Origin of the sequence: Pseudomonas sp. C 49-2 (assembly GCF_003970195.1) — a bacterium.
Taxonomy (GTDB): domain Bacteria; phylum Pseudomonadota; class Gammaproteobacteria; order Pseudomonadales; family Pseudomonadaceae; genus Aquipseudomonas; species Aquipseudomonas canadensis.
Genome location: NZ_RXYG01000017.1, coordinates 1 through 57,671, shown reverse-complemented (window position 1 = coordinate 57,671; position 57,671 = coordinate 1). Strand labels below are relative to the sequence as shown.

46 protein-coding genes and 5 tRNA genes (1 of these 51 running past the window's edge) are annotated in these 57,671 nt (G+C 59.4%); 22 read left to right on the top strand and 29 right to left on the bottom strand.

Annotated elements, in window-relative coordinates; translation table 11 throughout:
* Nucleotides 1–1,475: the 3' portion of a bifunctional diguanylate cyclase/phosphodiesterase gene (locus EJ576_RS25820; protein WP_028615784.1), read on the top strand. It extends 295 nt beyond the left edge of the window; only the last 1,475 of its 1,770 coding nucleotides appear in the window; its start codon lies beyond the left edge, outside the window; the stop codon is at nt 1,473–1,475.
* Here EJ576_RS25820 and EJ576_RS25815 read toward each other — a convergent pair.
* The 4 genes from EJ576_RS25815 to EJ576_RS25800 form a co-directional block, all read right to left on the bottom strand.
* Nucleotides 1,472–1,843, bottom strand: coding sequence for a hypothetical protein (locus EJ576_RS25815; protein ID WP_005786715.1), 372 nt, complete (start codon nt 1,841–1,843; stop codon nt 1,472–1,474). The genes EJ576_RS25820 and EJ576_RS25815 overlap by 4 nt on opposite strands.
* Complete coding sequence (locus tag EJ576_RS25810) at nt 1,840–2,181, bottom strand: helix-turn-helix transcriptional regulator (protein WP_122725509.1); 342 nt, start codon at nt 2,179–2,181, stop codon at nt 1,840–1,842. Before EJ576_RS25810 ends, EJ576_RS25815 begins: the two co-directional genes overlap by 4 nt.
* 93 nt (nt 2,182–2,274) lie before the next feature.
* Nucleotides 2,275–2,733, bottom strand: a complete 459-nt coding sequence (locus tag EJ576_RS25805; protein ID WP_122725405.1) for a YkvA family protein — start codon at nt 2,731–2,733, stop codon at nt 2,275–2,277.
* 409 nt (nt 2,734–3,142) lie between these two features.
* Nucleotides 3,143–3,874, bottom strand: a complete 732-nt coding sequence (locus EJ576_RS25800) for an FKBP-type peptidyl-prolyl cis-trans isomerase (RefSeq protein WP_033897692.1) — start codon at nt 3,872–3,874, stop codon at nt 3,143–3,145.
* A gap of 247 nt (nt 3,875–4,121) precedes the next feature.
* On the opposite strand from EJ576_RS25800, the gene EJ576_RS25795 reads away from it, so the two are divergent.
* The 3 genes from EJ576_RS25795 (at nt 4,122) to EJ576_RS30100 (ending at nt 7,326) form a co-directional block, all read left to right on the top strand.
* Nucleotides 4,122–5,930, top strand: coding sequence for a di-heme-cytochrome C peroxidase (locus tag EJ576_RS25795; RefSeq protein WP_126571444.1), 1,809 nt, complete (start codon nt 4,122–4,124; stop codon nt 5,928–5,930).
* Nucleotides 5,927–7,093 carry a catalase family protein gene (locus EJ576_RS25790; protein ID WP_126571443.1) on the top strand — a complete coding sequence of 389 codons (1,167 nt, stop codon included), beginning with the start codon at nt 5,927–5,929 and terminating at the stop codon, nt 7,091–7,093. The genes EJ576_RS25795 and EJ576_RS25790 overlap by 4 nt, the downstream gene beginning before the upstream one ends.
* A gap of 110 nt (nt 7,094–7,203) precedes the next feature.
* On the top strand, nt 7,204–7,326 hold the full coding sequence (locus EJ576_RS30100; RefSeq protein WP_256348291.1) for a hypothetical protein: 123 nt from the start codon (nt 7,204–7,206) through the stop codon (nt 7,324–7,326).
* A 3-nt stretch (nt 7,327–7,329) separates the two neighbouring features.
* Here EJ576_RS30100 and EJ576_RS25785 read toward each other — a convergent pair whose 3' ends face one another.
* The 5 genes from EJ576_RS25785 to EJ576_RS25765 all read right to left on the bottom strand — a co-directional run bounded on the left by EJ576_RS25785 (nt 7,330) and on the right by EJ576_RS25765 (nt 12,446).
* Nucleotides 7,330–8,265, bottom strand: coding sequence for a LysR substrate-binding domain-containing protein (locus EJ576_RS25785; protein WP_122684540.1), 936 nt, complete (start codon nt 8,263–8,265; stop codon nt 7,330–7,332).
* A gap of 83 nt (nt 8,266–8,348) precedes the next feature.
* Complete coding sequence (locus EJ576_RS25780; protein WP_126571442.1) at nt 8,349–10,358, bottom strand: CocE/NonD family hydrolase; 2,010 nt, start codon at nt 10,356–10,358, stop codon at nt 8,349–8,351.
* 27 nt (nt 10,359–10,385) lie between these two features.
* Complete coding sequence (locus EJ576_RS25775) at nt 10,386–11,969, bottom strand: BCCT family transporter (RefSeq protein WP_122725394.1); 1,584 nt, start codon at nt 11,967–11,969, stop codon at nt 10,386–10,388.
* A gap of 305 nt (nt 11,970–12,274) precedes the next feature.
* Nucleotides 12,275–12,351: transfer RNA gene (locus EJ576_RS25770), tRNA-Asp, on the bottom strand.
* Nucleotides 12,352–12,370: 19 nt separating this feature from the next.
* Nucleotides 12,371–12,446 (bottom strand) — tRNA-Val (locus EJ576_RS25765).
* Nucleotides 12,447–12,646: 200 nt separating this feature from the next.
* Between EJ576_RS25765 and EJ576_RS25760 the strand changes: the two genes are divergently transcribed.
* The 3 genes from EJ576_RS25760 (at nt 12,647) to EJ576_RS25750 (ending at nt 16,654) form a co-directional block, all read left to right on the top strand.
* Nucleotides 12,647–13,165 (top strand): sigma-70 family RNA polymerase sigma factor, encoded by a 519-nt coding sequence (locus tag EJ576_RS25760; protein WP_028615770.1) that lies wholly within the window; start codon nt 12,647–12,649, stop codon nt 13,163–13,165.
* 6 nt (nt 13,166–13,171) lie between these two features.
* The gene (locus EJ576_RS25755; RefSeq protein WP_123476205.1) at nt 13,172–14,143 is read left to right on the top strand and encodes a FecR family protein; all 972 of its coding nucleotides are present in this window, start codon (nt 13,172–13,174) and stop codon (nt 14,141–14,143) included.
* A 78-nt stretch (nt 14,144–14,221) separates the two neighbouring features.
* Entirely contained in the window at nt 14,222–16,654 is a 2,433-nt protein-coding gene (locus tag EJ576_RS25750) for a TonB-dependent siderophore receptor (RefSeq protein ID WP_123476207.1), read from the top strand.
* 142 nt (nt 16,655–16,796) lie between these two features.
* Here EJ576_RS25750 and EJ576_RS25745 read toward each other — a convergent pair.
* A tRNA-Asp gene (locus tag EJ576_RS25745) sits at nt 16,797–16,873 on the bottom strand.
* 19 nt (nt 16,874–16,892) lie between these two features.
* A tRNA-Val gene (locus tag EJ576_RS25740) sits at nt 16,893–16,968 on the bottom strand.
* A 159-nt stretch (nt 16,969–17,127) separates the two neighbouring features.
* Here EJ576_RS25740 and rdgC point away from each other — a divergent pair.
* The 3 genes from rdgC (at nt 17,128) to sugE (ending at nt 19,573) form a co-directional block, all read left to right on the top strand.
* Nucleotides 17,128–18,048: a recombination-associated protein RdgC gene (gene rdgC / locus EJ576_RS25735; protein WP_010211632.1), complete on the top strand. Its 921-nt coding sequence runs from the start codon at nt 17,128–17,130 to the stop codon at nt 18,046–18,048.
* 139 nt (nt 18,049–18,187) lie between these two features.
* Nucleotides 18,188–19,153, top strand: a complete 966-nt coding sequence (locus tag EJ576_RS25730) for a bile acid:sodium symporter family protein (protein ID WP_122725387.1) — start codon at nt 18,188–18,190, stop codon at nt 19,151–19,153.
* Nucleotides 19,154–19,258: 105 nt separating this feature from the next.
* Entirely contained in the window at nt 19,259–19,573 is a 315-nt protein-coding gene (sugE, locus tag EJ576_RS25725) for a quaternary ammonium compound efflux SMR transporter SugE (RefSeq protein WP_010211634.1), read from the top strand.
* 102 nt (nt 19,574–19,675) lie between these two features.
* On the opposite strand, the gene EJ576_RS25720 is transcribed toward sugE, so the two are convergent.
* The 4 genes from EJ576_RS25720 to EJ576_RS25705 form a co-directional block, all read right to left on the bottom strand.
* Nucleotides 19,676–21,544, bottom strand: a complete 1,869-nt coding sequence (locus tag EJ576_RS25720; RefSeq protein ID WP_123476209.1) for an MFS transporter — start codon at nt 21,542–21,544, stop codon at nt 19,676–19,678.
* 67 nt (nt 21,545–21,611) lie between these two features.
* Nucleotides 21,612–22,760, bottom strand: a complete 1,149-nt coding sequence (locus tag EJ576_RS25715; protein WP_123476211.1) for a TDT family transporter — start codon at nt 22,758–22,760, stop codon at nt 21,612–21,614.
* Nucleotides 22,761–22,867: 107 nt separating this feature from the next.
* Nucleotides 22,868–23,179: a cupin domain-containing protein gene (locus tag EJ576_RS25710; RefSeq protein ID WP_016979506.1), complete on the bottom strand. Its 312-nt coding sequence runs from the start codon at nt 23,177–23,179 to the stop codon at nt 22,868–22,870.
* Between the two features lie 45 nt (nt 23,180–23,224).
* A complete protein-coding gene (locus EJ576_RS25705; protein WP_123476213.1) occupies nt 23,225–24,418 on the bottom strand; it encodes an MFS transporter in 1,194 nt (397 codons plus the stop codon).
* 91 nt (nt 24,419–24,509) lie between these two features.
* Here EJ576_RS25705 and EJ576_RS25700 point away from each other — a divergent pair, with 91 nt between their 5' ends.
* Nucleotides 24,510–25,055 (top strand): TetR/AcrR family transcriptional regulator, encoded by a 546-nt coding sequence (locus tag EJ576_RS25700; protein WP_123476215.1) that lies wholly within the window; start codon nt 24,510–24,512, stop codon nt 25,053–25,055.
* 128 nt (nt 25,056–25,183) lie between these two features.
* Here EJ576_RS25700 and EJ576_RS25695 read toward each other — a convergent pair whose 3' ends face one another.
* The 4 genes from EJ576_RS25695 to EJ576_RS25680 all read right to left on the bottom strand — a co-directional run bounded on the left by EJ576_RS25695 (nt 25,184) and on the right by EJ576_RS25680 (nt 28,360).
* Nucleotides 25,184–25,963, bottom strand: a complete 780-nt coding sequence (locus EJ576_RS25695; protein WP_012723134.1) for an ABC transporter permease — start codon at nt 25,961–25,963, stop codon at nt 25,184–25,186.
* Entirely contained in the window at nt 25,960–26,892 is a 933-nt protein-coding gene (locus EJ576_RS25690; RefSeq protein WP_123476217.1) for an ABC transporter ATP-binding protein, read from the bottom strand. Before EJ576_RS25690 ends, EJ576_RS25695 begins: the two co-directional genes overlap by 4 nt.
* 134 nt (nt 26,893–27,026) lie before the next feature.
* A complete protein-coding gene (locus tag EJ576_RS25685; RefSeq protein WP_123476219.1) occupies nt 27,027–27,644 on the bottom strand; it encodes a glutathione S-transferase family protein in 618 nt (205 codons plus the stop codon).
* A 56-nt stretch (nt 27,645–27,700) separates the two neighbouring features.
* Entirely contained in the window at nt 27,701–28,360 is a 660-nt protein-coding gene (locus tag EJ576_RS25680; RefSeq protein ID WP_123476221.1) for a transglutaminase family protein, read from the bottom strand.
* 158 nt (nt 28,361–28,518) lie between these two features.
* Between EJ576_RS25680 and EJ576_RS25675 the strand changes: the two genes are divergently transcribed.
* Both EJ576_RS25675 and EJ576_RS25670 read left to right on the top strand, forming a co-directional pair.
* Nucleotides 28,519–30,966 carry an acyl-CoA dehydrogenase gene (locus EJ576_RS25675; RefSeq protein WP_123476223.1) on the top strand — a complete coding sequence of 816 codons (2,448 nt, stop codon included), beginning with the start codon at nt 28,519–28,521 and terminating at the stop codon, nt 30,964–30,966.
* A gap of 75 nt (nt 30,967–31,041) precedes the next feature.
* The gene (locus tag EJ576_RS25670; protein ID WP_122725365.1) at nt 31,042–31,449 is read left to right on the top strand and encodes a PA2817 family protein; all 408 of its coding nucleotides are present in this window, start codon (nt 31,042–31,044) and stop codon (nt 31,447–31,449) included.
* A gap of 132 nt (nt 31,450–31,581) precedes the next feature.
* Here EJ576_RS25670 and EJ576_RS25665 read toward each other — a convergent pair whose 3' ends face one another.
* Nucleotides 31,582–32,514 (bottom strand): LysR family transcriptional regulator, encoded by a 933-nt coding sequence (locus EJ576_RS25665; protein WP_123477056.1) that lies wholly within the window; start codon nt 32,512–32,514, stop codon nt 31,582–31,584.
* An 89-nt stretch (nt 32,515–32,603) separates the two neighbouring features.
* On the opposite strand from EJ576_RS25665, the gene EJ576_RS25660 reads away from it, so the two are divergent.
* Nucleotides 32,604–33,230 (top strand): alanyl-tRNA editing protein, encoded by a 627-nt coding sequence (locus tag EJ576_RS25660; RefSeq protein WP_126571441.1) that lies wholly within the window; start codon nt 32,604–32,606, stop codon nt 33,228–33,230.
* Here EJ576_RS25660 and EJ576_RS25655 read toward each other — a convergent pair.
* A complete protein-coding gene (locus EJ576_RS25655; protein WP_123477054.1) occupies nt 33,227–34,801 on the bottom strand; it encodes an alkaline phosphatase in 1,575 nt (524 codons plus the stop codon). The genes EJ576_RS25660 and EJ576_RS25655 overlap by 4 nt on opposite strands.
* Nucleotides 34,798–35,352 (bottom strand): GNAT family N-acetyltransferase, encoded by a 555-nt coding sequence (locus tag EJ576_RS25650; RefSeq protein ID WP_123477052.1) that lies wholly within the window; start codon nt 35,350–35,352, stop codon nt 34,798–34,800. Before EJ576_RS25650 ends, EJ576_RS25655 begins: the two co-directional genes overlap by 4 nt.
* A 190-nt stretch (nt 35,353–35,542) precedes the next feature.
* Here EJ576_RS25650 and EJ576_RS25645 point away from each other — a divergent pair, with 190 nt between their 5' ends.
* The 6 genes from EJ576_RS25645 (at nt 35,543) to EJ576_RS25620 (ending at nt 42,758) form a co-directional block, all read left to right on the top strand.
* Entirely contained in the window at nt 35,543–35,950 is a 408-nt protein-coding gene (locus EJ576_RS25645) for a biopolymer transporter ExbD (RefSeq protein ID WP_005786670.1), read from the top strand.
* Between the two features lie 2 nt (nt 35,951–35,952).
* Entirely contained in the window at nt 35,953–36,681 is a 729-nt protein-coding gene (locus EJ576_RS25640; RefSeq protein ID WP_123477049.1) for an energy transducer TonB, read from the top strand.
* 24 nt (nt 36,682–36,705) lie between these two features.
* The gene (locus tag EJ576_RS25635; protein ID WP_126571440.1) at nt 36,706–38,988 is read left to right on the top strand and encodes a TonB-dependent receptor; all 2,283 of its coding nucleotides are present in this window, start codon (nt 36,706–36,708) and stop codon (nt 38,986–38,988) included.
* A gap of 17 nt (nt 38,989–39,005) precedes the next feature.
* Nucleotides 39,006–39,653, top strand: coding sequence for a MotA/TolQ/ExbB proton channel family protein (locus EJ576_RS25630; protein WP_122725351.1), 648 nt, complete (start codon nt 39,006–39,008; stop codon nt 39,651–39,653).
* Between the two features lie 52 nt (nt 39,654–39,705).
* Nucleotides 39,706–40,923, top strand: a complete 1,218-nt coding sequence (locus EJ576_RS25625; protein ID WP_123477047.1) for a phospholipase D-like domain-containing protein — start codon at nt 39,706–39,708, stop codon at nt 40,921–40,923.
* Nucleotides 40,924–41,018: 95 nt separating this feature from the next.
* Complete coding sequence (locus tag EJ576_RS25620) at nt 41,019–42,758, top strand: dipeptidase (RefSeq protein ID WP_126571439.1); 1,740 nt, start codon at nt 41,019–41,021, stop codon at nt 42,756–42,758.
* A gap of 31 nt (nt 42,759–42,789) precedes the next feature.
* On the opposite strand, the gene EJ576_RS25615 is transcribed toward EJ576_RS25620, so the two are convergent.
* Complete coding sequence (locus EJ576_RS25615) at nt 42,790–44,451, bottom strand: M24 family metallopeptidase (RefSeq protein WP_126571438.1); 1,662 nt, start codon at nt 44,449–44,451, stop codon at nt 42,790–42,792.
* Nucleotides 44,452–44,528: 77 nt separating this feature from the next.
* Here EJ576_RS25615 and EJ576_RS25610 point away from each other — a divergent pair, with 77 nt between their 5' ends.
* Nucleotides 44,529–46,034 (top strand): PLP-dependent aminotransferase family protein, encoded by a 1,506-nt coding sequence (locus EJ576_RS25610; RefSeq protein ID WP_126571437.1) that lies wholly within the window; start codon nt 44,529–44,531, stop codon nt 46,032–46,034.
* Between the two features lie 11 nt (nt 46,035–46,045).
* Here EJ576_RS25610 and EJ576_RS25605 read toward each other — a convergent pair whose 3' ends face one another.
* Together EJ576_RS25605 and EJ576_RS25600 are read right to left on the bottom strand one after the other, a co-directional pair.
* Entirely contained in the window at nt 46,046–46,297 is a 252-nt protein-coding gene (locus EJ576_RS25605) for a hypothetical protein (protein ID WP_016979527.1), read from the bottom strand.
* 59 nt (nt 46,298–46,356) lie between these two features.
* Nucleotides 46,357–47,460 carry a polyamine ABC transporter substrate-binding protein gene (locus EJ576_RS25600; RefSeq protein WP_122725336.1) on the bottom strand — a complete coding sequence of 368 codons (1,104 nt, stop codon included), beginning with the start codon at nt 47,458–47,460 and terminating at the stop codon, nt 46,357–46,359.
* Between the two features lie 138 nt (nt 47,461–47,598).
* On the opposite strand from EJ576_RS25600, the gene EJ576_RS25595 reads away from it, so the two are divergent.
* Nucleotides 47,599–48,396, top strand: a complete 798-nt coding sequence (locus EJ576_RS25595) for a response regulator transcription factor (protein ID WP_126571436.1) — start codon at nt 47,599–47,601, stop codon at nt 48,394–48,396.
* A gap of 68 nt (nt 48,397–48,464) precedes the next feature.
* On the opposite strand, the gene EJ576_RS25590 is transcribed toward EJ576_RS25595, so the two are convergent.
* The 4 genes from EJ576_RS25590 to EJ576_RS25575 form a co-directional block, all read right to left on the bottom strand.
* Complete coding sequence (locus tag EJ576_RS25590) at nt 48,465–53,600, bottom strand: DUF6543 domain-containing protein (protein WP_126571435.1); 5,136 nt, start codon at nt 53,598–53,600, stop codon at nt 48,465–48,467.
* Between the two features lie 9 nt (nt 53,601–53,609).
* Entirely contained in the window at nt 53,610–55,160 is a 1,551-nt protein-coding gene (locus EJ576_RS25585; RefSeq protein WP_256656648.1) for a serine protease, read from the bottom strand.
* Nucleotides 55,161–55,203: 43 nt separating this feature from the next.
* Nucleotides 55,204–57,198 carry a M3 family metallopeptidase gene (locus EJ576_RS25580; protein ID WP_126571434.1) on the bottom strand — a complete coding sequence of 665 codons (1,995 nt, stop codon included), beginning with the start codon at nt 57,196–57,198 and terminating at the stop codon, nt 55,204–55,206.
* A 397-nt stretch (nt 57,199–57,595) separates the two neighbouring features.
* Nucleotides 57,596–57,671, bottom strand: a tRNA-Gly gene (locus EJ576_RS25575).

Genomic DNA, 57,671 nt, shown 5'->3' with positions numbered 1-57,671 from the left:
TGGAAACCGCGCATCAACCGGGGCGTACCCTGCAATTGCTGCGTGACTTCGGCATCCCACCCAGCCAAGTGGTGATCGAACTCACTGAGCAAACCCCCACCAACGATATCGACCTGCTGCAAACGGCCCTGCACCACTACCGCAACATGGGATTCTCAATTGCCCTGGATGACTTGGGCGCCGGTTATTCCAGCCTGCGCCTATGGTCGGAGTTGCGCCCGGATTATGTGAAGATCGACCGACACTTCATCGACGGCATCCATCAGGACGCGCTCAAACGGGAATTTGTCGGCTCCATCCTGCAAATCGCCAAGGCGTCGCGTGCCCAAGTGATTGCCGAAGGAATCGAGTTGCCTGAAGAGTTGGCCGTACTGACGGAGATGGGCGTGGACCTGGTCCAAGGTTACCTGCTCTGCCGCCCGCAGGAGCAGCCGCCGCAGGAAGCGCGCCTGATGCTGCCCAAGCCCGACAGCGCCAACGTGGCGCTGAACGACGAAGGCAGCGACCTGAGCGCCTTACTCAGCGAACAGCCTGCGGTGGATCAGGACACCGCCACCGCCCAGGTGCTGGAAGCGTTCCGGCGCCAGGCCAACCTCAATTCCCTGGCGGTGCTGGATGGGCGTGGGCACCCGATCGGTATCGTTCACCGGCATTCACTGTCGGATGCGCTGCTGAAACCTTTCGCCACCGACCTGTTTGCGCGCAAGCCCATCAGTCGCTTGATGAGCACCGACTTTCTGGCAGTGGAGCTGAGCCAGTCCCTGCAACAAGTCAGCCGTTTGCTCACCAGCCGCGCGCGGCAACGCATCGAAGAAGACTTCATCATCACGCTCAATGGCGATTATCTGGGCCTGGGCCGGGTGATCGATGTGCTCAAGCTGATCACCGAATTGAAGATCCAACAAGCGCGCTACGCCAACCCGCTGACCCTGCTACCGGGCAATGTGCCGATCCAGCAGTGCCTGACGCGCCTGTTGCAGCAACAGCGTGAATCGGTGATCTGCTACGTGGATATCGACAGTTTCAAGCCGTTCAACGATATCTACGGCTATGGGCGTGGGGATGAGGTGTTGTTGTGCCTGGCGCAGTGCTTGAACGACCGTGTCGACCCTAGCCGCGACTTTGTCGGGCATATTGGCGGTGATGATTTTTTGCTGGTGCTGGGCCCGCAGGATTGGCGCAAACGCCTTAATCAGCTGCTGGATGACTTCCACACCCAATGCCGGCGCTTCTACCGTGCCGAACACCTTGAAGCAGGCTGTTTCGTGGCGCTCAACCGCCAGGGCGTGCGCCAGGAGTTTGCGCTGCTGTCACTGTCCATCGGCGTGGTGCATTTGTATCCACAGGCCTGTGGACAACTCGATGCCAGCCAGTTGGCGGAGCTGGCCTCGCAGGCCAAGCACCATGCCAAGGACATGGCCGGCTATAGCATCCATGTGATCGACAGCATGGACGCGCTGCCCCAAGCGCTTTAGGCCTCTGCGGATTCCGGGTATTCGTATTCAAACACCCGCACCACTTCGGAGGCGTGCCAGGAGGCCGCGGCCACACCGTCGGACGGCCCGCTGAAGCGGCCCAAGCGCTCGACACATTCAAAGAAACCGGTACGCGGCAGGCGACTGGCGCCCTGGCTGATCACCAGCGAGCTGCGCAGCGGCTGCTCGGCCTTGGCGTCCAGCGCCGCCAGGTGTTCCAGGGCGGCGGCCAGGGTTTGCATGGCCGGTGTAGGGAATTGCAGGCGCTCCAGCAGCGCGCGGTAGGTCAGCAGATGGCGCTGGCGGCGCGCCTGGTCCAGTTCGTTGAGTAACCCATCCCAGTGTTGACGGCTGATACGTAGGCTCAAGATTCATCCCTCCAACCTGCAACGCCCAATTCCCAGGCCAGGCTGCGGCGGATCGCGGCATCCGGCTGGCGTTCACCACTTTCAATCAATCCAAGATACGAGGGGCTGATACCCACGGTGCGGGCCAGGGTCTCGATAGCCAGGCCTTTGGCTTCGCGCAAGCCGCGCAGGGCTGCGAGCGGGCGCAGGTCCTGATCAGGGGCAGCTTGGGCAGTCGATGAGAGAGGAGGTGGCGTTGGTTGTTGCTGACCGGCAGCTTTTAGCAGCGCCTGGTACTGGTCCCATGGCAACACCGCGTATTCGGGTTCGCCATTACGTGAAATTATCTGAATATCCATGACCGCCCCGTAGGATAACAACACTTACTGAGTAAGCTCTTTCCTTAGGAGTGTAATCCTAACAGCCATAAAGGTCGCAGGGGGATAGTCACATCATCCGTTTTTTTGCGGGCTTTCCTTGGCCAACAGCGCGGGCGTCGCAGGCAGGCGCTCAACCACGGCAAGCTTTTCCGGACGCTGGGCGTCGCGCCAGGCGCGGAAAGCGCTCAGTTCGCCGTCCAGGGTCTTCATGACCCATGCCAGCACGGCAATGTCGTCCAGCATGCCAAACATGGGGATAAAGTCCGGGATCGCATCAATCGGGCTAAGGAAGTACATTAAGCCTGCCACCACCGAGATCAGTGCCTTGGGACTGATCGCCCGGTACTCGCCGCGCCAGTAAGCCAGGCACAAGGCCTGGAGCAACTTGAGGTCATCCTTGAGCTTGCCCAGGCGATTACCTTGGCTGGAGCCCTTGGCAGCGACGGCGAACAGCAGCGTCGGCAAGCGCCCACGCCCCAGGAGGCGTGCAGCCATGGGCAGGAAACGGGTGAAATTGAAGGGTGGTCTCATCGGTCACTCCAGTTCCAGGCGACATAAAAGGTTATCCACACAAATTGTGGATAACCTTGTGAACAGAGCCTATTTTCTGGCCTGAAAGCCACGTAGTACAAGGCTTGCAGTCAGATCGGGCGTTTTTTGCGCACATAAAAAAAACCCAAGATTTCATTGACTTGGCATTGATGTGCGGCTACCCGTACTCGAGTCTTATATCAGACTGCTACCTGCCACAGACGTTCGTTTGGATCTGCACTGGCTTCAATGTGGGAGCTGGCTTGCCTGCGATTGCGGCGTTTTAGTCATAGAGGGGCTGGCTGATCCACCGCTATCGCAGGCAAGCCAGCTCCCACATTTAGAAATGTGCACCTCCCAGAAACAACAACGCCCCGTCGAGACGGGGCGTTGTGTGTTCAGGCGCCTGTTACTTCTTGGCAGCCGGTGCAGCAGGAGCGTCAGCCTTGGCTGGGTCCTTGATGGCCAACAGTTCCAGGTCGAACACCAGCACGGAGTTGGCTGGGATCGCTGGGCTTGGGCTTTGTGCGCCGTAGGCCAGGTCGGAAGGAATGTACAGCTCGACCTTCTCGCCGACGTGCATCAGTTGCAGGCCTTCGACCCAACCTGGGATCACGCCGCTGACAGGCAGGTCAATCGGGCTACCGCGATCCACGGAACTGTCAAAGGTAGTGCCGTTGGTGAGTTTGCCGGTGTAGTGCACAGTCACCACGTCAGTCGGCTTAGGCTGGGCGCCGTCGGCTTTCTTGGTGATCTTGTACTGCAGACCGGAAGCGGTGGTGACTACGCCGTCTTTCTTGGCGTTGTCTTCGAGGAATTTCTTGCCGGCGGCTGCCGACTCTTCGCTCATTTTGGTCATGCGTTCTTCAGCACGCTTCTGCAGTGCGGCAAACGCTTCAACCAGCTCGTCGTCTTTGAGCTTCTGCTCTTTCTTGCCGACGGCGTCTTCGATGCCTTGGGCTACTGCTTTGGAGTCCAGGTCATCCATGCCTTCTTGGGCAAGGCTCTTGCCCATGTTCAGGCCGATGCCGTAGGAAGCTTTCTGCGCCGGGGTTTTCAGCTCTACGCTGGTCTGCGAATCACAACCCGCAAGTACCAGGCTAACCAGGGCCACCGCCGCCGCCAACCGATGCTGTTTCATGCTATTTCCTTGTTCATGCGCCAAAAGGGCATTCGAATAAAGTCGCGAGCTTATCAGGCGGCCACGACCAATGGCTACCGGCATGTGAGCAGGAAACTTCTGATAAGTTCACGTGTTTAAAAGCATTTTCATTCATGATGGGACCCCGCGAAGGATCGTGGGACCGCCTAGTACCAGGCTCATGGCCACTTGCCGCACCTGTGGCGTAGTGGCATAACATCGCGACAACTCGACAAGGATAGTTATCTTGCGCATTTTTTCCCGTGTTTTACTCCTGATACTCACTCTGCTGGGCATCGTCCTGGCCGTGGTGCTCTATTACACCGTCAACCCCAAGTTGCCGGACTACGTGCCCGTGGAGCAGGTGCACTACCAGGACCAATGGAGTGCCACCGACCGCCAGACCTATTACTTCACGCCCCAGGGCACCCAGGTAAAAGGCCTGCACTACGACTGGTTCACCGCCCTCGAATTGCCGTTTTCCGAGCAGCGTTTTGCTACGCCGGCGTATCTGGCGCGCTTCGGTTTCCTGGTCGACCCCAAACAAGTGCCCACCGCACAAAACCCCGGCAACCTGCCAGTGGGTTTCGCCCGGCATAAAAACGCCGACAGCAACGCCGAATACCTGGATATCACCTGCGCCGCCTGCCACACTGGCGAACTGCGTTACAAAAACCAGGCCCTGCGTATCGATGGCGGTTCCGCCCAGCACGTATTGCCGTCCAGCGTGCCAACCTTGCGCGGCGGCAGTTTTGGCCAGGCCCTGGTCGCCAGCCTCGCCGCCACCTATTACAACCCGTGGAAGTTCGAGCGTTTCGCCCGGCAGGTGCTGGGGGATCGCTACGACGCCGAGCACAAGCAATTGCGCCAGGACTTCAAGCAGTCGCTGAACAAGTTCCTCAAGGTGGCCTGGAACGATACCCACCGCGGCCTCTACCCCACCGAAGAAGGCCCCGGCCGCACGGACGCCTTTGGCCGTATCGCCAATGCCAGCTTTGGCGATGCCATTTCTGCGGACAACTATCGCGTCGCCAACGCACCGGTGGACTACCCGCAGCTGTGGGATATCTGGACGTTCGATTGGGTGCAGTGGAACGGTTCGGCCCAGCAACCCATGGCACGCAATATCGGTGAAGCCCTGGGTGTCGGTGCGACGCTTACTTTTTTCGACGCCGCCGGCCAGCCGCTTCAGGGCGATGCGCGTTACCCGTCCAGCGTAAGGGTGCGCGACCTCAACCTGATCGAAGAAACCCTGCAACGCCTCAAGCCACCGACCTGGCCCGAGGACCTGTTCGGCAGCATCGACAAGCCGCTCGCCGCCCAAGGCCGTGCACTGTTCGCCGAAAACTGCGCCGGCTGCCATGTGCCCAGCATCACCCAGGAAGGCGGCCGCCCGGTGCAACAACTGAAGATGCTGCCTGTGGACTACATCGGCACCGACCCTGGCACCGCCAGCAACATCGCCGACCAGCGCTACGACCTCAGCGCGTTGCAATGGGACCTGGCGGAACTGGCCAAGCTCAACGTCGAGCTGCACCCGACGCCGACCGAGCCACTGGACCTGAAAAAGATGTCCGTGGCCAAGGGCCTCGCCTACGTCACCGCCTTCGTCGAAGAACATGCCTACCGCGCCGCTGGCGTGACCCCGGCCGAGCGCCCGCGCCTGGACGGTTACGGCCTGCCCATCGGTGTGCGCGAGTTGCGTGCCTACAAGGCGCGGCCATTGGCAGGCGTTTGGGCGACGCCGCCGTTCCTGCATAACGGTTCGGTACCGACGATCTACCAGTTGCTCTCGCCCCAGGACGAGCGCAGCACCACCTTCTATAAAGGCACGTTCAACTACGACCCGCGCCACCTCGGCTTCGAGACCGGTGCGTTCAAGAATGCCTTTGTGTTCGATACCAAAATCACCGGCAACCACAACAGCGGCCACGAATTCCGCGCTGGCCAGCGTGGCAACGGCGTAATCGGCCGTGGTCTGCTGCCGCAGGAACGCTGGGCGCTGCTGGAATACCTCAAAGTGCTGGGCGGCCCGCTGGAGCAACAACTGCCATGATGATTCGATCCCCCTACGACCGACCTTCCCTGCTCGCCCGCCTGTGGCTGCGCATCGGCGCGTTCCTCGGCAAAACCCTGCTCTGGCTGGTAGGCCTCGGCCTGCTCGGCTGGCTGGGCGCCAGTGCCTGGTACGCCTGGCAGCACAGCGGCCCGGTGTCACCGAACGAGCAAATTCCGTCCGGTGAGGCGGCGATGACCCAAGGCATCATCCAGACGGCGGTGCGCATCGTTGACCAGCACCGTGAAGGCACGCGCTACCTGCGCGATGCCCATGCCAAAGCCCATGGTTGCGTGAAGGCCGAGGTCAGCGTGTTGGCCGACCTCGACCCGGCGCTGCGCCAGGGCGTATTCACCGAGCCAGGCAAGACCTGGCAGGCGATGATGCGACTGTCCAACGGCAACGCCTACCCGCAGTTCGACAGCATCCGTGATGCGCGGGGCATGGCGCTCAAGCTGCTGGATGTGCCAGGCAAGCAACTGCTGGCCGACCAACAGGCGCGCACGGAACAGGACTTCGTGATGTTCAGCCACCCGAACTTCTTTGTCAGCGATGTGGCGGAGTACGCGCAGAACATCGGCGCGCAAGCGGACGGCAAGAAAGTCCTGGCGTTCTTCCCCAAGGTCGACCCACGGACCTGGCAGGTGCGACATCTGTTTATCGCCCTGGCGACCCTGGCGCCCGCACCGGCCAGCCCGACGCAAACCACGTACTTTTCAGTGTCGCCCTACAAATTCGGTGCGGCCAACGCCAAGTTCCGTGTCGCGCCCGACCCGCAAAGTTGCCCGGAGTATGTGTTGCCCAAGCAAAACCAGGACCTGCCAAACTTCCTGCGCAGCGCCCTGAGCCAGCAGCTGTCCACCGACCGCAAGCCTGCGTGTTTCGTGCTGCAGATCCAGCGGCAGAACCCACAAAAATTCATGCCGATCGAAGACACCAGCATCGAATGGAAGGAGAGCGATGCGCCCTATGAAACCGTGGCCAAGGTACGCATCCCCGCGCAGGATTTCGACACCCCCGAGCAGAACCTGGCGTGCGACAACCAGTCGTTCAACCCTTGGTTTGGTGTAGCGGAGCACCGCCCCATCGGCGGTATCAACCGCTTGCGCAAGGCCGTGTATGAGGCGGTCAGCGACTACCGCCACAGCCGCAACGCCCCGTAAAGAATGCGTAACAATGGACCCGACGGCGTAAGGATTGCGTCGGGTCTATTGAGCCGTTTTCACCTCGCCTCTACCTTGAGCACCTACCCCAACACCCGTAGGAAGTCATCGTGGAAAGCTCAACCCTCGGCATGATCGTACTGACCTTGATCGCCGTGTTCGGCACCGCTTCTTTTTGCTTCGAACACCTGGCGACACGCCAGACCAAAAAGAAAAAAACCGGCCAGCACTGACCCTTATCCGACCTGTCCTGCCTCTGCCGTTCGAGCCTGCAACCACTGACGAAAACTACGCACCGCCGCCGGCGGGTTGCGGTGGTGCGGTTGCATCAGGTGCAGGCGACCGCGACTGTGCATGCTGTGGGGCAAGGCCATTTGCAGACGGCCGGACTCCAAGTCGCTTTCCAGCAAGCGCTTCCAGCCCAAAGCGACGCCATGCCCCATCACCGCCGATTGCATCAACAGTTGATAGCTGTTGGTCCGCAAGGCATGACGCGGGGTGTAGTAGTCGGCGCCGGCATCAGTGAACCAGTCGGCCCAGGTCAACCAGTCGTGGTGGTGGTCCTCGACGATCAACAAGGTGTGAGCGTGCAGCAAGTGGTGCAGGTCGCGAATCGGGCCGTGACGCTCAAGGTAACCAGGGCTGCACACGGTGATGACCTGCTCGCTGTCGAACACCGGCGACAGTTCCAGGCCGTGGGGCGCGGCCAATTCATCCAGGTGATAGAACAGGCCCAGGTCATATTCGCTGACATCCAGGTGGCTGGGGCTTTCGCTGCACAGGATGCGGATATCCAGGTCCGGGTGGTCGTGCTGGAACTGCGGCAACAGACCGGCCAGCCAGATGGAACTGATGGTGGGCGTGCTGGCCAGGGTCAACTGGCGATCGGCACCACGCCTGCGCAACTCGGCGGACTCGCGATCAAGCTCGCGCAACAGGCGTTGGACGGTACGGAAATAACGCACCCCAGCGGGTGTCAGGCTCAAACCCTGGGCCAGCCGATAAAACAGTGGACGGGCCAGGTCTTCTTCGAGACGTTTGACCTGCCGGCTGACCGCACTTTGGGTCAAATTCAGTTCGTGGGCCGCCTGGGTAAAGCTCAAATGACGGGCGGCCGCTTCGAAGGTCTGCAAGCAATTGAGGGGAGGAAGATCGACGTTTCGGCGCGACATGAGCAAGTCCATTGGCAATAACGGGCCCAGGTTACCCCAGGCCCGCAGAGATCACGTTGGCGAGCATCCTGCCAGTTGCCTGCTCAGAGTGCGACCCTGGCCACGCGTTTACTCCATTGCCGGCGGTGCTCAAGCTGCCCATTTTCCCAGGCGGTCTGCTCCGCTTCGATGTAGAACCACTCGGCGTCGGCGTGCACGCTCAAATGGCTTTCCACCTCCACGGCCCACTCGTCGCGGCCGACTCGGTAGTGCCATTCAATGTCAGCCTGCGTCGACAGCGGATCCCAGGGCAAGGTGCGGTATTGCTCGGTGCAACGTTGGTCCACCGACAGGCCATGGTCGGTAAAACGCACCGACCCCAAGTCATCTTCGATTTTCACGCAGACTTCACCACTGCCGACGTCTTCGATCAAGGTGCGTTTCGGCGCAGCGGCGCGTAGGACCTCCATCGCTACCGGCGTAGCCGACTGCGGCGCTTCGAACGGGCAGTCCACCCCCTCGCCTTTGAATATCGGCAGTTGCAGGCTTTGCAGGGTGGGTAGCAACGTCAGGGTGGTCAATTCACGGCTCGGCCACAGCAGCGGGAAACTCGCCGTGCTGAGCGCCAGACGCAAACGGTAGCCGGCGGGCAGGCGCATGCCGATGTGGTCGAGGTTTAACTGCACGTTCATGGGTTCACCGGGGACTACCGGCGTTACCTGGGAAAAATCCTCACGTAATGTGAGATTAAGCACACCGTAGCTGATCTGGGTGACTTGCCCGTCCGGCGCTATCGCATTCAGCCGGGCGACCAATTGACCACAGGAAGTGTCGCTTGCCAGGCGTAACGTGAGACGTGCATCGCCGAGCAACGCCAGCGGCTCGGTCAGCGGCTCGGAGTCGAAGCACAACGAATGGGCATCATCACGACGTTGATCCGTCGGACCATCGGGGCCAAACCAGATGGCGCAGTACTCGCCCTGGTGCAGGCCGGTGGTCAGCGGCGAACAAAGGCTGCGCGCCGCCGCCAAGGGCTGTGAACCCGCGCTCAGGCCTTGATCGCCCAGGCTGAAATCCGTCCATTGCACCTGCGGATCCGGCCAACCCGAGGTCTGCACCCAGATCCCTGGCCGCTCGGCATAACTGCCCTTCGGCGACAGAATATCCTGTAGGTAAAAGGTGCAGGCTGCGTCATCCATTACCCCGTTATCGATGCCCTTGAGCCAGTGATCCCACCAGCGTTTGGCCTCTTGCAGGAAGCCGATGGCCGGGTTGGGCACGGCAAAATGCGGGTACTTGTGGATCCACGGACCGATCATGGCTTTCTTCGGGCCCGGCAGATTTTCCATCAGGCGCGAAACGGTGTTGCGGTAGGCATCGCCCCAGCCGCCCACGGCATACACGGCCGCCTTGATCTTCGAATAGTCCTCGCATACCGAGCCGTGGCGCCAATAGTCATCGCGGGTCTGGTGCTGCAGCCAGGTTTCGGCCAGCAGCGGCATGGCTTCCAGGCGTTGGTGCCAGAGGTCTTTCCAGTCGTCGCCCACCAGCAAAGGATCCGGCACTGCTGCGCTGAAGTTGAGCATGGTGGCGGCCCAGCCGAAATTCTCCATCAACAGGTTGCCACCCTTGTAATGGATGTCGTCGGCAAAGCGGTCATCGGTGGAGCACAAGGTGATGATTGCTTTCAACGCCTCGGGCTGGCGTGCCGCGACTTGCAGGCCGTTAAAGCCGCCCCAGGAAATCCCCATCATGCCGACATTGCCGTCGCACCAGGGTTGCCGGCACAGCCAGTCGATCACTTCGAGGGCGTCTTCCTGTTCCTGCAGCAGGTATTCATCGGCCATCAGGCCCTGGGATTCGCCGTTGCCACGCATGTCCACCCGCACACACACATAGCCCTGCCCTGCCATCCACGGGTGGGTCAGCGCATCGCGTACGGCGGTGCCATCGCGTTTGCGGTACGGCAGGTACTCCAGGATTGCCGGGAAGGTCTGCAAATCGGCGCCTTCCGGCAACCAGATGCGGGCGGCCAGTTGAGTGCCGTCCTTCAAGGGGATCAGGCAGTGCTCGATTTCGCGCACGGTGTAAGCAAATTCAGTGACGATTTCCATCAGTAACTCCTACAGCGATTCAATCGATCAGCGGGCGAAATCCGGCACCGGGCTGGCGCCGCGCAGTTCCGTCTCGGGGGTCCGCTGAAGGCGTTTCACATCCAGCAATGCGGGATTTTTCAACCAGAAGATCAGCGAGGTACTGGCCAGCAACACCAGGATCATGCCGGGCAGACCGCCGAGGTTGGAGAGCATCTTCACCCCGTCGATGCCGACAAACGCGACCATCACCCACGATACCGAGCCGATGATCAGGCCCCAGACAATCTTCAGCAGCGGGTTGCCGTCCAGGTCAGAATCGGCCGTCACGCCTTTGCTGCACAGGTTGGCGATAACGTCGGTGCTGGAGTCCGCGGCAGTGACAAAAGAGATGAACGCGACGAACAGCAAGAACGCGATCATCACGCCGCTGGCCGGCAGTTGCTGGAACATCTGGTACAGCACGTGTTCCACGCCCTGCTCGTTCAGCACACGGTTGAGGCTGCCGTCGCCCAGCGCATCGAAGTACAGGCTGGTGCCGGAGAAGATGCAGATCCACAACGCCGTGAACAACGCCGGGTAGAGCATGTTGATATGGATGAATTCACGCACCGTGTAGCCGCGGCCGATCTTGCCGAGGAACAACGCGCTGACCGGCGCCCAGGCAAACCACACCGACCAGTAGAACACTGTCCAACTGTGCGGCCAGGTGTCGCCACTGGCGGCGCCGGTGAACAGGCTGCGGCTGAAGAAGGTGTCGAGGTACACGCCCAAGGACTCGACGCCGAGGCTGAACATGTACAGGGTCGGCCCGCACAGCAGCACAAACAGCCCCAGGGCCAGCATGATCCAGGTGTTGAACGAGGACAGCATCACAATGCCTTTCTGTAGACCGCTGGCGGCCGAGGCGACAAAGGTGATGACGATGATCGCAATGATGATGGCCAGGCGAAACGGCGTGGTTTCACCGCCGATGTACTGGGCCAGGCCGCCGGCCAGGGTCAACGCGCCGGTGCCCAGGGACGAGGCCATGCCGGCCACCAAGGCGAACATCGCCAGGGTGTCGATCAGCCCGGCATAGCGCCGGACCCGCGCTTCGCCCAGCAACGGTTCAAGCATGGCGCCGATGGAGAAATTGCTGCGACGGTTGTAGAACACCAACGCAAACACCAACGAGGGCACCAGGTAGATGGCGTAAGGCGTGATGGTCCAGTGCAGGAACATCGTCGACATGGCAAAGCTCTTCGCCGCCGAACTGCCCGCCTCGATCGGCAGGCTGGTGGGTGGGCCGTACAGGTGGTAAAGCGGTTCGGCGGTGGTCCAGAACAGCACGCCCACCGCCAGGGTGGTGCACAGCGCCACCATGAACCAGCGCCATTTGCTCAGCAGAGGCTGGGCATCTTCACCGCCGATACGCACCTTGCCCAGTGCAGAGAAGTAGACGACAGCGGTCAGCACCACCATGGCGAACGAGCCGGCACTGAACAGCCATGAGAAGTTTTTCAGGATCAGGTTGTTGAGCTGTTTGCTGACCGCAAGGAACGCATTCAGGTCGACGTAGCTGGCGATCACCGCCGCCAGCAGGATCAGGAACGTTGGCCAGAACACCAACGGACGCAGTGGATATTTCATAGAGAGCCATTCCCCTTGCAGACTATTTTTATGTTGGAGAGCGAGCCCCCGCAGCATCCTGCTGCCGGTCACTCGCCTGGAAGTCTTCGCGTGGCTATAGATAAACGTTTAAGCGTCCGACGGCGCAATCAACCAATGAGCATGGGGGTATTCCCTCACGTCATGGCGCACCCGTACAGTTCAGGACGAATAAGCAGTGCACACTGGCAGGGCATAAGAAGAAGAAATCGCAGACGAAAAAAAGCCCGCTCAATGAGCGGGCTTCTTGTGGTGACCTGGCGTTCAGTGTTCCAGGTTACCGAATATGGCGCAGCGGACGGGACTCGAACCCGCGACCCCCGGCGTGACAGGCCGGTATTCTAACCGACTGAACTACCGCTGCGCGTAACACGTAAAACGAATGGTGGGTGATGACGGGATCGAACCGCCGACATTCTGCTTGTAAGGCAGACGCTCTCCCAGCTGAGCTAATCACCCTTCGTTTCGGTGTGGGCGGCATCATACACCAAAAATCCGCAATGTCTTGATTTAAATGCAATTTATTTGAAATATTTTCTCAGGTACGACAAAACCCAGCAAAAACGGGCTTCTACGCCTTCAAACGCGAGTCTATTGCGTTTACCCGCCCCTTGGCCGCACAATTAAAAACCATTCTCAATAACACCTGAGCCACGCCTATGTCTGCGGGTGAACCGCCCTTCCAACGGGAAATTACCCAGCTCTACAGCGAGCATCATGGCTGGCTGCTCACTTGGCTAAGACGCAAGCTGGGCTGTCGACAGAATGCCGCCGACCTGGCGCAGGACACATTTGCACGCATCTTGAACGCGCGTGAATCCGTCGCCGGCATTCGCGAACCCCGCGCGTACCTGAGCACCACCGCCCGGCGCTTGCTCATTGACCAGGCGCGGCGCAAGCAGATTGAACAGGCTTACCTGCAGGAATTGGCGCTGACGGTGGACACGCTCGAAGGGTTCCAATCCCCGGAGCAAATCCACACCACCCTCGAAGCCCTCGAACAGATCGCCTTTATCCTGGAAGGCATGCACGAATACTCGCGCCAGGCCTTCGTGCTGTATTACCTCGAAGACATGACCCAGCAACAGATCGCCCGGCAGCTCAAGTTGTCGGAACGCACCGTGCGCAAGTACCTGATCCAGGCGCTTATGCATTGCAGCCACAGCATGGACACCTGATCGAGCATGTCGGACGTCGAAGAACAAGCCGCCGAATGGATGCTGCGCCTGCACGACGGCGAATGGGACGAGGCCCAGCAGCAGGCGTTCGAGCGCTGGAAGCAACAAGGCCCGCATCACGCTGCAGCCGCCGCACGCATGGAAACCATGGTTTCGCGCATGCAGGCCCTGCGCGGTAAAAAAGCCCCTGCCCGCGCCGCATTGAATGCGGCCTTTGCTCAGCCGAAAACCCGTCGCCGCAAGCACGCCCTGCGCGCGCTGGTATTGGCGTGCAGCCTGGCGATCCCAGCAGCGGCCTTGTTGATCAGCCCCTATCCGCGGCAGTGGATGGCCGATGTACGAAATGGCCCGAGCCAATGGCAAACCCTGCAACTGGCGGACGGTTCAACACTGACCCTCAATGGCATCAGCGCAGCGAACTTGCACTTTGATAGCCAGCAGCGCCGTATCGAACTGTTGCAAGGTGAAATCCTGGTGGAAGTCGCCCACGACAGCACCCGGCCGTTTGTCGTGCAGACGCCCCAAGGCACCCTGCGTGCACTGGGCACACGGTTTGTGGTCAAGCGCGAAGGTGATGTCACGGTGCTGAGCATGCTCCACTCTCGCGTGGCGGCACAAAGCGCGAACGGCCAGCAGACACTGGAAGTCGAGGCAGGGTCGCGAGCCCTGATGCACGCGAACCAAGTGCGCCTGGCCGGCACTGTTGAGCCGAGCAGCATCAACGAAGCCTGGCGCCGCCATCAATTGGTGGTGGAGAACCAACCCTTGCCCGACGTGCTCGACGAAATCGCCCGGCACCGCAGCGGCCGCGTGCAGTTTGATCGCGCCGCACTGCAAAGCCTGCGCGTGTCTGCCGTGATCCCCCTGGACGACAGCGACCAGGCTTTGCAATTACTCGCGCAAACGCTGCCGATCCGGGTGCAGTCCTACACTCCATGGCTGATCGTGGTTGGCCCCGAGCCAGCATCCAATAAATAATTATTCGCATTTGCTTCCGGTTTTTTCGAGGTTGCCCGTCAAGGAAGGTAATTCGACACATAAAGGACTGCCTTCACCATGCACACCCCTTCCTACCCCCGCGGACGCTTTCGGCTACTGAAAAGTGCACCGCTTTCCTTGGCCCTGTTCACTGCCGGCACCTTGAACATCGGCCTGGCCCAGGCGGACGCCGTCAGCGTCGCCGCCCAGTCCTATGACATCCCCGTCGGACCGCTGGGCAGTTCGCTCAACCGCTTCGCCCAGCAGGCCGGTGTGGCCATCGTGTTCCAGTCCCACGAACTGGAGGGCCTCAAAGGCCCGGGCTTGAAAGGCAATTACGGGATTCAGGACGGGTTTGACAGGTTGCTGGAAGGCAGCGGCTACCGCGCCGTGAAAGGCGTCCAGGGATACGCCCTGCAATCCGCCCCCATCGCCGGCAACGGCACCATGGAACTGAGCCCGACCGCCGTCACCGCCAACCAGCTGGGCAACGTCACCGAAGGCACCGGTTCCTACACACCCGGCACTATCGCGACCTCCACGCGCCTGGTGCTGACGCCCAAGGAAACCCCGCAGTCCGTGAGCGTTGTCACCCGTCAGCACATGGATGACTTCGGCCTGAACAACGTCGACGACGTGATGCGCCACACGCCCGGCATCACCGTTTCGGCCTTCGACACCGAGCGTACCAACTACTACGCCCGGGGTTTTTCCATCAATAACTTCCAATACGACGGCATCCCCTCGACCGCACGCAACGTCGCTTACTCGGCGGGCAACACGCTGAGCGACATGGCGATCTATGACCGTGTCGAAGTGCTCAAGGGCGCCACCGGCCTGCTCACAGGCGCAGGCTCGCTGGGCGCGACGATCAACCTGGTGCGCAAGAAACCCACCGCAGACTTCCAGGGCCACGCGACCCTCGGCGCCGGTTCGTGGGACAACTACCGCAGCGAGCTGGATGTCAGCGGCCCCATGACCGAAAGCGGCAACGTGCGTGGCCGCGCCGTGGCGGCCTATCAGGACAAGCATTCGTTCATGGACCACTACTCGCGCAAGAGCCCGACGTACTACGGCATCATGGAGTTCGACCTGTCACCCGATACGCTGCTGACCGTAGGCGGCGATTACCAGGACACCTTGCCGAAGGGCTCATCGTGGTCGGGCAGTTTCCCGCTGATCAACTCCAAGGGCGACCGCAACAGTGTCAAGCGCTCGTTCAACAACGCCGCGGACTGGAGCAGTTGGGAGCAGTACACCCGCACCGTATTCGCCATGCTCGAACACGACCTGGGCAATGGCTGGGTCACCAAGCTGCAACTGGATCACAAGATCAACGGCTATCACGCGCTGATGGGCTCGATCCAGGGCGACCAACCGCAGCCGGATGGCACCGCGCAACTCACCTCGGGCAAGTACACCGGGGAAACCGTCAGCGATTCCGCCGACCTGTACGTCAGCGGCCCGTTCAGCCTCGGCGGTCGCGAGCATGAACTGGTGCTGGGCGGCTCGATCAGCGCCTCGGAATGGAAAGGCAAAGGCTACTGGAACCTCTCCCCCAATATCGTCGACTTCAATAACTGGCATGGCCACGCCACGATACCGGACTGGGGCAAGGCGCAATCGCTTACCGATGACACCGTGCGCCAGACCGGTGCCTACGTGACCACGCGACTGAACCTCGCCGATGACCTCAAGCTGCTGCTGGGCGGTCGCGTGGTCAATTATCAGGTCACGGGCTACAACCCCAACTACCGCGAGTCCGGGCGTTTCGTCCCGTACATCGGCGCCGTCTACGACCTCAACGACACGTACGCGGTCTACGCCAGCTACACCGATATCTTCATGCCGCAGGAAAACTACAACCGCGATCGCGACAACAAGTTGCTGGAACCGGATGAAGGCCAGAACTGGGAACTGGGCGTGAAAGCCGACTTCCTCGACGGACGGCTGAACGCCAGCGCGGCGTACTTTGAAATCCGCGAGTCCAATCGTGCACTCTCCGACGACGAATACAATAACCAGACACCGATCCCGAACAACTACGCCTATAAAAGCAGCAAGGCCGTCACCAAGGGTTATGAACTGGAGATGTCCGGCGAGATTGCCCCCGGCTGGCAACTCCAGGCCGGCTACACCCACAAGGTGGTGCGCGACGACAAGGACGTGAAGATTTCCACCTTCGAACCCGAAGACCAGGTCAAGCTGTTCACCACCTACAAACTCAAGGGCAACCTGGACAAACTGACCCTCGGCGGTGGTGTGCGTTGGCAAAGCGTGGGTTGGCAGGACATCTACAACTCACCGAAGGGTGGGTATGAAGAGTTTTCCCAGGATGCTTATTGGCTGGTGGATCTGATGACCAAGTATCAGGTCAGCAAAAACCTGTCGGCGACGCTGAACGTCAACAATATCTTCGACAAGCACTACTACACCAACATCGGCTTCTATAACTCGGCCGCTTACGGTGAGCCGCGCAACTTCATGGTCACCACTCGCTGGGATTTCTGATTGCCCCATAAAAAACGCCGCCGATCATCGGAAATGATCGGCGGCGTTTTTTGGGTTTTGCAAACCCCAGATAGCAAAAAGCCCGCTCATTGAGCGGGCTTCCTGTGGTGACCTGGCGTTCAGTGTTCCAGGTTACCGAATATGGCGCAGCGGACGGGACTCGAACCCGCGACCCCCGGCGTGACAGGCCGGTATTCTAACCGACTGAACTACCGCTGCGCGTAACACATGAAGCGAATGGTGGGTGATGACGGGATCGAACCGCCGACATTCTGCTTGTAAGGCAGACGCTCTCCCAGCTGAGCTAATCACCCTTCGTTTCGGTGTGGCGCGCATTCTACGGAGCGACCTTAAGTCTGGCAAGCACTTTCTGAAATCTTTTTTTTGATAGCTTCCAATGGCTTAGGCAGGGTTGGCCTGGGACGTTATCAAGAGAATAATGCCCCCCTTTGTATAAAGGAGAGACTCACCCCATGTGGTTCAAGAACCTGCTTATCTATCGCCTGACCCAAGATCTGCCTGTTGATGCCGAGGCGTTGGAAGCGGCCATGGCCACCAAACTGGCGCGCCCTTGCGCGAGCCAGGAATTGACCACTTATGGTTTCGTCGCGCCTTTTGGTAAAGGTGAAGACGCTCCCCTGGTTCACGTCAGCGGTGATTTCCTGCTGATCGCTGCGCGCAAGGAAGAACGCATCCTGCCGGGCAGCGTGGTGCGTGACGCACTGAAAGAGAAAGTCGAAGAAATCGAGGCCGAGCAGATGCGCAAGGTCTATAAAAAGGAACGCGATCAGATCAAGGATGAAATCATCCAGGCCTTCCTGCCACGCGCCTTTATCCGTCGCTCCTCCACCTTCGCCGCCATCGCGCCGAAACAGGGCCTGATCCTGGTCAACTCGGCAAGCCCGAAACGCGCTGAAGACCTGCTGTCGACCCTGCGTGAAGTGATCGGCACCCTGCCAGTTCGCCCGCTCACGGTGAAAACCGCGCCAACCGCAATCATGACCGACTGGGTCACCACCCAGAAGCCGGCCGATGACTTCTTCGTCCTCGACGAATGCGAACTGCGCGACACCCACGAAGACGGCGGCATCGTGCGCTGCAAGCGCCAGGACCTGACCGGCGAAGAGATCCAACTGCACCTGACCACCGGCAAAGTCGTGACCCAACTGTCCCTGGCCTGGCAGGACAAGCTGTCCTTCATGCTCGACGACAAAATGACCGTCAAGCGCCTGAAGTTCGAAGACCTGCTGCAAGACCAGGCGGAACAGGACGGCGGCGACGAGGCCCTGGGTCAACTGGATGCGAGCTTTACCCTGATGATGCTGACGTTCGGGGATTTCATCCCGGCGCTGGTTGAAGCACTGGGTGGTGAAGAGACCCCGCAGGGCATCTAAGCCATACAAAGAATAAAATGTGGGAGGGGGCTTGCCCCCGATAGCGTTCTGTCAGTTAAAACACCTCTGACTGACAGACTGCAATCGGGGGCAAGCCCCCTTCCACATTTGATCGAATCCAACAACAAAGGACATCCCCATGCGCGCACTCGCCGCCTTGAGCCGCTTCGTCGGCAATACCTTCGCCTACTGGGTATTGATCTTCGCCGTCGTCGCCTTCCTCGAACCCAACTGGTTCATCGGCCTGAAAAGCGCCATCGTCCCGTTGCTGGGCCTGGTGATGTTCGGCATGGGGCTGACCCTCAAGATTGATGACTTCGCCGAAGTCGCTCGCCACCCCTGGCGTGTGGCCCTGGGCGTGGTCGCGCACTTTGTGATCATGCCGGGCGTGGCCTGGTTGCTATGCCAGGCTTTCCACCTGCCGCCGGAAATCGCCGTCGGTGTGATCCTGGTCGGTTGCTGCCCAAGCGGTACCTCGTCCAACGTGATGACCTGGTTGGCCCGTGGCGACCTGGCGTTGTCGGTGGCCATCGCCGCTGTCACCACCCTCCTCGCCCCGCTGCTCACCCCGGCGCTGATCTGGCTGCTGGCGTCGGCCTGGCTGCCGGTGTCGTTCATGGAGCTGTTCTGGTCGATCCTGCAAGTGGTGCTGCTGCCGATCGTGCTCGGCGTACTGGCGCAACGTGTACTCGGTGAGCGGGTTCGCCATGCGGTGGATGTTTTGCCACTGGTGTCAGTGGTGAGCATCGTGATCATCGTCGCGGCGGTGGTGGCGGCGAGCCAGGCGAAGATTGCCGAGTCGGGCCTGTTGATCATGGCGGTGGTGATGCTGCATAACAGCTTTGGTTACCTACTGGGTTACTTCACCGGCCGCGTGTTCAAGTTGCCGTTGGCACAGCGCAAGTCACTGGCGCTGGAAGTGGGCATGCAGAACTCCGGGCTGGGCGCCGCCTTGGCCAGCGCGCACTTTTCGCCGTTGGCGGCGGTGCCGAGTGCGCTGTTCAGCGTCTGGCACAATATTTCCGGGGCGTTGCTGTCGACCTACTTCCGCCGCATGAGCGAAAAGGAAGACCGCCGCGTGCTGGAGAACACCCCGCAAACTTGATCAGCCGAGCACTTTTCGGCACTCTACCGAGCTTCGCGGGGACGACCCCGCGACGCTGCAAGCGCCTAATCCGGGGACGACCCCACCTAACGTTAGGGGGTCATCATGTCCTGGATCATTCTGTTTTTCGCAGGTCTGTTTGAAGTTGGCTGGGCCGTCGGCCTGAAGTACACCGACGGTTTCAGCAAGCCGCTGCCCACGGCTTTGACGATTGCCGCCATGGCCGTCAGCCTCGGCCTGCTGGGGCTGGCCATGAAGGAACTGCCGCTGGGCACGGCCTATGCCATCTGGACCGGCGTGGGCGCCGTGGGCACCGTGATTGCCGGGATCATCCTGTTTGGGGAGTCCATGGCGTTGTTCCGATTGGCCAGTGTGGCGCTGATTATTTGCGGGTTGATCGGCCTGAAAATCAGCACCTGAGCCACTACCCTCATCGGGGGCAAGCCCCCTCCCACATTGGAATGCATTCCAAGTGTGGGAGGGGGCTTGCCCCCGATGAGGCCGGTACCGCCAAAACCAAAACTACCTGACATTCCCCCGCAACCCGCCTACCACCTCCTGCAACCTCGCAGGCGTCGGCCCCGCCACCGGCTCACCCGCCACCAACACCACCCGCGACCAGATGCGATGGAAGAAGCCCTTCTTCGGATCCCGACTGAAGAAACTCCCCCACAACCCCTGCAACGCCATCGGAATCACCGGCACCGCCGTCTCTTCCAGAATCCGCGTCACGCCACCACGAAACTCATTCATCTCGCCATCGGCGGTCAGCTTGCCTTCGGGGAAAATGCACACCAACTCGCCGTCCTTCAGGTACTGCGCAATCCGTGTGAAGGCCTTTTCGTAGATCTGGATATCTTCGTGACGCCCGGCAATCGGAATCGCCCCGGCGGTACGGAAGATAAAGTTCAGCACCGGCAAACGGTAGATCTTGTAGTACGTGACAAAGCGAATCGGCCGACGCACCGCGCCGCCGATCAACAGCGCATCGACGAACGACACGTGGTTGCACACCAGCAACGCCGCGCCTTCGTCCGGGATTGCCTCCAGGTTGCGATGCTCCACGCGGTACATGGAATGGCTGAGCAGCCAGATCATGAAACGCATGGTGAACTCGGGGACGATCTTGAAGATGTAGGTGTTGACCGCGATGTTGAGCAGCGACACCACCAGGAACAACTCGGGGATCGACAGCTTGACCACACTGAGCAGCAGGATCGAGACGATGGCCGAGACCACCATGAACAGTGCGTTGAGGATGTTGTTGGCCGCAATCACCCGTGCACGCTCGTTCTCGGCGGTACGCGACTGGATCAATGCGTACAGCGGCACGATATAAAAGCCGCCAAACACGCCCAGGCCAAGGATATCGAACAGCACCCACCACGCCTGGCCATAGCTGAGCACGGCGAGCCAGTCGTTGGCCTGCACGTTCTGCGGGAAGCCGCCGGAGTGCCACCACAGCAGCAGGCCGAACACCGTCAGGCCGAATGAACCGAACGGCACCAGGCCGATTTCCACCTTACGCCCGGAGAGTTTTTCGCAGAGCATCGAGCCCAATGCGATACCCACCGAGAACACGGTGAGGATCAGCGTCACCACAGTTTCGTCGCCGTACAACCATTCCTTGGCGTAGGCCGGGATCTGCGTCAGATAGATCGCGCCGACAAACCAGAACCAGGAGTTACCGACGATGGAACGCGAAACGGCAGGCGTCTGCCCCAGGCCCAAACGCAAGGTGGCCCAGGATTCGCTGAAGATGTTCCAGTTCAGGCGCAACCCAGGGGTCGACGCCGCCGCCCGTGGAATGCTACGGCTGGCCAGGTAACCCAGCACCGCCACGCCGACGATCGCCACGGACACCACCGGCGCGTAATGGGTGGACGACATCATGATCCCGGCGCCAATGGTCCCGGCCAGGATCGCCAGGAACGTGCCCATCTCCACCAGGCCGTTGCCGCCTACCAGCTCATCTTCGTGTAGGGCCTGGGGCATGATCGAATACTTCACCGGCCCGAACAGTGCCGAATGGGTGCCCATGGCAAACAGCGCCAGCAGCATCAACTCCAGGTGGTTGGTGAGGAAGCCCGTCGCGCCCACGGCCATGATCACGATCTCGCCGATCTTGATCGCGCGGATCAACGCATCCTTGTTGAATTTCTCGCCAAACTGCCCGGCCAGGGCCGAAAACAGGAAGAACGGCAGGATAAACAGCAAGGCGCAGAGGTTGACCCAAATGGAGCGGTCACCGTCAATGGTGAGCTTGTAGAGAATGGCGAGGATCAGCGATTGCTTGAAGATGTTGTCATTGAACGCGCCCAGCAACTGGGTGATGAAAAACGGCAGGAAACGCCGTGTGCGCAGCAAAGTGAATTGCGAGGGGTGGCTCATCGTCCGTGTTCCTGCGTGGCCTGTTTTTTTGTAAAAGCATTCAGGCCACGACTTTACCTAATCCGGCTTACTTATTCGCTAGTCCTGCAATGCAAGGCGAAACAAAAAGCTCACCTTTATAGGCCCCCTGCACGGTGCGCTTGGCCACAATCAGCCACATCACCGCCAATGCCACCACCAGCACGCTACCAAAAAAGCTGAAGAACCCCAGGTGCAACAGGCTCGCCAGCTTAAGCGTTGCCAGAGCGTACACACCCAGTGGAAAGGTAAAGCCCCACCAGCCGAGGTTGAACGGGATGCCGGCGCGCAGGTAACGCAGGGTGATCAACACCGCGATCAACATCCACCACAGGCCGAACCCCCACAACGTAATGCCCGCTACCAGGCCGAGACCGTTGGCCATTTCACCGACACCCGGCAAGCCATTGGCCGCGAAAATCGTCGGCGCATCGCCCCCCAGCAGCAGCATGCCCAGCGCCCCAGTGCCAATGGGACCCAACGCCAGCCAGCTCGACGCGGCCATATTGGCATGAGGCAGTTTATGCAGGGCCATGCGCAGCATCAGGATAGTGAGGATGCTGAACGCCACCGGCAGGGAAAACGCCCACAGCACGTAGCTGGTCACCAGCATCACCAGTTGCGAATGGGCGTCCGCCAGGTGCGGTGCCAGCAAACCACCGCTGGCGGCAGCGACTTCGGCGGCCACCACAGGCAGCAGCCAGACGGCGGTCATCTGGTCGATGCTGTGTTCCTGGCGGGTGAACATCATGAACGGGATCAACACGCCGCAGGCCAAGGCCATAGCGACATCCAGCCACCACAGCGCTTCAGCCAGGGGTATCACGTCGCTGCCCCAACGCGGCAGGCCGAACAACAGCAGGCCATTGAGAATGGTCGCGAGCCCCATGGGAATCGTGCCGAAGAACATCGACACCGTGGAGTGCCCGAAAATCCGCCGCGCCTCATGGAAAAACATCACCCAACGGGCCGCGTACAACACGCTGAACAGCACAAACAGGCCGATGGTGAAAAACCACAAGACTTCGGCAATCTCGTGCACGCCGGGCAAATTGACCGGCAGTTGCGCCAGGGCCAACGCCAGCACGCCGGTACCCATGGTGGCGGCAAACCAGTTGGGGGTGAACTGGCGGATCACTTCCCGTGGACGGGTCAAGTGACTGAAGGGTTTGTAGCTGATGGTATTCGTGCAGGTCATGATGGCAATCCTCTTCCTCGCATGAGGTTGAGAACATGATAGAACCTGATCGAATATCTATATAACGGGTAATATCTCTATCTGTTATCTGTTTTACAAATATAGCGTCAAACGCTGCCTTCGCTTTCGATCACCAGAATGCGCGCCGGGCCCTGAGGGTGAGCCACGTGCTCGGTGCCGACGCTGGCGTAGAAGATGTCGCCGACGCCCAGTTCCGCCACCTGTTCGAAGCCATTGTCGCGATAATGCATCTGCACCCGACCGTCGAGCACCACGAACACTTCTTCACCGTCATTGACGTGCCAGCGGTAGGGCTGGTCGGTCCAGTGCAGGCGCGTGGTGATGCCGTTCATGTTGGCGATATCCAGCGCCTCCCAGGCCCGGCTGCCGGTGAAGTCCTTGCTGCGGATGATCTTCATGCTTGCCTCTCGGTCAGGCGGATACGAGGCACCGATTATTACCCATCAGCCGCCCGTCGTCGCCCTGACCCGCGCCGAATCCTGCATCAGCAGACCGACCAGGGCACCCAGGGCCAGCACGATCAGCACCGCGCCGTAGCCATCCGTGGTCACGATCAGGCCATACACATGGCTCAAGTTACCCGCCAGCAGCGCCGGCAGGCAGAACGCCAGGTAGCTCAGCACGTAGAAAGCCGACATCAATCCGGCCCGCTCATGGGGCAACGCCAGCCCGACGATGCTGCGGACACTGCCCATGAACCCACCGCCAAAACCAAAGCCTGCGATCACACTGGCGGCAAAGAACAGCGGCAGGCTGGCGCTCTGCACCGCCACCAGCAGCAAGGCCACGCCCACCGCCAACAGCACGGCCGACAGGCACATGACCTTGTCCGCCGGGCGATCCCGCAGGCTGTAGATCATCACCGCACCGCTCAAGGTAACCACGGCCACCAGCCCACCGCCGATCAAGTGCGAGGTCGAACCGGTTGCCGCCCGCACCAGCGAAGGTGCCAGGGACGAAAAGAACCCACCGAGCGCCCACACCGCCACATTCAGCGGCATCGCCAGCCACAAGGCACGGCGTGCCTGTTCGGGTACATGCAGGGTCGGCGCCAGGGATTTCAACGCACCCGGAATCCGACTGACCGTCTCCGGCAAGCGCCACACGTACAGCGCCTGGCCCACCATCAAGGCGAGCATCGTCAGATAAATCAGCTGGGTTGGCCGAGGCGCGTACTCCACCAACAAGCCACTGCCCAGGCCACCACTGGCCATGCCCAACAGCGGCGCCAGGCTATTGAGCATGGGGCCACGCAAGCGGTCGGTATCGAGCAGCGTCGCGCTCAGCACCGCCGTTGCCATGCCGGTCGCAAAACCTTGCAGCGCGCGGGCGGCGATCAGGTAAGCGGTGCTGTCGGCGTTGATAAACAGCAGCATCGCCATACTGTTCAGCAGCAATGCCGTAAAGATTACTGGCTTGCGCCCCAGGTGATCCGACAGCGAACCGACCGTGAGCAACGCCGCCAGCAAGCTCACGGCATACACGCCGAAGATCACCGTCAGCATCGCCGCCGAAAAATGCAGGTTGTCCTGATACACCTGATACAACGGCGTCGGTGCGCTCGACGCGGCGAGAAAGGTCAACACCGTAATCACCAGGAAGGCCAGGTTGGCACGGTGTGAAGGAATATTGGACATGGGCACGCTCCGCTAAAGCTAATATTTTGCTTTTGCCGAGTGTGCTACTGGAAAGCGCTTAAAGCAAATTCTTTGTGTTAAGGTTTTAGGCATGGCGATTAAAGAAGGCCTTCGCCCGGGAGGCCGCAGTGCCCGGGTCCAAGAATCAGTGCATAACGCCGCGCGCGAACTGCTGGAAGCCCATGAGCGCTCCAGCGTGACCGTGCCGATGATTGCTGCGCGTGCGGGCGTCACGCCCTCCACCATTTACCGGCGCTGGGGCGACCTCGCCGCCCTGCTCGCCGATGTGGCGTTGGAGCGCCTGCGCCCGGACAGCGAGCCGGCCAACACCGGCAGTCTGCGCGGCGACTTGCGCGCCTGGGGCGAACAGTACCTGGATGAAATGAGCTCCGACCTGGGCCGCAACATGATGCGCGACGTGCAGTGCAGTCATCCCAGGGACTATTGCAGCCAGATTTTGATGGGCCAGTTACAGGTCGTCCTTGACCGCTATCAGGGCAGCGTCGACGTGTTGCCAAGCCTGGATCGCCTGCTGAACCTGATCGCGGCACCCACGGTGTATCGCAGCCTGTTTTCCAGCGCACCGTTGCCGGTTGAAGAGCTGCATGAACTGATTGATCTGGCTCTGAAAGCCTAACGGCTAAATAAATGTGGGAGGGGGCTTGCCCCCGATAGCGGATTGTCAGCCAGTACCTGTATTCACTGACCCACCGTCATCGGGGGCAAGCCCCCTCCCACAATTTTGACCGCGTTTAAGGTCAGCGCTTACGTGCGCATTCCGCGCCCACTCACCAGCAGCTTCGCACAGCCGATGTACAGCACCACGGTCGCCACCAGCATGAAGGTGATCGCCACGCTGATCTTGATGTCCGACACCCCCAGGATGCCGTAGCGGAAGGCGTTGACCATGTGCAGCACCGGGTTGGCCAGCGACACGGTCTGCCAGAACGGCGGCAGCAGGGTAATGGAGTAGAACACCCCGCCCAGGTAGGTCAGCGGCGTCAGCACGAAGGTCGGGATGATCGAAATATCATCGAAGTTGCGCGCAAATACGGCGTTGATGAAGCCCAGCAGCGAGAAGATCGTCGCCGTCAGCACCACTACCAAAATGGTCACCCCCAGGTGATGCACCTGCAGGTGGGTGAAGAACAGCGACAGCAGGGTCACGATCACGCCCACCATCAAGCCACGCAGCACACCGCCCAGGGTGTAGCCGATCAGGATGGTGTGGGGCGACACTGGCGACACCATCAGTTCTTCGATGGAGCGTTGGAATTTGCTGCCGAAGAAACTGGAGACCACGTTGCCGTAGGAGTTGGTGATCACCGACATCATGATCAAGCCCGGCACGATGTACTCCATGTAGGTGAAGCCACCCATGTCACCGATCTGCCGGCCGATCAGGTTACCGAAGATCACGAAGTACAGGACCATGGTGATTGCCGGCGGCAGCAGGGTCTGCGGCCAGATCCGGGTAAAACGCTTCACTTCGCGATAGACGATGGTTTGCAGCGCGACGAGGTTGGGTTGCAGTTCGGAACTCATACCGCCACCTTCGCCAGATTTTTCTCCACCAGGGACACGAACAACTCCTCAAGGCGATTGGTTTTGTTACGTAAACTCAGCACTTCGATGTTCTGGGTCGCCAACTGCGTGAACAACGCGGTGATACCCATGGCCTTGTCCACCTGCACTTCCAGGGTATGGCTGTCCACCAGGCGGCTCGGGTAGCCGAGCAGTTGCGGCGGCGCCGACAGGTTGTTTTTCAGGTCGAGCAAAAAGGTTTCCACATGCAACTGACCCAGCAGGTTACGCATGCTGGTGTTCTCGACGATGGTGCCGTGGTCGATGATGCCGATGTTGCGGCACAGCTGCTCAGCCTCTTCCAGGTAATGGGTTGTGAGGATGATGGTGATGCCCTTCTGGTTCAGCTCGGTGAGAAAGGTCCACATCGAGCGACGCAGCTCGATATCCACGCCGGCAGTGGGCTCGTCAAGGATCAGCAAGCGCGGCTCATGCACCAGTGCGCGGGCGATCATCAGGCGGCGTTTCATGCCGCCGGACAGCGAACGCGAAGGCACGTCGCGTTTGTCCCAAAGGCCCAGTTGGGTCAAGTACTGCTCGGCGCGTTCCTTGGCGACTTTCGCCGGAATGCCGTAATAGCCCGCCTGGGTCACGACGATGTCGAAGGTCTTTTCAAACTGGTTGAAGTTGAATTCCTGGGGCACCACGCCGATGGAGCGCTTGAGCGCCGCCGGGGATTTGTCCAGGTCGTGGCCGAAGATATTCACCGAGCCGCTGGTCTTGTTGACCAGGGTCGAGAGGATACCGATGGTGGTGGATTTGCCGGCGCCGTTAGGACCGAGCAAGGCGAAGAAGTCACCTTCGGCGACGTCCAGATCGATACCACTCAGGGCCTGGAAACCGTTGCCGTAGGTTTTGGTTAGCTGCCGGATGGACAGAGCGGAACTCATATCGGAATACGCACCAAAGAAGGGAATAGAAAGAGTAGATGAGGGCGCAGCCCAGGTAGTTCAACGGCGGCGCATGACAAGCATGGTGCTTGCCCGCGCCGCACAAGTACAGTCACCCGTATTAATAGTGGGTATTAAGTCAACGCAGTCATGACCGCTTTGCGGTAGGCCGGACGTTGTTGCAGGCGCGCATACCAGGCCTCTAGATTGGGCATCGCAGGCCGTTCGATGGGCATTTCGAACCAGGCGTAGATAAAGCTGCCCAGGGGGATATCGCCCATGCCGATCTCGTTGCCCGACAGATACGGCTGTGTAGCCAGCGCTTCATCAACGGTTTTGAGCACATCGATACAGGCCTGGCGACCGGCATGGATGTTGTCCCAGTTCTGTTTTTCCGCCGGGGTGCGCAGCACGCCCCAGAACACAATCTTGAACGGTTCGGCGAAAGTCGACGTGGTCCAGTCCATCCACTTTTCCGCGTTGGCACGGGCTTTCACCTCTGTCGGATACCAACTGGACGCCTGCTTGGCGCAGAGGTAGCGCACGATGGTATTGGACTCCCACAGCACGAAATCGCCGTCTTCGATCATCGGCACCCGACCGTTGGGGTTCAATGCCCGATATTGCGGCGTGTCGACCACACCAAAAGCCCCGCCCGCATCAATTGCCTCATAGTCCAGGCCGAGTTCCTCGGCGCACCACAGTGCCTTCCTGACGTTTGATGAATTTTTACGACCCCAGATTTTCAGCATGACCGCGCCTTATCGTTGATGAACATGGCTTGATGAACGCAGCAGCATACGCCGGTTCACGCGCGGCTTAAATCGCTCTGCATGTCGCCGAGTAACGGCGGCAAATCCTCGGCAAACAGGTGGGGGTAACACCGCTGAATATGGGTGAAGAAAAAGGCCTCGGGCACGTCAGGAAATTGCCCGTGGTCTACCACATATTCCATCGAACGCCGGCCCTGGCGGTTGAACGCGTGGAAAACGCTGTCGTGGATGCCATCGAAGTCCAGCGGCGGCACATCGAATACATCACACAATTGCTGGTTGAACGCAGGCGTGGCCTTGACCCAGCGATCGTTGAGGTAAAGCTCGGTATAACCGTGCATGGCGAACACATCACTCTTGAGCAAGGCGATCAGGCGCGGCGTCGACAAATGATTGCGTACATCCGCCAGGCCGATGCGCGCCGGAATGCCGCAGTGGCGCGCACAGGCGGCGAGCAAGGTGGCCTTGGGCACGCAATAGCTTTCGCCGTTGGCCAAGGCGAAGCTGGCACTTAATGTGTCTGGGTCGCGGCTGAAGGTGTAGGGGTTATAGCGAATCGCCTCACGCACGGCGTAGTAGAGGCTGACTGCCTGGTCACTTAAGTTCGCACGGGTTCCACGGTGTTTTTCGGCGAACTCCACCACCGCAGGGTGGTCACTATCGATGAAGCGGCTGGGACTCAGGTAGGTATCCATGAGCTTTATCTCCGAAGGAAGCCTGGAGTCTAACCACAGGCCTGCCGGGGAGATAACGACGAATCGGCCAAATCTCGTTACACCCTGATCACCCCGCTTGTTCGGATGCCGACTAAGCTCCCTGGTGGTTTCGCCCCTGGTTTCACGGAGGATTGAATATGCTGTTGTTGTGGATACTGGTTCTGGTGGTCGGCATTGCCTACCTCGCACACCGCCGCGTCGCGCCCCTGCCCGCCCTGGGCGTGGTCGCCGTCTATCTGCTGGCGATGGGCGCCTGGAGCCACGCACCGGGTTGGCTGCTGCTGGTCTTCTGGGTGCTGATCGCCGTGGTGGCCGCGCCCCTGCTGCTGCCCGACCTGCGCCGCCAATACTTCACCAAGCCACTGTTCAGTTGGTTCCAGAAAGTCCTGCCGCCGATGTCCGAGACCGAGCGCGACGCGATCGACGCCGGTACCGTTTGGTGGGACGGCGAACTGTTCAGCGGTCGCCCGGACTGGGACAAGTTGCTGGCTTATCCCAAAGCGCAACTGACCGAAGAAGAACAAGCGTTTATCGACGGCCCCACTGAAGAACTCTGTGCCATGGTCAGCGACTGGGAAATCGGCCAGGCCATGGACCTGCCGCCCGCCGCCTGGGAACACATCAAGACCCACGGCTTCTTCGCCCTGATCATTCCCAAGGAATATGGCGGCAAGGGCTTCTCTGCCTATGCCCACTCCCAGGTCGCGATGAAACTCGCTACCCGCAGCGGTGACCTGGCGTCCACCGTGATGGTGCCCAATTCCCTCGGCCCGGCCGAACTGCTGCTGCACTACGGCACCGAAGAACAGCGCAACCACTACCTGCCGCGCCTGGCCCGTGGCGATGACATCCCCTGCTTCGCATTGACAGGCCCACTGGCCGGCTCCGACGCAGGCGCCATGCCCGACACCGGCGTGATCTGCAAAGGTGAATGGGAAGGCAAGGAAACCCTTGGCCTGCGCCTGAACTGGGAAAAACGCTACATCACCCTCGGCCCGGTCGCGACCCTGCTCGGCTTGGCCTTCAAGGCACATGACCCGGACCATCTGCTGGGTGAAGAGGAAGACCTGGGCATCAGCCTGGCGCTGATCCCCACCGACACCCCCGGCGTGGAAATCGGCCGTCGCCACCTGCCCCTGGGCGCCGCCTTCATGAACGGCCCCAACTCCGGCAAGGATGTGTTCATCCCGCTTGAGTTTCTGATCGGCGGCCAGGAAATGCTCGGCAAGGGCTGGATGATGTTGATGAACTGCCTCTCCGTGGGCCGTTCGATCTCCCTGCCTGCGGTGGGCACTGGCGCGGCCAAGTTCACCAGCCTGGTGACCGGCCAATACGCCCAGGTGCGCGAGCAGTTCAATGTGCCGCTGTCGGCATTCGAAGGTATCCAGGAAGCCCTGGCGCGTATCGGCGGCAACGCCTGGCTGATGGACAGCGCACGCATGCTCACCGCCAACGCCGTGGACCTGGGGGAAAAACCCTCGGTACTGTCGGCCATTCTCAAGTACCACCTCACCGAGCGTGGCCGCGAGTGCATCAGCCATGCCATGGACGTGCACGGCGGCAAGGGCATCATCATGGGCCCGAACAACTACTTGGGTCGCAACTGGCAAGGTGCGCCGATCTTCATCACCGTAGAAGGCGCGAACATCCTGTCGCGCAACCTGATGATCTTCGGCCAGGGCGCGATTCGTTGCCATCCATTCGTGCTCAAGGAAATGGCCCTGGCCGGTCGCGAAGACCATGACCAGGCGTTGAAGGAGTTTGACGGGCTGCTGATGCAACATATCGGTTTCGCCGTGAGCAACGCCGCCAGCACCTTGGTGCTGAACCTCGGCGTGGGGCATTTCGAAAAGGCCCCGGGCAACCGTTTGAGCCAGGGTTACTTCCGCGCACTCAACCGCCAGGCTGCCGCGTTCGCGCTGCTGGCCGACCTGAGCATGATGCTGCTGGGTGGCGAGCTGAAGCGTCGTGAACGCCTGTCGGCACGCCTGGGTGATGTGCTGAGCCATATGTACCTGGCGTCGGCCGCCCTCAAGCGTTACCACGACCTGGATTCGCCGGACCACCTGGAACCGCTGTTCGCCTGGGCCATGGAAGAAAGCCTTGGTGAATCGGAGCGTGCGCTGGATGAACTGCTGAGCAACTTCCCGAACAAGGTGCTGGGCTGCCTGCTGCGGGTGATCGTGTTCCCATTCGGGCGTCGTCATACCGGGCCTTCCGACAAGCTGGATGCCGAGGTGGCGGCGGTGATCGGCCGCGCCAAGGGTGACCCGACCCTGGAAGAGTTGCTGGCCGGCTGCTACCGCCCGCAATCGGCGGAAGATCCGGTGGGCGCCTTGCAACATGCCTACGACCTGCTTGGCGCCAGCCATCCGCTGCAGAAAAAACTGCACACCGCGCTCAAGAGCGGCCAGGTCAAACCGACTGCCGGCGAGCACGCCATCGATGCGGCACTGCACGCAGGCGTGTTGCAACCGGCCGAAGCACAAACCCTGCGTGATGCCGAAGCGGCACGGCGCAAGGTGATCGACGTGGATGATTTCAGCAAGGAAGAGCTGACCCAGGCTGAGGGTAAAGTCCGCTGAGTCGAGCGGTCATATAAAAACGGGCGCGAGAGGCATATACTCTCGCGCCCGTTTTTGCTTTAGAGGACTTATCTCGTGTCCAACGTCGTTGCCGATCATCTCGTCTTGCTCGACCACCTGCGCAGCATCCTGGTTGCCGTCGGCGAAGCCGAACAGGTGCCCGAGGAAAGCCATTCACTGTTCCTGGAGCGTTTCGACGAATTGCGCGCCCTGCTGCCGATCGACCCGATCGAAAGCCAGTACCTGGGCCAGGACCTGATGAGCCAGGTCATCCTGCGCTACCCGCAAATCGCCCACTTGGTGCCGCGCGACCTGCTCTGGTTCTTTGGCGGTGACTGCCTGCACTTCATGCCCGACGAAGAACTGGACCTGTACCAGGCCCTGGAAGAGCGTCGCTTCGAAGCCGAACAGAACGACGAACCGTTCGACTGGAACCAGGAAAAGCAGCTGCTGTCCATGCCGGTTGACCAGAGCAAGCACTGATTTTTTTCCGGCCTGCACAGCACTAAATGTGGGAGCGGGCTTGCTCGCGAATGCGGTCTGTCAGTCACTGTATTCATCAACTGACAGACCGCATTCGCGAGCAAGCCCGCTCCCACAGTTTTGACCGCATTCCTACCGTCGGCGCAACGTCGGCTCCTTCGCCATGCACGCCACCAGATAATCAATAAACACCCGCAACTTCGGCGGCAAGTACCGCGTGGGCGAATGCAGCAACCACGCCTCGCCATGGTAGGACGCAATGAAGTCCCACGCCGGTAACACCTGCACCAACCGCCCCTCCTCCAACGCATGGCGCGCCGTAAAATACGGCAAGCTGCCAATCCCCACATGCTGCAACACCGCATCCAACCGAACCCCGGTGTGGTTCGCGGCATAACGCCCACGCACGGCTACCGTCACCGCCTTGCCGGCCTGGCGGAATTTCCAGCGCGAGTCTCCGGGTGTCTCCCCGAGGTAGATGCAACTGTGCGCCAGCAGATCATGGGGATGCTCCGGCGTCCCGTGTTCGGCCAAGTACTGCGGCGTCGCACACAACAGATGCTCGATGGGCAGTAACTGCCGGCCCACCAACCCCGGTGGCGGGCTGTCAGTGATGCGGATACTCAGGTCGACATTGTCATCGATCATGTCCACTTGGCGATCCTCCAGGATCAACTGCACATCCACCTTGGGGTAACGCCGCAGGAATTCCGGCATATGCGGGTGCACCACAAACCGCCCCACCGCCTTGGGTACGCTGACCCGCACCAGCCCTTCGGCTTCATGGGTGAACTGGCCGCTGATCTCCATCACCGAACGCGCCGCGCTGACCATCTCCTGGCAGCGCTTGAATACCTCTTCCCCGCCTTCGCTCAAGCGCAATTTGCGTGTGGTGCGTTGCAGCAAGCGCGTCGCCAGGGCCTTCTCCAGGCGCGAGATACTGCGGCTCACCGAGGAAGGCGAAGCCCCCAGTTGTCGGGCGGCTTCGGAGAAACTGCCGGTTTCCACCACTTTGACGAAAATCGCCATTTCGCCCAGCAGCGGCAAAGGAAGATTGATGCTCATGGTGCACAGGTCCATTGATAATTGAGCGGATTATCACCTATCCACGCACTATTTATACTGCTCGCAGAACCCTGATGCGGATGTAGATGATGACCGAGCGCCTGTTTTTTACCCACGATCACCTGACTGCCGAGCTGGAAGTATTGAGCTGCACACCCCGTGAGGAGCAATTTGCAGTGATCCTGCAGTCGACGATTTTTCACCCACAGGGCGGTGGGCAACCTTTCGATACCGGCTGGCTCGGTGAAGCCACTGTGCTGCGCGTCACCCAGGAAGCCGACCGCGTGGTGCACTACGTCGACCGGCCATTGGAACCGGGTCCGATCACCGCAAGGGTCGATGAACAGCGCCGTATGTTGAACACCCGGCTGCATTCCGCCGGGCACTTGATCGGCAACGTGGGCGAGACCTTGGGTTGGATGCCGATCAAGGCCCATCACTGGCCCGGCGAAGGCAAGATCACCTTCATCCGTGGCGAAGCGGCGCAAGCCATGGACGCCGAGGCGATCCAGCAACAGGTCAACCAATGGATCGCTGCGGATTACCCACGGCACATGAACCTGGAAGACGGCACCCGCGAAGTCGGCTTTGGCGAATTGCCCGCGTACGCCTGCGGCGGCACTCATGTACAGGCACTGAGCGAGTTGGGCCAAGTGACCATCCTGGCCTTGTCAGAGAAAAAGGGCGCGCTGTCCGTGCGCTACGAACTCGATTAAACCTCACTCGCCCCCGCCCGCCCCGGTTCCACCACAAACGACTTGAGGGTCGACACGGTGGCCATCGGGTCGCGGGGGTCGGTAATCACCCGCAGGTTCGTGAGCATCTTGCCCTCCTCCACCTCCACCGACACATATCCCCGCTGACGGCTATCGAAAAACTTCACATGCGGGTTGAGCGGCAGCAGCTTGCTGAACGCATCAAAGGGCGGCCCATCGGAGGTCACCGACGTACCGACAAATTCCGTGGCCACCACCCGCGAGTCCGGGTTATTGCCATCGGCATGCAAGTCCGTCACCCAGAACGAATGGATATCCCCCCCCCAGAACACCGGGTTGCTGACCCGGTTACGCTCGATGGACGCCAGCATCCGTCTGCGATTTGCCATATAGCCATCCCAGCCGTCGGTCCAACGCCCCGGCTTGTGGTTGGTCAGGTCACGCTGGGTCAGCGGCGCCACCAGCAGGTCCTGAGCGATGATGTTCCACTGCGCCTTCGACTGGGCAAACCCCTGGTCCAGCCAGGCTTCTTGCTGCCAACCAAGCATGGTGCGGCCAGGGTCGCGCAAGTCGTGGCAGAGGTTATCGGCGATATGCCCCTGGTGGCTGCCATTGGCCGGAATGCACGGTTGTTCGGAACGGTATTGCCGGCCGTCCAGTACGTGGAAACGGGCCAGTCGGCCGTAGTCCAGGCGCCGATAAATGCGCATGTCCGCCCCCTTCGGCAAGCTGCTGGCACGCAGCGGCATATGCTCGTAGTAAGCCTGGTAGGCTGCCGCACGCTGCTGCAGGAATTGCCCGACCGGAATCTTCGGGTCCTGGGACCAGCGGTTGGCGTAGTCGTTCTGTACTTCGTGATCGTCCCAGGTCGCCACGCTCGGTGCAGCGGCGTGCAAGGCCTGTAGATCCGGATCGGTTTTGTACAGGGCATAGCGGTTGCGATAGTCGCTCAGGCTCACCGCATTACCGCTGCCGTGAGGGCGGATGATCTTGCCCGAATCCGCCGCGTAGGAACTGTCGTAGATGTAGTCGCCGAGAAAGAACACCAGGTCGGGCTGTTCCTCTGCCAAATGGCGATAGGCACTGAAATAGCCGCGCTCCCAATGGGAACACGAGACAAACCCCAGACGCGCCGACGCCATGGCATGCACGGCCGGTGCTGTGCGCGACTGCCCCACTGGGCTTTGCGCACCCAGCCCTTCGAACTGATACCAGTACGGTCTGCCCGCCTCGAGCCCCGCGACTTCTACATGCACCGAATGCCCCCAGCGCTCGCTGGCCATGACTTCGCCTTGGCGCACCACGCGGGTCATCGCGGCATCGCTGGCGACCCGCCAACGCACGGGCACGGAACGGCTCAAGCCACCCCGGCCATCCACGGCATTGAACAACGGCGCCAGGCGCGTCCAGATCACAAACCCATCGGGTAACGGGTCACCGGAAGCCACGCCGAGGGTGAACGGATAATCCACGCCGGCACTGCGCGCAAACGGACTGAGGATCGAAAACGTGGTGGCGACAGCCAGCCCGGCAAGCACCCGGCGTCGGCCATGATCTACCTCGCCACTCACGGCCGAAACTCCCACTCCTCACGCACCGTGGCGAACACCAGCATGTCTTCATGCACGCCGTTCTTGAGAAATGCCCCGCGCATGCAGCCTTCGTACTGCAGGCCGATTTTCTCCATGACTCGCGCCGACTCTTTGTTGCGACTAAAACACTGGCTGCCCACGCGATGCAGGCCCAGTTCGGCAAAGCCGTAGTCCATCAGCGCGATGGCCGCTTCGGTCGCATAACCCAGGTTGCGCGCGTCCGCCGCCGCCCAGCCGCCAAGATGCCCATAGTGATGTTTCGCATTGATGCGCAGGCTGGCGATACCGATCAATTCACCGGTATCGCGTACATGCACCCCAAGGCTCAACAACCCATCAGAGCGAAATTTTGCCTGCATGCCCTCGATAAAATCCTGCGCTGTTTCGAGGGTGTAGGGCGATGGAATACTCGCCGTGTTGTCGGCGATTTTCGGGCCGTTGGCGAGGGTACACAGCGTCTCGGCCTGGTGGTTTTCCAGTGCGCGCATTAACAGTCGCGGGGTGGATATCTGTGGCAGTTCACGGCTCATTTCCAGGGGCCCTCGATGTAAAGTTTCTGAGAATGCCCCGGCTGCATGTCAATTCTGTTACGTCACAAAAATGTCTTGAGAATCGCCTGAAATACTTGTCCTAGAGCCCTCAAAACGTCAATTAAAGTTAACCAATCGGTCATTTTTGGTTGTTAGCGTGTCGCCCCTAATTCAATAACGGGGTAACGGAATGAGAACCTGGGACGAACCGAAAAAACGCAAGGCGCACATCGAACTGATCCCGATGATCGACGTGATGATGTTCCTCCTGGTATTTTTCGTACTCGTGAGCCTGAACGTGATTCCGGCCCTCGGCATGAAGACGCAACTGCCCAGCGCCAGCAGTTCACAGCAGCTCAAACCACAGAACAAATTCATCCTCACCCTGGGCCTGGAAGGCCAACTGCAACTGGATGGCAAGGACCTCACAGTCGATGCGCTGGTGCCGGCGCTGAAGGCGGCCGAAAAGCCTGACACCAAGTCGACCATCATCGTGAACAGCGACAAAGGCGTGGAGGTTTCGCGCCTGGTGGAGGTGATGGACACCCTGCGTCTGGGTGGCTTTACCTCCGTGTCCATTGCCACGCGTAAGTCCTGATCATGTACGTCTTGTTTCGTGCGCGTCAGCTGCTGGGCAGTGTCCCGGCCCTGATCGCCCTGGTGCTGATTGCACTGGGTATCCAGTCCCAGACCTTGAAGGTCGAGCCGGTGTATGACGAGTCGGCGGTCGAGTTGGCGCTGGTCGAGCCAGCGCCGGAAGTGATCCCCGAGCCGGTGGTGGAACAAGAACCGCCACCGCCGGTGATCGAGGATGAAGAGGCCGAGCCGGCCCCACCACCGCCGCCACCTAAACCGTTGCCGAAACCCAAGCCTGAGCCCAAGCCAAAACCTGTGCCCAAGCCAGTGGTCGCCAAGCCAACGCCCGCCCCGACACCACCACCGGTCGCCGCCAAACCGGCACCGGCGCCCGTGGCCCAGGCCGCGCCGACACCCGCGCCGCCCGCACCACCCAAAGTCGACGGCCAAGCCCTGGAAGGCGGCTACCTCAAGGGTTTGCGCAACGAGTTGGACACTTACAAGCAGTACCCCACCGGACGCCAGGCCTCCCTCGAACGCCCCACCGGCGAAGTGGTGGTCTGGTTGCTGGTAGACCGCCAGGGTCGGGTTCTCGACTCCGGTTTGCAGACCCAGGCGTCGAGCATGTTGCTCAACCGGGCCGCCACCAACAGCTTGCGTCGTATCAAGCAAGTCAAGCCGTTCCCCGAGCAAGCCTTCGGGGGCCGCAATGAGCAGCGCTTCACCGCCACCTTCAACTACAGCGTGCAATAAGCACCCGACACCAGGACGACAGAGATGAGGTTCACACGGATTCATCTGGCACTCGTTGCCGCAAGCATGGGCCATGGAATGGTCATGGCCGACACCAGCAACAGCGACGTCGGGACGATTGGGGTTCAGGGCAAGGCCACGGCAGGTGGCGGCTACATGGTGCAGGAAGAAAGCATCAAGGGCCGCTCCACCGTGACCAAGGAAGCGCTGGATAAACAGACCGCCACCGGCAACGCCGTGGACAAGCTCAAGTACACGCCGGGCTTGAACATCTCCAGCGAAGACAACACCGGCCTGTCCGGCTTTCGCTTCACCATGCGCGGGCTCAACTCCGACCAGGTGGGGATGTCGGTGGACGGCATGCCGATCAACGACTCCGGCAACTACGCGCTGTACTCCAACCTGCTGGGCGACCCGGAAAACATCGAGCAGATCTTCGTCACCCAAGGCTCTTCGGAGGCCGACGGCCCGCACATCGGTTCCAGTGGCGGCAACATCGGCATCGTGACCATTCGCCCGACCAAGGAAACCGGGGCGTTCGTCAAACAGGTGATGGGCAGCAACGCCACGCGCAAGACCTTTGCCCGCCTCAACACCGGCGAGATCAATGGCCTGAGCAACTGGTTGTCGGCGTCCCACACCGAAGGCCAGATGTGGCGCGGTTCGGGCGCCGTGCGCGCGGACAAAGTCGAGTGGAACAGCTTCTTCGACGCCGGCGATGGCAACACCGCCAACCTGATCCTCAAGTACCACGAGCAGGACAACAACAGCTACAGCCAACTGACCAAGGCCCAGTACCAGCAGAACGGCCGCAAGTACGACCCCTACCCGGCCACGCCTACCGTGGGCAGCAACGGCAAGTACAACAGCTACTACGCCCTGGCGCAGAACCCGTTCCAGACATTCACCGCCGTGCTCAACACCCAGTTCAAACTGGCGGACAACCTCGCGCTGTCGGTGATCCCGTATTACTACTGGGGTAACGGCAGCGGTGTCGGTTCGTCCAGCTATGCGCTGAACCGCGGTTCCAATCAAGGCGGCGTGTTCGACCTGGGCAACCTGCCGACCGGTGCCCAATACAACGCCGACGGCACCCCGAACAACGGCGTGTACTACCGCCCTTCGCGCACCCAGACCTGGCGTCCGGGCATCACCACCAAACTGAACTGGGACCTGGGCGATCACAGCCTGCAAGTCGGCTACTGGTACGAGCGCGCACGTCAAAGCCAGACCCAGCCGTTCATTCCGCTCAAGGCCAGTGGCAAGCCGGTCGACACCTGGCCGGATTCCAACGACGCGGTGGTCGATGCCAACGGCAACACCATCCAGGCTCGCGACCGCTTCACCATCACTCCGGCGCAAAAGGTCTGGGCCCAGGACACCTGGTACATCAACTCGGACTGGACCCTGATCGCCGGCCTGGCCTACATGAACGTCAAGCGTGACGGCACCAACCACGGCAGCCTCACCGAGCAGCCGGAAAAACGTAACCAGACCTACAACAAACTGCTGCCCAACGCCGGCCTGAAATACCAGCTGGATGAACGCGATCAGTTGTTCTACAGCCTGTCGCGCAACATGCGCATCCCGCAGAACTATGTGCTGTACGACAAGGGTGTCGGCTCCATCGACTCCAAGCCTGAAACCAGCTGGAACCACGAGTTGGGCTGGCGCTACACCGATGAAGACATGACCGTGGCCGCCACCTTGTTCTACATGCAGTTCAAGGATCGCCAGGTGTCGTCGCGCGACATCAACGGCGACTTCGCCGACATCAACGCCGGCTCCGTCAACAACAGCGGCCTGGAGCTGGAGTGGAGCGGCCTGCTGCCCAATCACTTCAACTACTACACCTCCTACACCTACACCAAGGCCGAGCAGCAAGACGACCTGACCGTGTACAACGCCGGCAAAGCCATCCTGTTGCCCACCAGCGGCAAGCAGTTCGCCAACGTGCCGAAAAACATGCTGGCCGCCAACATCGGCTACGACGACGGCCGCTTCTACGGCACCTTCGGCGGCAAGTACACCAGCAAGCTCTACGGCGACCTGACCAACGACGAAGCCATCTCCGGGCGCACCGTGTTCAACGCCGGCGCGGGTATCTACCTGCCGGTGGACAAGAAGGTGGTCAAGGACGCCACCCTGCGCCTGAACGTCGACAACCTGTTCGACAAGAAGTACCTGGACGGCGTGTACACCACCAAGACCAACGCGGCCAGCTACAGCGGTTTCCGCGACGGCGACCCGGCCTACATCGTAGGCCTGGAACGCACCGTGACGGTCTCCCTGGAAGCCAACTTCTAATTGCGAGGTAACTGAACATGGACATGAACCTGCTCCACGACATCACCTTTTATGTGATGTATGCCGCGATGGCCATCGCGATCTTTATCACCATCGAACGCGGGATTTACTTCGCCTACGTACGCCGCCAAGCCCGCGCGCTGACCGAGGTACTGGGCGCCAATGTGCACAGCGAACGCGACCTGCCGCAGAGCCTGACCCGCCGTGACAGCCTGCCGCTGAGCATGGTGTTGCCGGTGCTGGCGCAGAAAGCCTCACAAGGTTCGCGCAAGGACCTGGATGACGTCATCGAAACCCAGTACCTGACCACCCGTGCACCACTGGCCCGCAGCCTGTGGATCATCGAAACGATCACCACCGCCGCGCCGCTGTTGGGCTTGCTGGGCACCATCCTCGGCATCATCGACACCTTCAAGGCGCTGGCCACGGCGGGCGTGTCCGACCCAGGGCAGATTTCCGGTGGTATCGGCACGGCCTTGTTCGCCACCGGCCTGGGCATCGCCATCGCGCTGTTCTGCGTGGTGTTCCATAACTTCTTCCAGGACAGCCTGGAGCGCATCAACGATCAGCTGAAAATCCTGCTGATCCGCGCCGCCACCGGCGCCCGCGTGCAGAGTGAAGTACCGCACCTGGTGCCGACGCCGCTGCACAGCCGCACGGCCTGAACGCAACAGCGGGCGCGCAATGCGCCCGCTTTCTTTTGTGATGGGAATCCCTATGTCCGTTTCCTTGAAATTGCGCATCGCTGGCCTGGCAGGCTTGCTCATGAGTCCGCTGGCCCAGGCGGACTTTTCGATTCCGGGTTTTGAATTGGTGCATACCGTGCCGGTGGATACCGCCCTCGGCACCGACGACTTGCGCCAGCCCGGCCCAGTGTGGAGCGAGCTGTTTGACGGCGCAAAAAACAGTATCGACATTGGCCAGTTCTACGCCGCCGATCACCCAGGTTCCGTGATGGACCGTGTGATCGAACGCCTGGAAGCCGCCGGCAAACGCGGTGTGAAGATTCGCTTTTTGCTGGAAGAAAAAGGCATCAAATTGTCGGAAACGGCCACCCTGGAACGCCTGCGCGCGATCCCCAACCTGACCTTTCGTGTGCTGCCCTACGCGCGCGTGAGCGGTGGGATCATCCACGCCAAATACCTGGTGGTGGATGGCAGGCAGGCGTTTGTCGGCAGCCAGAATTTCGATTGGCGCTCGCTGGAACATATCCACGAAACCGGGCTGCGTATCACCGACCCAACCGTGGTGAGCCAGGTGCAGGCGATCTTCGAACAGGACTGGAAAGCCCAGCAGGCCTTGGCCGACAACCAACCGGTGCCGCTGCCTGCCGTGAGCAACGCACCACCGCGCACCGGTAACTACCTGGTCGCCAGCCCGCAACGCTACAACCCACCGGGCGTAGGCGATTCACAGCTGGAACTGCCGCGTTTACTGAGCGAAGCGAAACACGAAGTGCGCGTGCAACTGCTGGACTACGCACCACTGTCCTACGGACCGGACAAGACCCGCCCGTACTACGCGGTGATCGACAATGCCGTCCGTGCGGCGGCGGCACGTGGGGTGTCGATCAAGCTGATGGTGTCCAACTGGAATACCGACAAGCTGGAACTGCCCTACCTCAAAAGCTTGGCGGTGCTGCCCAACGTGCAAATCAAAATCGTCACCCTCCCCGAGGCCAAGCAAGGTTTTATCCCGTATGCGCGGGTAATCCACAGCAAGACCATGGAGATCGACGGACAGGTTGCCTGGATCGGCACCAGCAACTGGCTGGGCGGGTATCTGGATAATTCGCGCAATCTGGAAGTGGTGATGCGCAGCGAAGCGATGGCCAGGCGTGTCGGGGCATTGCATGAGCAATTGTGGGACGGACCCTACGCTAGAGCCTTGAACGTGACCGAGGAGTACCCCGAGCCCCACCCTGGCCAGCATTGACCAGAGGCACCTGAGTAGTGGTAGTGTGTGGAAATGTTTCTGACAGATTGATCAGAAACGTCCTACTCACTACCTGCAAAGGAATGCGTCCCTTCATGCACTTTCCACTCAAGCAATTGGCGGCTGCCACCCTGTTCGCGGCGAGCCTTTCGGCCATCTCCAGCCCCGCTTTCGCCAACATCACCCCGGACCAAAGCACAGCGATTCTGAAGCATTTCGACGAGACGTCCGTCACCGATTTCCGTGGTTTCCTCGGCGCCCTGGCCAAGGGCGATCTGGGCAAGACCAGCGATGTAGGCCCGGCGATCAGTGCGTTTCTTGATAACAAAACCTTGAGCGCGGATCAGCAGAACGAGATCAATCGCCTGCTCGGTATCTACACCCGAGTGAAGTATGGCAAGGCCGCCACCGAAACCCTGCGCGAACTGGTGGAAATCCCGACCTTTAACGTGGACGGCCTGCCGCAGTACAAGAACCCGGAATTCATCAAGATCGCCGGCAAGATCGAGGCACTGGCCAAGGCCTTTAACCTGACCTTCCGCAATATCGACAACCGTGTGTACGAAATTTCCCTGGAAGGCAGCGGTGATGAAGTGGTGGGTATCCACGCACACGCCGACGTGGTGCCAGTGACACCGGAAAACTGGGTGTTGAAAGACGGCACCAAGCTCGACCCGTTCAAGGTCACGCTGATCGGTGACCGCATGTACGGCCGTGGCACCGAGGATGACAAGAACGGCATCGTAGTGGCGATGTATGCCATGAAGGTGATCAAGGAAGAGAAACTGCCGCTGGCACGCAATTTCAAGCTGCTAGTGGACACCACCGAAGAAACCTCCGGCGACGCAATTCCGTATTATTTCGAAAAGAACCCGACACCGCAATACAACCTGGCGCTGGATGGCGGCTACCCGGTGGTGATCGCCGAGAAAGGCTACGGCACGGTGATGGCCACCTTCCCGCGCCGCAAGGGTGAAGGCAAAGGCGCGGAAATCATTTCGATGACCGGCGGCATGGCGACCAACCAGATTCCGTCAGCCTCGGTGGCGACGTTCGTGAGCGACAAGCCTGCCGAGCTGGCCGCCAGCCTGCAGAAGGCCGGTACTGAATACGCCAAGAACAACGGTGGCGATTTTGAAGTGGCCGCCAAGGTCGACGGCAAAGACGTCAAACTGACCGTCACCGGCGTGTCCGCACACTCGTCCGAGCCGGAGTCCGGGGTCAACCCGGTGGCGCGCATGCTGGAGCTGATCCATAGCGTCGATGGCAAGATCGCCCTCAAGCACAACCACATCACGGATGCTGCACGTTATGCGTCCGACAACTGGGGCCTGGATTACCTGGGCGGCAAGTTGGGTGTGGGCTTCTCTGATGATTTCATGGGGCCGCTGACTACTTCGTTGACCTTTGTCGGCCTGGATGACAAGGCCTTCAAACTGGCAGTGAACCTGCGCGTGCCGAAGGGCAAGTCACCGGAAAAACTCAAAGCCGAGATCGCCGAAAAATTGAGCGCCTGGGACAAGAAAACCAAGGTCAAGGTGGGCTTCACCTACTCGGTGGCCGAGCCGATGTACCGCAACCCGGAAGGTGAATGGGTGAAAGCCCTACTGGCCGTGGCCAGTGAAAATCTGGGTATGGAGCACAAGTTCGGCACCTCGGCCGGCGCAACCTCCGTGCATGAACTGCCCAACGGCGTGCAATTCGGCCTGGCGCGCCCGGAAGTGAAGTACACAGGGCACACCGACAACGAGTTCAAGACGGTTGACCAGTTCCTGCTGGACCTGCAAATCGTCACCGAAATGATGGGCCGTATCGGCCAACTGCCGAAGCTCTGATAAAAAGCAGCCCGCCGCAACGGCGGGCTCTTCAGGCCTGCAGCATCAACATATCCTCGAAAAAACCACCGACCGGTTCCGTGGGATGGCACAGCTGGATTTCCAGGACCCAGGCCATTTCACTCGGCGGGATCTCCAGATCAGCCAGCTCCTTGTTCTCGAACAGCGCGTGGGGGAAATCCGCGAGGCGATGGCCCGCGAGATTACGTGCCAGCCTCCAGCCTTTTGACACCGCGCTCTGTTCGGCAAAGTCATACAGTTCGCGACCGGTTAAGCCTCGCAACCAGGCGTCGCGGGTTTCGTCGAACACCTCATGCAGTGCGGTCCTGCACGCCAGGTGCAGCGGCGCGTCACCGAACACAAAGGTATCGCCGTAGTCGCCTTCGTAACCGTCCCACACCGGGCCCAAATCCACCACGACGATATCGGTGGCGCGCAGCCTGCGCTGGCGGTCAATGCCTTCGCGGGGTGGGCGTACGGTGTCGTCGCCAAAGCGGATATAGGTCGGGTGCCAGGTGTGGGAAGCGCCCATGGCTTGCAGTTGGTCGGCGGCCATGTCGAGGGCTTCGTCGGTGGTCATGCCCACCTGCAGTCGGCTGGCAATCGCCGCCAAGGCACGGATTGACTGATCGCGCGCGGCCAGCATGCCGTCCAGTGAATAACGTGGGCCGACTTTCTCCCAGATCGGGTGCAGCGCCTTGTGCGTCGTGCCGGCACTCGACCGGCCACTGGGCACAAAGGCCTCCGCGACGAATCGATGGCCGGGCAAGCCGGCGTGCAGACACTCCGTGCGCACCTGGCTGATCATTGCGCCATTACCGCAGGCATACACCTGGGCAGCTTCCCAGTCATGCCCATGGTTCAAGGCAACTTCTTGCACTCGCCCTTGGGAAGCCAACACCGGGTGCCAGTGAAAACGTGGGTGATCATTGACCGATTGATCCAGGAACGCGCGGTCATAGAAATCTGCTGGCTGCCCGCCGCCCCAGTACAAGGTCACATCCACATCGCGCGTGAACGCCGTCAGCAGGATGGGCTTGATACCCGCGTAGCCGGTGCCCGTGGCGAACAAGACGACGGGCGCATTGTCATTGTCCTGCCAGGTACAGGCGCCAAACGGTCCTTCCAGTTGCAACAGATCGCCGGCTTCAAGGTGGGCCAGCAGGGTCTCGGAAAACAGCCCGCCCCTCACCTGGCGAATCTGAAAGACCAGGCGCCCGTCATCTTCGGCCGGCAGGTTGGCGATCGAGAAACACCGCGAGTCGCCGTCGACCAGGCGGAACTTGAGGTACTGGCCCGCCCGCACCGCCAGCGGTCTGTCCGGCATCACCACCAACTCAATGATGTCGGGGCTCAGTGCACGTTTGCTCACGACCTGTGCCTCGACCACCAGCGTGGGTGTGTCCAGCGACCAGCCGGGGATTTCCAGGCGCATGTCGCCGCAGGCGTGGCTCTGGCACAACAACATCTCGTTGGCTGCCAACGGATAACACGGCGCGGGAGCATCCGGCGCCAAGTGTTTGGCCCGGTACGCGCCTTCTGCGACCACCACCTTGCAGGAGCCACAGGCACCGCGTCGGCAAGAAAACGGCACCGACAAGCCGTTGGCGAGCATTGCATCCAGCAACAGTTCATCCCCGGCCTCAAAGGTTTTCCCCGAGGGGGACAGTTCGATGACATGACGTGTATTCATAACAACCTCGGGGTGAGTGAGCCGTGATTGTTGCGCTAGACTAGGCCCATTAAAACCTCCAGTTTTGGATACTTTAGATGGTCCAGATGCGAAAATGGCGCCCGCTGCTCAAGCTGGACGACAGTGCAAGCCAGGCGTCTTACCGCAAGATTGCCGAAGGCTTGGTGACCGCGATCGTTGAAGGTCGATTGCCGCCCGGCACCTTGCTACCGGGCACCCGGGAGATGGCGCAGTTGCTCGACGTCAACCGCAAGACCGTGATCCTGGCCTACGAAGAGGCCATGACCAAGGGCTGGCTGGTCAGCGAGCCGCGGCGCGGGACCTTCGTCAATGCGCAGTTGACGGCCAAGCAGCTGCCGAGCCGCGCGCAGGCGCCCTTCGCGCCGCCCATCCTGGCGCAGAAAACCGCGCCCTATTTCGCCCAGAACGCTCAGGTGACAGCGCTGAATCACCGGCATGACGCGCTGTTTTTCGACAACGGCACCAGCGACCACCGCCTGCTGCCCCAAGCCGTGTTGCACCGCTACTACCGCAATGCCCTGCGTAACAGCTTTGCGTCCAACACCCTGCGCTACGGCAGCGAGGGCACCGGCTATCATCTGCGCTGCGCGCTGGCCGAGATGCTGCGCAACAACCGTGGGTTGACGGTCAGCGCCGAAAACATCTGCCTGACCCAAGGCACCCAGATGTCGCTGTACCTGACCGCCAGCCTGTTGCTCAAACCCGGCGACGTGGTGCTGGTGGAGCGCCTGAGTTACCCGCCAGCATGGGAAATTTTCCGCAGGTTGGGTGCGCAACTGGTCACGGTGGACATCGACGAAGAAGGCTGTCGCACGGACCAGATCGATCGCCTGTGTCGCGAGCACAAGGTGCGGATGATCTACCTCACGCCGCACCACCAGTTCCCCACCACCGTGAGCCTGCACGCGGCGCGGCGGCAACAGTTGCTGGCATTGGCGGCGCTGCATGACTTCTGCATCATCGAAGAAGATTACGACCACGAATTTCACTTCAGCGGGCGCCCCTACCTGCCCCTGGCCAGCGATCGCGCGCAGCGACATGTGATCTATGTCGGTTCGTTGTCCAAGGTCCTCGGCTCGACGTTTCGCTGCAGTTATGTGGTGGCTCCCACGCAGGTGGTCGAAGCCCTGCATAGCAATGCCGCACTGATGCTGGGCGATGCCGATGCGGTCGCGCAGAAGATGCTTGCCGACTTGATCAACGATGGCGAACTCAAGAAGCACCTGCGCCGGGTATCAAAGGAATACCGCGCCCGCCGTGAGACCTTGCAAGACTGCCTGCAGGCGGCGTTCGGTGATCGGATCCAGGTGCGCGAGCCCGAAGGCGGCCTGGCGCTGTGGGTGCGTTTCGACGATGCAATCGATGTTGACCAGATAGTAAGCGCGGCCCTTGACCACGGGTTGGTCGTACGCAGCGGCCGGCAGTTCTCGCCGATGGACCAAGCAGAAAATGCGCTGCGCCTGGGTTTCGCCTCGCTGAACCAGGAAGAAATCCGCGAGGCCACATTACGCCTGGCTAAAGCGGCAAGCCCGCGCGCACATAAAAATGCCGATCATCACTGATCGGCATTCGGTTAGAGCGGCAGCAGGAAGCGTGATCGCTCCTCGGTCCGGGCAAGCTCCGGGAACTCCAGCAGCAGCGCCCGGTTGCCCCGGCCGATATGCTCCATCACCGCCCGCGTAATGTACTCACGCACCATGCCCGTGGAGACGTAATACATGGCCCAGGCTTGTTCGGGCGTACAGTGGCCGATCTGTTCCTCGATGTCCTTGTACGCCTTGTCATCGTCCGACTTCACGTCGCGCTGATATTCGGCTTGGCCCATGATGGTTCTCCTTCACTGACACGTCTGCTGCAGCCCGGACCGCCTATTCATTCACCCGATCAGGTCCCGCTCTTCACCTTGGTCCACACCCGCGTGCGGATTCGCTCCAATTTCAAGGGCAACGGTTCCAGGGGAACCAAGGTGGCGATCGTCTCTTTGGACGGGTAAATCCAGGGGTTGTCGCGCAACTTCTGCTCGACCAACTCGGTGGCATCCTTGTTGGCGTTGGGGTACAGCGTGTGGTTGGAACTCTTGGCAATCACTTGCGGGTCGAGCATGTAGTTGATGAACGCCAGACCCTGCTTGGCATGCGGCGCATCCTTGAGCAGCACAAAGTTTTCCGACCACACCAGCCCGCCTTCACGCGGCAGGCTGTAGGCAATCTTGCGGCCGGTGTTGTTTTTCTCATTGATGGCTTGCGCCGTCAGCGCTCCGCTCGCCCAACCCACCACCACGCAAATATTGCCGTCGGCAAAATCAGCGTCGGTCCTGGAAGAGTCGAAGTAGAGGACGTAAGGACGGATCTTCAACAGCAGCGCCTGGGCTTTCTGGTAATCCTCAGGGTTCTGGCTGTTGCTCGGCAGCCCGAGGTAATGCAAGGCGATCGAAATGATTTCGCTCGGCGAGTCGAGCATCGCCACGCCACACGACTGGAGCTTGCTGATGTTCTCTTCCTTGAAGATCAGGTCCCAGCTGTCCACGGGGGCATTGTCACCCAGGGCGGCCTTGACCTTATCCACGTCATAACCAATGCCGGTGGTGCCCCACAAATACGGCACGGCATACCGGTTACCCGGATCGTTGGCGGACAGCAGCGCCAGCATTTCGGGATCGATGTGCGAGAAATTACTCAGTTGGGAACGGTCCAGCGGCGCAAGCACACCGGCCTGGATCAGGCTGGGCAAGACATTCGAGGTGGCGACGACAACGTCATACCCGGTGCGCCCGGCCATGACCTTGCTCTGCATGATCTCGGCACTGTCGAAGGCATCCAGGTGCATCCGGGTACCGGTTTTCTGTTCAAATTCCTTGGGCGTTTCCGGCGCGATCAGCCCGAACCAGTTATACAGATTGACCCGGGGTTCGGCCGCCGAGACCGGCGCACTGACACACACAGACACCAGCGCAGCCATAAAAATGGCGCGCAATTGGGGTTGACTCATCTCGCTATCCTTGTCAAAACGACAGGCCATCATGGCCTGCATCCACTGGAGGGTGAATATACTCGGCACGCCCGATTAGTAAATACCCAGAAGTACTTAGCCCAGCCCCATGAATACCTAACCCTAAAGGGGTAGTAAATGTCGCTCGACCTTCACAACCTGGCCTGGCATCGGTCGGCCGGGACGCTGATCATGCAGCTGAACCGCCCGGCGTTCTGGAGCTCGCTGGTTCGCGTCGTAAAGGAATATGTCCAGATCGACAATTGGGTTGTGCTGGTCTTCAGCGACCAACAGGTGCGGGTCATCAGCCTGACCGAAGTCGCCGATGCAGACGAAGTGGACGCCCTGACCCAGCGCTATGTAAAAGGGCTGTACCTGCTGGACCCGTTTTACATCGCCAACCGGGAGAACCCGCAGAGTGGTTTTTTCCATCTGTCCGACATCGCGCCGGAGCATTTCCTGACCACCGAGTATTACCACCAGTATTTCGCCCAATACGTCAGCGTGGACGAGGTGCAATACAACGTACAGCTCGACGCTGACAGGACGCTGTGCATGTCATTTGGCAGCAACGTGCGATACAGCCCGCAGCAGATCACGACGCTGGACATGATCAAGCCCTGGGTGATGGCATTGATGCATCAACGCATGTGCTTTGAGAGTGATGCGGAAAAAAGCCAAGCCGAGCCGCCACCGTGGTCTGAGGCGATCATGCAACTTGGCGCACAAATCACAGTGCGCGAAAAAGATGTGCTCCGGCTGCTGTTGAGCGGTTTTTCCAACAAAGAGATCGCCGGCAAGCTGAACCTGTCGACCGAGACCATCAAAGTTCACCGTCGCAACCTTTACAACAAGCTGAGCATCAAGTCTCAGTCCGAGTTGTTTGCACGGTTTTTCCTGCCTGGGCAGGAGGGCGTTGCCGGACCCGCCCCGTGACGAACGATAGGACCTTCAAGACTAGAATGCGGTTCGCCGCACGGGTCCTTTCTTCATAGACGCATCATCTACGCGGTAGACGGACGCCCCCCTGCGCTGGGAGAGAGGTCAAGCTGACGTCCAAGTCGACTGATCAGCAGCGCCACGGAGTCAGCGTTGCTCAAAATCGTATCCATTCTCTTGAGAGGGTCACTCCGAAATATTCGCCGAGCATCGTCGAGTCCATCTCCCCCGGTAACCGACAAAATATGCTGTAAAAGGCTGCCTTGTGGATCTACATTCTTCACGATCTGGAACAGTTCCGTGAACGGCGTAAAGAGACGCAGGCGTTCAGTCTGGCGCTGTTTCAGGCGTGTTTTGAAGGCCCGATTATACGGAGTGTCATTCCTGATAAGATCGAGAAATGGATGACAGGCATCCAGGCGGGCAATGTCCTCCGTTGCGCACACATGATGAGAGAGTTCATGAATGAGAGCGATAGCACGGGCATGGACGTTGACATAAAACGGCTTGGTTAGAAACGGCTTGTACTCCAATGTAGGCTTGAAAAACGCCTGGGTTAAATAAATGACCTGGTCTGCGTCCGGAACCACGACAAACGCCATGACAGCCGCATTACCAGGGGGCGAGGTGCCGCGCGAAACCCCAACAACGAAGCGTTCTGAGTTCAAGGTATTGAGTGAAGGGGCTGTGAGAGCGTTGAATACCTTGTCAACCACTGACTGTATTTTCTCGATATGTTCCGCTTCTACGACTTGTAAATCGAAGGTCTCCTTGATAACTGCGAGCGTGGGAGTGGAGGCTTGTAGGGTAGCGGCAACCAGACGTAAGTTCTCCTGCGCGTTTTTTGTATAATAGGTCGCCAGGGCCAATGCTTCAGTGATCATCAAACCCCGTTTGGGATAGAGGGTTCGGATGGCTTTCATACCGGATGCTTCGATATTCATACCTTCACGAGCTACCGGGCATGAATAAAATTGATTGCTCAGTTTAGCGAGTGCTCGTCGAGCATGCAGTAACGGAACTTGGCTACTGAGCATCCATTGTTGGCGGGTGTTTTTTCGTATCAGAGGTCCATCTCCCAGGGAACTGAAAATACGCCAGTGCTCACCCTGTTGTTTGACTTGAAAGACTTTGCCTTCGACGGGCGCATAGTGGCGTTTCTGAGCTGATTGGTAGAGCCCAAGATCGCCAACGCTGGTCATCTCCTGTAGCGCGAGATCGGTTACTTCATGGGGTTGCAACCGGGTTCTTTCAGGCGCGGTGATGTCGATGGCTGGCCATGTTGCAACGGCTTCGGACGCGATGGCATCAGGTTGCACAGGTAACGTCTGCTCTGAAATTTCTGGCATTGACTGGCGAAGCAATGCCATCTGCGCAACGCCACTCACGAACTGCGAGATTGCTGTGCGCCAATGATGATCTTGCAACGCGTCGGCAGAAGTCTTGAACAGTTTGTAGCTCTGCCAGACGAGCCACGGGTATTCCAGCTTTGCGGCCAGAAACGGAATGCCTTGGTATATACCGCTCGAGAAAACGCTCTTCGCCAGGTTCCAATAGGCAACGGCGTTGGAGATGGAATGGCATCCCAACAATTTCAACAACAGCTCGAAGTTGTCCGCAAATAGCTGTTTGAACAAGCACCCGACGATGGGATTTGAGGCCAGTTGCAACGAGCTTCTGGAGGCATTGTTCGGGTTGAAAAACGTCGTGATTGCTGATTCTGCTGCCTGCGGAAGCAACCTGAGCACCCAACTTTGTAGCGGGCCAAGTGACCAGAGTTCTGTCAGTAAACTCGCTTCGTCGGGATATTCCTTAAGGCAGTGACCTTGACTGTAAGGCGCATAGAGAACGTGAGGCCCCTGACCTGATGCAGAGCTGATCACGTAAATGCCCACGGCTTTGACCGCTGTGGCGCCTATGGAGGTCAGCAGTTCAAGCGGGCGGATGGTGGCATTGGCACCTATAACGGCAGCACGGGCAATCGAATCCGGCATGTCCATGATCTGCTGGATATAACCGAACGCTGTTGCAGTCATTTGCTTTGCCAGGAATTGGGCATGTGCATGTTGCATCAGTTGCCAGGGTAATTGCCGGGCGAACCGCTGTTGACGCTCAAGCAGGTCGGGATTAGCAGCCGTGAAGAGCCCTCGTAGATAGTCTTGATAGGTGCCACTGACGTTCAGCGCCTGGATGTGTGTGGTAAGGGTTTTTGCGTCCATCTGGCTGGAGAGCAACGCTGACCCCGTCGAAGTAAAGCGCGGTGTTTTAGTTCCCCATTCATCTCGATGGCTCGTCGCGTAATCGACCAGGGTCAACGTCTTGTCGACAGCGTTCCTGTGTGCAGGGACGGTGACTTCAATCTGATCGGGGGTGACGCGGCTCTGGTTGTCGAGCGTGCGTAACAACGTAGACAGTTTGTTGCGCGTGAAATCGGCCAGTGAGTCGATACCATGAAGGTAGTCTTTGTCCGCTTCCACGCTGTTTCGATACTGCTCGAGCAGTTCAACCTGTAGTTGCTGGTCCGCGATGGGAGCGTTGGCCACCCATTCAGGTAATGAGTGCCGCAGGATCAGTGCCTGGGCGATGGCCGTAGCGCGCTCCACGTTAGTCGGTGCGAGTGTCTGCGTTATTTGGACCTGCCAAATGTCCTGCAGGTATTGGGCGGGTAGCTTCGGGCTAAGCAGGTGAGTGATCTCGGCTTTTCTTTGCTGCTCGTAGTGCTGGTGCAGGTAGGCGACCAAGCCGTCTTCGATCAACTCGAAAGACCCAACGGTATAGACCTGATGCAGGAGACGTTCGGACCGAGGGAGGTTTTCCAGCAGTGCAATGCGTTCTTCGGGCTCAAGCAAGCGCTGGTTCAACGTGGTTCTGAGGGCGGCCAATGAACTGAAAACCTCCAACCCCAGCGCTGGGCTCCAAAGAATGGTTTTGCCGGAATATTCGGGATCTTGCCCCCCTCGTTCGGTTAGCACAAAACAGTTGCTCAATGCGGCGCTGACGTCCCGCTCGGCAGTCGTCAGCGTCAGTGACAAGGCATCGGGCCGGAAAGCGTTCATGCTGCGTCGCGTATCACGTTTGTAACTGTCGAGGACCGTCAGGATGATTGCCCGGTCGCTGGGCCGTAGTGAATTGTCCAGGACCCTGAGCTTTGCTTCCGCCTTCAATCCAACGGTCATCGCCCTCTCGAGCAGAAGCCGCAGGTCGGGAAACCGTTGGTCCACCAGACGCAGGTGGCCTTCAAAGCCTTTCAGCGAGGTTTCGATGATTGTGTTGAAGGCGGGTAATTCCAGATCGGGCACCTTTTTAGCAACACCCTCGGAGGCTATTGCAAAGAATCCGCTGTTGGGCGAAGGCGTGAGGGGCCCCGACTCCCCGCAGAACCGTGCCAGAAAATGGTCGACCATATTGACCGACGATACCGGTGTACGACGTTCGGTATCACCGGGAGGACTGCTGTAGGTATTTATAAAAATATTCGCGGCATAGAGAACGGCTTCTTCTGTGCTGGAGAGTTCAGAATTGAGTTGTGCGATGGCGGAACGGTAGAGAGTCGGGCGAGTTGCCAGTTTGCCCTCCAGTTCGGTATGCAGACTTTCGAGTTCTCGCAGTTCAGTGCGAACCGTTTGCAGGGCTGACTGCGCTTCTTGCGGAAAATCAGCAGAGGGGTACCAGGACGCCGCCAACTGAGTACTCCAACGTCCTTTGGCATCCAATCCCCGTAACGCTGGATCAATCATCGCGCGAACATCAAGCAGATGGTCAATCAGCGCGTCGATGTCCATGGTGCCTTTGCTCTGACGGTACATTTCCAGGCCAAATTCCAGGTTCTGAGCCTGTTTTTCGATGACCGTGCGCATCAGGCCCGGGAACACCGCTCCTGTGAGAGGGCTTGTAATGACCGTTGAGGTACTGAAGCTGACATCGAAATAACGTTGCGGTCGAGACAGGTAGCTCTTCCAGTCGTCAGGCTGCTTCGGTGAGTTCACTCTCTCCTGAAGACGCGTTTTCAACTCTTCCACATCAGAGTCCGCCAGTACGCCTTCACTGGGGGTATACAGAATGGCCTGTGCATCTGTCTCGCTTTCTATTGGACGGATCATGAGAGCGCCGGCCAGTTCAACAAAGGAGACATTTGATTCGCCCAACAGTACTTTTTCGACGCGCAAGGCGCTGGCACTGTCAGAAGAGAGTGCATCGGAGGTCAGCAGGAGTGTCTGGATTTCAAGACTTTGGTCCGTGGAAATATTCGCCTGTTGCTGCTGATCAAGCAGGCTGACCCGGAACCTGTCGCTCATGGCCGCCGCAAAGTAATCCAGTCGCGAGGGCCCTGCTCGGCTCGCCGCCTCCCAAAATAGTGAAAGCTGGGCTTTTATTTGCTCCATCAACCCTTGGGCCAGCGTTTGTACAGACCTATCCCAATGCAACTGATCGTCCGCCGCACGGTTTGACTGCTGAGGGTCGGGGGCTCTGCCAAGGTTGCTGTATTGCCGGGTTTCGCCTGCAGGCCAACTGTTGTTGACGAAGTAGGCAAGCACGGTTTCGCTCAATGAGCGAGTTGTGGTTTGGGATGTCTCGGCTATGTGGCAGCTCACGCGTGTATCGCGCTGATTCAAGCCCGGAAAGCGTGCAGCCAGCGCCGTATTGATCGCCTGTTCCAGCATTGACGTCAAACTTGGCGTTGAGTACAGCTCCTCAAGCATGCCCTGAGCATTGTTGCGCAGGTTATTTTGAAGTGTGCGCTGTTGCTCTTCAAAAACGGCGCCGGCTACGGATACAGTGGTGAGCGTGAGTATTTGGTTGGTGCTCAACGCCGCTCGCTGAGAGAGAGACAGGTAACGAAACAACGCTTCTCGTTGTTCGGATACCTCCAACCAGGTACTCATTGTCGATTTTACGCTGGCAACGCTATCGAATCTTTCCAGGCCCCGGCACGGTGTGTAGAGGAACGCGCCACCACCGGGCGCAGGTCTCATCATGAACGCACCGGCGAGTTCGACGGACGGCTTGCCGAGCAGGGTCAGGTGAAGGGTCTCAACCTGCATGGGAGGCTGGCGCGCCATGCGTGCGGCATGGGTGGCAAAGTGCACCGAATCGAACCAGTCCAGGTCCTCAAGGGTGAAGCCGCGTGCGCGTTGGCGCGCCGTCAGTTGCTCTCTGGTTGCAAGTATTTCGGTGAAAAAATAGGGAGGGTTATCTTCCATGATGAGACCTTATTGCCGTCGTGGCGATGGCTTCGCCGCTTGTATGGGCGGGAAAAGCATTGATCTTTCGATTACACCCGTACGTACGGCCGATGGTTGGCCCGCAAGGTTGCGTGCATAGCTGCACAACGTGATGGGAAGCTCAGATACCTGATAGGTCGTACTGCCGGTGAAAAGTATGTAGCGGACATCGTCGATGTCTTGGCAAGAAGCGCCATTCGAAGCGTCCATATAGAAGTAGTGGTGAGTGAAATCTGTGTATTGGTTGTCCCAATCGATGCTGTAGCTCAGGTTGATCCGCGGTGTAGGCGCTGGAGCGGTCAAGAACACGGAGTGCGTGAATACATTGTGGAGCAAGGCAGGCGTCAGGGCTTCGTTCTGGCTGTCTATCCCTATAATGCACAGCACATGAGCCCCTAGCGCCGGCCCGATCTCTTGATTGATATAGCCATCGGTTGACGCTATCGCGCTGTGATAATCGTTGGGAAACCTACATTCCTTAACGTCATGTACTGCCTTGAATCGATAGTAAGCATTTTGGAGCGAGAATCTGATATTCCAGGTGGGCCGGACGTTTCGTCCAAGCACGTCCTGCTGCATATGCACATAAGGATTCAGTTTCCACGGTTCTTCAATGATGACCTCGACGGCTTTCAGCTGACAATCCACCGTATTGTTCAAGAATTGACCATCAACAAAACAATGATGCAGGTCGTTGGCTGGATAGCTGTAGTTGAACTTGGCCGCTTCGCACGCCGAGTTGTTTTGGCAGTTGTTAAGGATGTCGTTTTTAATGACCGCTGCTACTTTGCTGACAATACCGGTCACTTCATTGGTACTGCGATCCAACATCGGACTTCCGGAACTTCCGGACTGAAGACCTCGACAACGGTTTTTTATCGCGCCAGGAAATACGCCAGGATGCTCGACAAAACTGTCTACCCCCGTTTCTTTGCAGACGCTCATGCGCAGCCCGTTCTGTCGAAACCCAGTCGGGGATCCCACATTGATCACTTCACGCTCGCCTGAATGGCGATGAGTCGCGAGCTTGAGTGGCATGATTCCCTCTGAGATGAGTGTGGTCAGTGACGTATCAAGTTCAAGAACCGCCAAATCGGTGCCGACCATGCTGCTCCAGTGGGCAGCTTTAACCCGGAAAGTCCGGTGCTGTGCAGGTGTATCGTGGAAGTATCTGAAGGTGATACTCGCTTTAATGGTTTGGTTGATATATGCCGTGCCGTAGCTGAAGAACACGCAGTGCCCACTGGTCAGCACATAGGCTGGGCCGACAGCATTATCCTGACGGTTTCGGGTATCCAGTAATATCGCATTGCAGGTTTGGCCGATGGCGTTTTTCAAATGACCGATGCCAGACCATAGCGAGTAACGCTGGTCGTGGTTATGCAATACCATGGATGAGGTTTGATCAGTCATTCCTTCAGTCAAATCTCTGGCATGGATTTGACCGGTAACACAATACAAAGCAAGTAATAAAAAGGGGATGAAATGCCGATATAACATAATAGGGTCTCGGAGAATGGCAGCAGTGGTGAATGCCAAATTGACTCGACACGTCCAATTGATGGGACAGACTGGACTAGCTCTATGAGCGACCGAGAAAAAGCTCAAGTGACGTCATCAGTGGCCGGGTATCACCCAGGGTGATGAATGCATCACGGAATGCCTTGCCGGTAGCAGGATTGAACAGCCCCTCGCGCTCAAAACGTTCAAACGCCTGCCTGGCGAGTACACCCGACCACTTGTAGGAATAAGTTCTGGCCCCATAGTCACTCACCAACGGTTCGAAACTGTTGACTGGACGGGTATCACCAGGCCACTGCAAGAGCCCGACTTCTGCATTGACACTGGTGAAGACATCATGAGGTGTTCGACCGTCGCCGTAAGTCCGGTGCAACTCGAAGTCGACGAGCCCGGAGAGCAAGAGAGAGGCCGTTTCCCAACTGGTTTGAGTATGGACAAATCGCTTCACCCTATAGGCGATATCGTCAGGCAGGGGTTGTCCAGTCTGGAAATGCCCTGATAGCCAAATCAGGAACGACTGTTTGAAGCAAAACTGTTCCAGAACCTGGCTGACGAACTCCGAAGAGTCATGGCTCAATTGACCGATGCCTGATATCGCCCGATACGGTGCGGCGGTTAACAGATGCTGCAGACAATGACCAAACTCGTGCAACAAGACCCTTAGTTGCAAATGATCAAGCAAGCAGGGTTGGGTCTCGGTGGGGGGCTGCAACCGGCTGTTTAGCACCGCCAAGGGGCTTCGTGGCCTGCCTTCGGCGGTGATCCGCCGGTTACGTAAGCCTAAAGCATCACCAAATCCCGCTGCTTCTTGTCGGCGATAGGGGTTAATGAACAAATATCCGATCGGCTCCGCATACTCTCTGAGTTCAAATACCCGCACATCCTCATGCCAGGTATCGGCAGCCGCGTGTTCGATCAGATCAACACCGAACAGCGTTTTTGTGAAGGCGCACAATCGTTGCAACACCGTCTCCAAGGGGAAGTAATTGCGAAATGCCTCTTGGGAAATGCCTGCCACGTCCTGGCGAATTTTTTCAGCGACATAATGAATGTCCCAAGGCTTCACATCCGTAATTCCATGCTGCGCAGCAAAGCTCTCAACCTGCTCCGCATCTTGGGCAAACAGGCTTCGCGACAACTCGATCTGGTGATGTAAAAAGTCGACGACCTGCTCGGTCGTGTCCGCCATCTGATCCGCCACCGCCAGTTGGGCAAAGTTGGAATAACCCAAGAGCTGCGCTTTTTTATGGCGATCATCAAGCAGTACCGTCAACACCCGTTCGTTGTTGGTAATCAGGTCATCAGGACCTGTGCCTGACGCACGGCTGTAGTAAGCAGCCATCATTTCCCGACGCAGGTCCCGATTGTCCGCATAGGTCACAATGTCGCGATAGGATTGAGTTGAAAGGGTCAGCAACCAACCCGTCAAACCTGCGGCTTGAGCTGCGGCCTCCATGCGTGCCTGCACAGCGTTCGGCAAACCGATCAACAACGATCTGTCTTCGATGTGCTTGCTCCATGCCGTGTTCGAATCCTCCACCCGTGCCAGAAACTCGAACTGAAACATGCTGATTTCCATGTTCAGGTTTGTCAGTTGCAACTGCTGCTCGGACGACAGATCAAGGCCGGCCAAGTGGTACTTGCGCAAGATTTTATACAGTGCACGTTTACGCTCTTCATTGAACAGCGCAGCAATCGGGCTGTCGGCGAGCCGCCGATACAGCTGATACAGCTCGCTGTTCTGTGCCTGCTCACTCTTGTACTGCTCTGCCAGCTCCTGACAGCGCGAAATTGCTTCCTGCCAGGCTGGCGCTATGCGGGTGGAACCCAGTAGCTGGAGGATAGTGAGGGTGCCATCCAGGCGTGCTTCCAACTCATCTATGGCGAGCACGAGATCGTCCCATGTTGGGAAGGGTTTCTGGCTGGCAATGATCTCTGTGGTCATGACACGACTTTCAGCAATGATCGCCTGGACAGCCGGTATCAAATGCTCTGCTCGTATGGCAGAGAATGGTGGTAAGTCATAACGCTGCAAAAGTGGATTGTTCTCGGACATTGGCTTCTCCTTGAGACGGGGCGGTGAAAAAAACCAGTCTAGGAGGATCAAGTGTCCGTGGGACGCTATATATGCGTGGGGGAAATGCCGAGCTGTCGACCAATATCACCGAGGGTTTAGTGTTTGCAGGTCGCCTTGAACTGGCGAACCGCTGCGCGCGGAAGGTGCCATAGTACGAGTTCCTGAATAGGATTCAGGGATAGATGCCCGTACCCGCAAACGCGTCTCTCCAGCGACAAACGCTACCGCGACCATTCGGATTTCATGGACTAATTTCTGGACTGAAAACGTCAGGATACCGATGGTTTTCGGCTGATCGCACCGGAACGAAAAAAGACGCCTAAGCGTCTATTTTCAATGACTTACAGACTTCCATGGAACTCTGTAGATCGATATTTGGAGCGGGAAACGAGACTCGAACTCGCGACCCCGACCTTGGCAAGGTCGTGCTCTACCAACTGAGCTATTCCCGC

Bases quoted from the DNA above. Each gene is read 5' to 3' on its own strand.
- EJ576_RS25800 (WP_033897692.1), bottom strand. From the start codon at position 3,874: ATGAAACAGCATCGGTTGGCGGCGGCGGTGGCCCTGGTTAGCCTGGTA.
- EJ576_RS25600 (WP_122725336.1), bottom strand. From the start codon at position 47,460: ATGAGTCAACCCCAATTGCGCGCCATTTTTATGGCTGCGCTGGTGTCT.
- EJ576_RS25750 (WP_123476207.1), top strand. From the start codon at position 14,222: ATGCACACCCCTTCCTACCCCCGCGGACGCTTTCGGCTACTGAAAAGT.
- EJ576_RS25630 (WP_122725351.1), top strand. From the start codon at position 39,006: ATGGACATGAACCTGCTCCACGACATCACCTTTTATGTGATGTATGCC.
- rdgC (WP_010211632.1), top strand. From the start codon at position 17,128: ATGTGGTTCAAGAACCTGCTTATCTATCGCCTGACCCAAGATCTGCCT.
- EJ576_RS25715 (WP_123476211.1), bottom strand. From the start codon at position 22,760: ATGACCTGCACGAATACCATCAGCTACAAACCCTTCAGTCACTTGACC.
- EJ576_RS25810 (WP_122725509.1), bottom strand. From the start codon at position 2,181: ATGGATATTCAGATAATTTCACGTAATGGCGAACCCGAATACGCGGTG.
- EJ576_RS25730 (WP_122725387.1), top strand. From the start codon at position 18,188: ATGCGCGCACTCGCCGCCTTGAGCCGCTTCGTCGGCAATACCTTCGCC.
- EJ576_RS25580 (WP_126571434.1), bottom strand. From the start codon at position 57,198: ATGTCCGAGAACAATCCACTTTTGCAGCGTTATGACTTACCACCATTC.
- EJ576_RS25595 (WP_126571436.1), top strand. From the start codon at position 47,599: ATGTCGCTCGACCTTCACAACCTGGCCTGGCATCGGTCGGCCGGGACG.
- EJ576_RS25610 (WP_126571437.1), top strand. From the start codon at position 44,529: ATGGTCCAGATGCGAAAATGGCGCCCGCTGCTCAAGCTGGACGACAGT.
- EJ576_RS25775 (WP_122725394.1), bottom strand. From the start codon at position 11,969: ATGAAATATCCACTGCGTCCGTTGGTGTTCTGGCCAACGTTCCTGATC.
- sugE (WP_010211634.1), top strand. From the start codon at position 19,259: ATGTCCTGGATCATTCTGTTTTTCGCAGGTCTGTTTGAAGTTGGCTGG.
- EJ576_RS25665 (WP_123477056.1), bottom strand. From the start codon at position 32,514: ATGAGCATCAATCTTCCTTTGCCGCTGCTGGGCGAAATGGCGATTTTC.
- EJ576_RS25690 (WP_123476217.1), bottom strand. From the start codon at position 26,892: ATGAGTTCCGCTCTGTCCATCCGGCAGCTAACCAAAACCTACGGCAAC.
- EJ576_RS25590 (WP_126571435.1), bottom strand. From the start codon at position 53,600: ATGGAAGATAACCCTCCCTATTTTTTCACCGAAATACTTGCAACCAGA.
- EJ576_RS25645 (WP_005786670.1), top strand. From the start codon at position 35,543: ATGAGAACCTGGGACGAACCGAAAAAACGCAAGGCGCACATCGAACTG.
- EJ576_RS25605 (WP_016979527.1), bottom strand. From the start codon at position 46,297: ATGGGCCAAGCCGAATATCAGCGCGACGTGAAGTCGGACGATGACAAG.
- EJ576_RS25650 (WP_123477052.1), bottom strand. From the start codon at position 35,352: ATGAGCCGTGAACTGCCACAGATATCCACCCCGCGACTGTTAATGCGC.
- EJ576_RS25615 (WP_126571438.1), bottom strand. From the start codon at position 44,451: ATGAATACACGTCATGTCATCGAACTGTCCCCCTCGGGGAAAACCTTT.
- EJ576_RS25705 (WP_123476213.1), bottom strand. From the start codon at position 24,418: ATGTCCAATATTCCTTCACACCGTGCCAACCTGGCCTTCCTGGTGATT.
- EJ576_RS25695 (WP_012723134.1), bottom strand. From the start codon at position 25,963: ATGAGTTCCGAACTGCAACCCAACCTCGTCGCGCTGCAAACCATCGTC.
- EJ576_RS25660 (WP_126571441.1), top strand. From the start codon at position 32,604: ATGACCGAGCGCCTGTTTTTTACCCACGATCACCTGACTGCCGAGCTG.
- EJ576_RS25700 (WP_123476215.1), top strand. From the start codon at position 24,510: ATGGCGATTAAAGAAGGCCTTCGCCCGGGAGGCCGCAGTGCCCGGGTC.
- EJ576_RS25780 (WP_126571442.1), bottom strand. From the start codon at position 10,358: ATGGAAATCGTCACTGAATTTGCTTACACCGTGCGCGAAATCGAGCAC.
- EJ576_RS25685 (WP_123476219.1), bottom strand. From the start codon at position 27,644: ATGCTGAAAATCTGGGGTCGTAAAAATTCATCAAACGTCAGGAAGGCA.
- EJ576_RS25625 (WP_123477047.1), top strand. From the start codon at position 39,706: ATGTCCGTTTCCTTGAAATTGCGCATCGCTGGCCTGGCAGGCTTGCTC.
- EJ576_RS25760 (WP_028615770.1), top strand. From the start codon at position 12,647: ATGTCTGCGGGTGAACCGCCCTTCCAACGGGAAATTACCCAGCTCTAC.
- EJ576_RS25675 (WP_123476223.1), top strand. From the start codon at position 28,519: ATGCTGTTGTTGTGGATACTGGTTCTGGTGGTCGGCATTGCCTACCTC.
- EJ576_RS25720 (WP_123476209.1), bottom strand. From the start codon at position 21,544: ATGAGCCACCCCTCGCAATTCACTTTGCTGCGCACACGGCGTTTCCTG.
- EJ576_RS25680 (WP_123476221.1), bottom strand. From the start codon at position 28,360: ATGGATACCTACCTGAGTCCCAGCCGCTTCATCGATAGTGACCACCCT.
- EJ576_RS25805 (WP_122725405.1), bottom strand. From the start codon at position 2,733: ATGAGACCACCCTTCAATTTCACCCGTTTCCTGCCCATGGCTGCACGC.
- EJ576_RS25620 (WP_126571439.1), top strand. From the start codon at position 41,019: ATGCACTTTCCACTCAAGCAATTGGCGGCTGCCACCCTGTTCGCGGCG.
- EJ576_RS25635 (WP_126571440.1), top strand. From the start codon at position 36,706: ATGAGGTTCACACGGATTCATCTGGCACTCGTTGCCGCAAGCATGGGC.
- EJ576_RS25755 (WP_123476205.1), top strand. From the start codon at position 13,172: ATGTCGGACGTCGAAGAACAAGCCGCCGAATGGATGCTGCGCCTGCAC.
- EJ576_RS25785 (WP_122684540.1), bottom strand. From the start codon at position 8,265: ATGTCGCGCCGAAACGTCGATCTTCCTCCCCTCAATTGCTTGCAGACC.
- EJ576_RS25790 (WP_126571443.1), top strand. From the start codon at position 5,927: ATGATGATTCGATCCCCCTACGACCGACCTTCCCTGCTCGCCCGCCTG.
- EJ576_RS25640 (WP_123477049.1), top strand. From the start codon at position 35,953: ATGTACGTCTTGTTTCGTGCGCGTCAGCTGCTGGGCAGTGTCCCGGCC.
- EJ576_RS25710 (WP_016979506.1), bottom strand. From the start codon at position 23,179: ATGAAGATCATCCGCAGCAAGGACTTCACCGGCAGCCGGGCCTGGGAG.